This window comes from Streptomyces meridianus (assembly GCF_023703325.1).
GTDB lineage: Bacteria > Actinomycetota > Actinomycetes > Streptomycetales > Streptomycetaceae > Streptomyces > Streptomyces meridianus.
In genome coordinates, this window is the sequence record NZ_JAMQGM010000030.1 from 1 (window position 1) to 55,551 (window position 55,551).

The 55,551-nt window shown below is 69.4% G+C and carries 55 protein-coding genes, 4 tRNA genes and 1 pseudogene (1 of these 60 only partly in view); 54 read left to right on the top strand and 6 right to left on the bottom strand.

The window, feature by feature from the left end; genetic code table 11:
- The 10 genes from M1E25_RS14705 to M1E25_RS14750 form a co-directional block, all read left to right on the top strand.
- A partial coding sequence (locus M1E25_RS14705; protein WP_251415383.1) for an NADH-quinone oxidoreductase subunit C occupies positions 1-1,046 on the top strand: 1,046 nt, incomplete at its 5' end.
- Positions 1,043-2,011 (top strand): complex I subunit 1/NuoH family protein, encoded by a 969-nt coding sequence (locus M1E25_RS14710; RefSeq protein WP_251415385.1) that lies wholly within the window; start codon positions 1,043-1,045, stop codon positions 2,009-2,011. The genes M1E25_RS14705 and M1E25_RS14710, both read left to right, overlap by 4 nt.
- Positions 2,008-2,571: a NuoI/complex I 23 kDa subunit family protein gene (locus tag M1E25_RS14715; protein WP_251415387.1), complete on the top strand. Its 564-nt coding sequence runs from the start codon at positions 2,008-2,010 to the stop codon at positions 2,569-2,571. The genes M1E25_RS14710 and M1E25_RS14715 overlap by 4 nt, the downstream gene beginning before the upstream one ends.
- Positions 2,568-3,125: an NADH-quinone oxidoreductase subunit J family protein gene (locus tag M1E25_RS14720; protein ID WP_251415390.1), complete on the top strand. Its 558-nt coding sequence runs from the start codon at positions 2,568-2,570 to the stop codon at positions 3,123-3,125. The genes M1E25_RS14715 and M1E25_RS14720 overlap by 4 nt, the downstream gene beginning before the upstream one ends.
- Entirely contained in the window at positions 3,125-3,502 is a 378-nt protein-coding gene (nuoK, locus tag M1E25_RS14725; protein WP_251415393.1) for an NADH-quinone oxidoreductase subunit NuoK, read from the top strand. Before M1E25_RS14720 ends, nuoK begins: the two co-directional genes overlap by 1 nt.
- Positions 3,499-5,493, top strand: coding sequence for an NADH-quinone oxidoreductase subunit 5 family protein (locus M1E25_RS14730; protein ID WP_251415396.1), 1,995 nt, complete (start codon positions 3,499-3,501; stop codon positions 5,491-5,493). Before nuoK ends, M1E25_RS14730 begins: the two co-directional genes overlap by 4 nt.
- A 30-nt stretch (positions 5,494-5,523) precedes the next feature.
- Complete coding sequence (locus M1E25_RS14735) at positions 5,524-7,149, top strand: complex I subunit 4 family protein (RefSeq protein ID WP_251415549.1); 1,626 nt, start codon at positions 5,524-5,526, stop codon at positions 7,147-7,149.
- Positions 7,149-8,738: an NADH-quinone oxidoreductase subunit N gene (locus M1E25_RS14740; RefSeq protein ID WP_251415399.1), complete on the top strand. Its 1,590-nt coding sequence runs from the start codon at positions 7,149-7,151 to the stop codon at positions 8,736-8,738. The genes M1E25_RS14735 and M1E25_RS14740 overlap by 1 nt, the downstream gene beginning before the upstream one ends.
- Before the next feature lie 143 nt (positions 8,739-8,881).
- Positions 8,882-9,745 carry a zinc metalloprotease HtpX gene (htpX, locus tag M1E25_RS14745; RefSeq protein ID WP_251415401.1) on the top strand — a complete coding sequence of 288 codons (864 nt, stop codon included), beginning with the start codon at positions 8,882-8,884 and terminating at the stop codon, positions 9,743-9,745.
- Complete coding sequence (locus tag M1E25_RS14750) at positions 9,742-10,134, top strand: YccF domain-containing protein (RefSeq protein WP_251415404.1); 393 nt, start codon at positions 9,742-9,744, stop codon at positions 10,132-10,134. Before htpX ends, M1E25_RS14750 begins: the two co-directional genes overlap by 4 nt.
- 136 nt (positions 10,135-10,270) lie before the next feature.
- Here M1E25_RS14750 and M1E25_RS14755 read toward each other — a convergent pair whose 3' ends face one another.
- Positions 10,271-10,759: a YajQ family cyclic di-GMP-binding protein gene (locus M1E25_RS14755; protein WP_251415406.1), complete on the bottom strand. Its 489-nt coding sequence runs from the start codon at positions 10,757-10,759 to the stop codon at positions 10,271-10,273.
- 192 nt (positions 10,760-10,951) lie between these two features.
- Here M1E25_RS14755 and M1E25_RS14760 point away from each other — a divergent pair.
- Together M1E25_RS14760 and M1E25_RS14765 are read left to right on the top strand one after the other, a co-directional pair.
- Positions 10,952-11,033 (top strand) — tRNA-Tyr (locus M1E25_RS14760).
- A gap of 620 nt (positions 11,034-11,653) precedes the next feature.
- Positions 11,654-12,229 (top strand): M23 family metallopeptidase, encoded by a 576-nt coding sequence (locus tag M1E25_RS14765; RefSeq protein WP_251415408.1) that lies wholly within the window; start codon positions 11,654-11,656, stop codon positions 12,227-12,229.
- 144 nt (positions 12,230-12,373) lie between these two features.
- Here the strand turns inward: M1E25_RS14765 and M1E25_RS14770 are convergent, their stop codons facing one another.
- Positions 12,374-15,262: an AfsR/SARP family transcriptional regulator gene (locus M1E25_RS14770; RefSeq protein ID WP_251415410.1), complete on the bottom strand. Its 2,889-nt coding sequence runs from the start codon at positions 15,260-15,262 to the stop codon at positions 12,374-12,376.
- Positions 15,263-15,488: 226 nt separating this feature from the next.
- Here M1E25_RS14770 and M1E25_RS14775 point away from each other — a divergent pair, with 226 nt between their 5' ends.
- The 4 genes from M1E25_RS14775 to M1E25_RS14790 all read left to right on the top strand — a co-directional run bounded on the left by M1E25_RS14775 (position 15,489) and on the right by M1E25_RS14790 (position 19,104).
- Positions 15,489-15,905, top strand: coding sequence for a VOC family protein (locus M1E25_RS14775; RefSeq protein ID WP_251415412.1), 417 nt, complete (start codon positions 15,489-15,491; stop codon positions 15,903-15,905).
- A 111-nt stretch (positions 15,906-16,016) separates the two neighbouring features.
- The gene (ku, locus tag M1E25_RS14780) at positions 16,017-17,090 is read left to right on the top strand and encodes a non-homologous end joining protein Ku (RefSeq protein WP_251415414.1); all 1,074 of its coding nucleotides are present in this window, start codon (positions 16,017-16,019) and stop codon (positions 17,088-17,090) included.
- A 227-nt stretch (positions 17,091-17,317) separates the two neighbouring features.
- On the top strand, positions 17,318-18,211 hold the full coding sequence (ligD, locus tag M1E25_RS14785) for a non-homologous end-joining DNA ligase (protein WP_251415415.1): 894 nt from the start codon (positions 17,318-17,320) through the stop codon (positions 18,209-18,211).
- On the top strand, positions 18,208-19,104 hold the full coding sequence (locus M1E25_RS14790; protein ID WP_251415418.1) for an ATP-dependent DNA ligase: 897 nt from the start codon (positions 18,208-18,210) through the stop codon (positions 19,102-19,104). Before ligD ends, M1E25_RS14790 begins: the two co-directional genes overlap by 4 nt.
- Before the next feature lie 33 nt (positions 19,105-19,137).
- On the opposite strand, the gene M1E25_RS14795 is transcribed toward M1E25_RS14790, so the two are convergent.
- Both M1E25_RS14795 and M1E25_RS14800 read right to left on the bottom strand, forming a co-directional pair.
- On the bottom strand, positions 19,138-19,800 hold the full coding sequence (locus tag M1E25_RS14795; RefSeq protein ID WP_251415421.1) for an NAD(P)H-binding protein: 663 nt from the start codon (positions 19,798-19,800) through the stop codon (positions 19,138-19,140).
- Between the two features lie 135 nt (positions 19,801-19,935).
- Positions 19,936-21,231 carry an amidohydrolase family protein gene (locus M1E25_RS14800; protein WP_251415424.1) on the bottom strand — a complete coding sequence of 432 codons (1,296 nt, stop codon included), beginning with the start codon at positions 21,229-21,231 and terminating at the stop codon, positions 19,936-19,938.
- Between the two features lie 242 nt (positions 21,232-21,473).
- Between M1E25_RS14800 and M1E25_RS14805 the strand changes: the two genes are divergently transcribed.
- The 6 genes from M1E25_RS14805 (at position 21,474) to M1E25_RS14830 (ending at position 24,119) form a co-directional block, all read left to right on the top strand.
- Positions 21,474-21,546: transfer RNA gene (locus M1E25_RS14805), tRNA-Thr, on the top strand.
- A 45-nt stretch (positions 21,547-21,591) separates the two neighbouring features.
- Positions 21,592-21,664: transfer RNA gene (locus tag M1E25_RS14810), tRNA-Met, on the top strand.
- A 115-nt stretch (positions 21,665-21,779) separates the two neighbouring features.
- Positions 21,780-21,944, top strand: a complete 165-nt coding sequence (gene rpmG / locus M1E25_RS14815; RefSeq protein WP_003956487.1) for a 50S ribosomal protein L33 — start codon at positions 21,780-21,782, stop codon at positions 21,942-21,944.
- A gap of 120 nt (positions 21,945-22,064) precedes the next feature.
- Positions 22,065-22,535: a MaoC family dehydratase N-terminal domain-containing protein gene (locus tag M1E25_RS14820; RefSeq protein WP_251415427.1), complete on the top strand. Its 471-nt coding sequence runs from the start codon at positions 22,065-22,067 to the stop codon at positions 22,533-22,535.
- A gap of 5 nt (positions 22,536-22,540) precedes the next feature.
- A complete protein-coding gene (locus M1E25_RS14825; RefSeq protein WP_251415430.1) occupies positions 22,541-22,969 on the top strand; it encodes a MaoC family dehydratase in 429 nt (142 codons plus the stop codon).
- A gap of 76 nt (positions 22,970-23,045) precedes the next feature.
- Entirely contained in the window at positions 23,046-24,119 is a 1,074-nt protein-coding gene (locus tag M1E25_RS14830; RefSeq protein WP_251415433.1) for a UDP-N-acetylmuramate dehydrogenase, read from the top strand.
- A 62-nt stretch (positions 24,120-24,181) separates the two neighbouring features.
- Here the strand turns inward: M1E25_RS14830 and M1E25_RS14835 are convergent, their stop codons facing one another.
- Positions 24,182-25,264 carry an adenosine deaminase gene (locus M1E25_RS14835; RefSeq protein ID WP_251415435.1) on the bottom strand — a complete coding sequence of 361 codons (1,083 nt, stop codon included), beginning with the start codon at positions 25,262-25,264 and terminating at the stop codon, positions 24,182-24,184.
- Positions 25,265-25,407: 143 nt separating this feature from the next.
- Positions 25,408-26,646: a pyridoxal phosphate-dependent aminotransferase gene (locus M1E25_RS14840; RefSeq protein ID WP_251415437.1), complete on the bottom strand. Its 1,239-nt coding sequence runs from the start codon at positions 26,644-26,646 to the stop codon at positions 25,408-25,410.
- A gap of 253 nt (positions 26,647-26,899) precedes the next feature.
- On the opposite strand from M1E25_RS14840, the gene M1E25_RS14845 reads away from it, so the two are divergent.
- From M1E25_RS14845 to rpsH, 32 genes and pseudogenes are all read left to right on the top strand, one after another.
- Positions 26,900-26,972, top strand: a tRNA-Trp gene (locus M1E25_RS14845).
- Positions 26,973-27,080: 108 nt separating this feature from the next.
- Complete coding sequence (gene secE, locus M1E25_RS14850) at positions 27,081-27,365, top strand: preprotein translocase subunit SecE (RefSeq protein ID WP_251415439.1); 285 nt, start codon at positions 27,081-27,083, stop codon at positions 27,363-27,365.
- A gap of 74 nt (positions 27,366-27,439) precedes the next feature.
- Positions 27,440-28,315, top strand: a complete 876-nt coding sequence (nusG, locus tag M1E25_RS14855; protein ID WP_251415441.1) for a transcription termination/antitermination protein NusG — start codon at positions 27,440-27,442, stop codon at positions 28,313-28,315.
- A gap of 213 nt (positions 28,316-28,528) precedes the next feature.
- Positions 28,529-30,182 (top strand): annotated as a pseudogene (locus M1E25_RS14860) (phosphodiester glycosidase family protein).
- 182 nt (positions 30,183-30,364) lie between these two features.
- Positions 30,365-30,799: a 50S ribosomal protein L11 gene (gene rplK, locus M1E25_RS14865; protein ID WP_251415443.1), complete on the top strand. Its 435-nt coding sequence runs from the start codon at positions 30,365-30,367 to the stop codon at positions 30,797-30,799.
- A gap of 93 nt (positions 30,800-30,892) precedes the next feature.
- Positions 30,893-31,615: a 50S ribosomal protein L1 gene (rplA, locus tag M1E25_RS14870; protein WP_251415445.1), complete on the top strand. Its 723-nt coding sequence runs from the start codon at positions 30,893-30,895 to the stop codon at positions 31,613-31,615.
- Positions 31,616-31,883: 268 nt separating this feature from the next.
- Positions 31,884-32,813, top strand: coding sequence for an SCO4651 family lipoprotein (locus M1E25_RS14875; protein WP_251415447.1), 930 nt, complete (start codon positions 31,884-31,886; stop codon positions 32,811-32,813).
- Positions 32,814-33,067: 254 nt separating this feature from the next.
- Positions 33,068-33,628 (top strand): 50S ribosomal protein L10, encoded by a 561-nt coding sequence (gene rplJ, locus M1E25_RS14880; protein WP_251415450.1) that lies wholly within the window; start codon positions 33,068-33,070, stop codon positions 33,626-33,628.
- Between the two features lie 134 nt (positions 33,629-33,762).
- On the top strand, positions 33,763-34,149 hold the full coding sequence (rplL, locus tag M1E25_RS14885; RefSeq protein WP_251415452.1) for a 50S ribosomal protein L7/L12: 387 nt from the start codon (positions 33,763-33,765) through the stop codon (positions 34,147-34,149).
- 573 nt (positions 34,150-34,722) lie between these two features.
- Positions 34,723-38,205, top strand: coding sequence for a DNA-directed RNA polymerase subunit beta (rpoB, locus tag M1E25_RS14890; RefSeq protein ID WP_251415455.1), 3,483 nt, complete (start codon positions 34,723-34,725; stop codon positions 38,203-38,205).
- Between the two features lie 158 nt (positions 38,206-38,363).
- The gene (locus tag M1E25_RS14895) at positions 38,364-42,278 is read left to right on the top strand and encodes a DNA-directed RNA polymerase subunit beta' (RefSeq protein ID WP_251415458.1); all 3,915 of its coding nucleotides are present in this window, start codon (positions 38,364-38,366) and stop codon (positions 42,276-42,278) included.
- Positions 42,279-42,496: 218 nt separating this feature from the next.
- Positions 42,497-42,976 (top strand): DUF1707 and DUF4190 domain-containing protein, encoded by a 480-nt coding sequence (locus M1E25_RS14900; protein WP_285830791.1) that lies wholly within the window; start codon positions 42,497-42,499, stop codon positions 42,974-42,976.
- A 282-nt stretch (positions 42,977-43,258) separates the two neighbouring features.
- A complete protein-coding gene (gene rpsL / locus M1E25_RS14905; RefSeq protein ID WP_003948652.1) occupies positions 43,259-43,630 on the top strand; it encodes a 30S ribosomal protein S12 in 372 nt (123 codons plus the stop codon).
- 2 nt (positions 43,631-43,632) lie between these two features.
- The gene (rpsG, locus tag M1E25_RS14910; protein ID WP_251415463.1) at positions 43,633-44,103 is read left to right on the top strand and encodes a 30S ribosomal protein S7; all 471 of its coding nucleotides are present in this window, start codon (positions 43,633-43,635) and stop codon (positions 44,101-44,103) included.
- A gap of 38 nt (positions 44,104-44,141) precedes the next feature.
- Positions 44,142-46,262: an elongation factor G gene (gene fusA / locus M1E25_RS14915; RefSeq protein ID WP_251415465.1), complete on the top strand. Its 2,121-nt coding sequence runs from the start codon at positions 44,142-44,144 to the stop codon at positions 46,260-46,262.
- A gap of 214 nt (positions 46,263-46,476) precedes the next feature.
- On the top strand, positions 46,477-47,670 hold the full coding sequence (gene tuf, locus M1E25_RS14920) for an elongation factor Tu (RefSeq protein WP_251415467.1): 1,194 nt from the start codon (positions 46,477-46,479) through the stop codon (positions 47,668-47,670).
- Positions 47,671-48,249: 579 nt separating this feature from the next.
- Positions 48,250-48,558, top strand: coding sequence for a 30S ribosomal protein S10 (gene rpsJ, locus M1E25_RS14925; RefSeq protein WP_003948644.1), 309 nt, complete (start codon positions 48,250-48,252; stop codon positions 48,556-48,558).
- Between the two features lie 13 nt (positions 48,559-48,571).
- Positions 48,572-49,216 carry a 50S ribosomal protein L3 gene (rplC, locus tag M1E25_RS14930; protein ID WP_251415469.1) on the top strand — a complete coding sequence of 215 codons (645 nt, stop codon included), beginning with the start codon at positions 48,572-48,574 and terminating at the stop codon, positions 49,214-49,216.
- Positions 49,217-49,224: 8 nt separating this feature from the next.
- On the top strand, positions 49,225-49,899 hold the full coding sequence (rplD, locus tag M1E25_RS14935) for a 50S ribosomal protein L4 (protein WP_251415471.1): 675 nt from the start codon (positions 49,225-49,227) through the stop codon (positions 49,897-49,899).
- Complete coding sequence (rplW, locus tag M1E25_RS14940; protein ID WP_251415473.1) at positions 49,899-50,231, top strand: 50S ribosomal protein L23; 333 nt, start codon at positions 49,899-49,901, stop codon at positions 50,229-50,231. Before rplD ends, rplW begins: the two co-directional genes overlap by 1 nt.
- 47 nt (positions 50,232-50,278) lie before the next feature.
- Positions 50,279-51,115 (top strand): 50S ribosomal protein L2, encoded by an 837-nt coding sequence (gene rplB, locus M1E25_RS14945; protein ID WP_251415475.1) that lies wholly within the window; start codon positions 50,279-50,281, stop codon positions 51,113-51,115.
- A 12-nt stretch (positions 51,116-51,127) separates the two neighbouring features.
- Positions 51,128-51,409, top strand: coding sequence for a 30S ribosomal protein S19 (rpsS, locus tag M1E25_RS14950; protein ID WP_251415477.1), 282 nt, complete (start codon positions 51,128-51,130; stop codon positions 51,407-51,409).
- Positions 51,410-51,450: 41 nt separating this feature from the next.
- Positions 51,451-51,798, top strand: a complete 348-nt coding sequence (gene rplV, locus M1E25_RS14955) for a 50S ribosomal protein L22 (protein ID WP_044571671.1) — start codon at positions 51,451-51,453, stop codon at positions 51,796-51,798.
- Entirely contained in the window at positions 51,798-52,628 is an 831-nt protein-coding gene (gene rpsC / locus M1E25_RS14960) for a 30S ribosomal protein S3 (RefSeq protein WP_251415480.1), read from the top strand. The genes rplV and rpsC overlap by 1 nt, the downstream gene beginning before the upstream one ends.
- A 5-nt stretch (positions 52,629-52,633) precedes the next feature.
- Positions 52,634-53,053: a 50S ribosomal protein L16 gene (gene rplP / locus M1E25_RS14965; protein WP_251415483.1), complete on the top strand. Its 420-nt coding sequence runs from the start codon at positions 52,634-52,636 to the stop codon at positions 53,051-53,053.
- Positions 53,053-53,277, top strand: coding sequence for a 50S ribosomal protein L29 (gene rpmC / locus M1E25_RS14970; protein ID WP_004950453.1), 225 nt, complete (start codon positions 53,053-53,055; stop codon positions 53,275-53,277). Before rplP ends, rpmC begins: the two co-directional genes overlap by 1 nt.
- Positions 53,277-53,561, top strand: a complete 285-nt coding sequence (gene rpsQ, locus M1E25_RS14975; protein WP_251415486.1) for a 30S ribosomal protein S17 — start codon at positions 53,277-53,279, stop codon at positions 53,559-53,561. The genes rpmC and rpsQ overlap by 1 nt, the downstream gene beginning before the upstream one ends.
- A gap of 131 nt (positions 53,562-53,692) precedes the next feature.
- Positions 53,693-54,061, top strand: coding sequence for a 50S ribosomal protein L14 (gene rplN, locus M1E25_RS14980; protein ID WP_251415489.1), 369 nt, complete (start codon positions 53,693-53,695; stop codon positions 54,059-54,061).
- A 3-nt stretch (positions 54,062-54,064) separates the two neighbouring features.
- A complete protein-coding gene (rplX, locus tag M1E25_RS14985; protein ID WP_251415492.1) occupies positions 54,065-54,388 on the top strand; it encodes a 50S ribosomal protein L24 in 324 nt (107 codons plus the stop codon).
- Positions 54,388-54,948: a 50S ribosomal protein L5 gene (rplE, locus tag M1E25_RS14990; protein ID WP_251415495.1), complete on the top strand. Its 561-nt coding sequence runs from the start codon at positions 54,388-54,390 to the stop codon at positions 54,946-54,948. The genes rplX and rplE overlap by 1 nt, the downstream gene beginning before the upstream one ends.
- 2 nt (positions 54,949-54,950) lie before the next feature.
- Entirely contained in the window at positions 54,951-55,136 is a 186-nt protein-coding gene (locus M1E25_RS14995) for a type Z 30S ribosomal protein S14 (protein WP_251415498.1), read from the top strand.
- Between the two features lie 288 nt (positions 55,137-55,424).
- On the top strand, positions 55,425-55,551 hold the 5' portion of the coding sequence (gene rpsH, locus M1E25_RS15000; protein ID WP_251415500.1) for a 30S ribosomal protein S8. The gene runs 272 nt beyond the window's last position; 127 of the gene's 399 nt are visible here — the first part of the coding sequence; it begins with the start codon at positions 55,425-55,427; its stop codon lies off the right edge, out of view.

Sequence of the window (55,551 nt, forward strand, 5' to 3'; positions counted from 1 at the left end):
TGCCCGAGCCGCCGGCCGGCTGGCTGCCGCGCAGTGCGGCCGACCTCTTCGGCGAGGGCGCGAGCGCTGCGGAGGCCTACGACCTCCTCACCGTCGACGTCCCGCCGGACCGCTGGATCGCCGCGCTCGAAACCGCGCGCGACATCCTCGGCTGCACCTATTTCGACTGGCTGAGCGCCGTCGACGAGCCGGGCGAGGGCTTCCGGATCTCGGCGCACGTCGTCGCGCTCGGCGCGGATGCACCGCCGGCCGTCCGCCGGCTGCTGCTGCGCACCACCGTCCCGCACGATGCCCCGGTACTGCCGACCGCGGTCGGCGTCTACGCGGGGGCGGAATGGCACGAGCGCGAGACCAACGAGATGTTCGGCGTCCACTTCACCGGCCACCCCCACCTCGTGCCGCTGCTGCTGCCCGAGGGGTTCGAGGGGCATCCGCTGCGCAAGGACTTCGTGCTGGCGGCGCGGGTGGCCAAGGCATGGCCCGGCGCCAAGGAGCCCGGCGAGGGCGCCGGGCACGGTGCACCGAAGCGTCGGCAGATGCTCCCGCCGGGCGTCCCCGACCCGAACGAATGGGGTCCGCTCAAGGGGCAGTTGCCGCCGGCCCCGGCGCGTCCGGCCCGGGGAGCCGGCCGTGCTGCGGCCGCGGGCGAGCGCCCGGCGCGCCGCACGCGCAGCGTCTCCGCCGGGTCGGCGAGCCAGCAGGCCGAGGGGACCGCCGGGGCCGCAGGGGCCGAGCGGCCCGCAGGAGCTGAGCGGCCCGAGCAGTCCGGAGGGGCCGCGCCGCGGAAGCCCGGGGCGCGCAGGCCGGGTGGCGACGCCCCCTGGCACGGCCCTCGGACTGCGGACGAACGGCCGGACCGTTCCGACCGCCCTGCCCGCCCCGAACGGGACGGCGGAGCCGGAGCCGATGCAGCGCCCGGCCGGAAAACCGCACCCGGTCAGGACACCGGAGACGGAACGGACGCCGGAGACGGAACGGACGCCGGCGCCGGTGAGGGCGCCGCTCCCGGCACCGGCAGGGACACCGAGGAAGGAGAGGCACAGTGAACGACGTCCTCGACGTCGCCTGGCGGCTGCTCGCCGTCTTCGTCGCCTTCCTCGTGCTGCCGCTCGTCGTCGGGCAGACCGAGCACAAGGTCATGGCGCACATGCAGGGCCGGCTCGGACCCATGTACGCGGGCGGCTTCCACGGTTGGGCACAGCTCGTCGCCGACGGCGTGAAGTTCGCGCAGAAGGAGGACGTGGTCCCGGCGGCCGCCGACCGCCGCGTCTTCCAGCTGGCCCCCGCCGTGGCACTGCTGCCCTACCTCCTCGTCCTGATCACCATCCCGGTCGGCCCCGGCAACGCCGTCGGCCAGGCCGTCGACGCGGGCGTCTTCTTCGTCCTTGCGGTGATGGGCGTCGGCGTTCTCGGCTCGGTCATGGCCGGCTGGGCCTCGGCGAACAAGTTCTCGCTGCTCGGCGGCCTGCGCACGGCCGCCCAGCTCCTCGCGTACGAACTCCCGATGCTGCTCGCCGCCGCGTCCGTCGCCATGGCCGCCGGGACGGTCTCCCTGTCCGGCATCATCGAAGGCTTCCACTGGTGGTGGGTGCCGTGGCAACTGGTCGGCGCGGTCGTCTTCTTTACGGCCGGCCTCGCCGAGCTCCAGCGGCCGCCCTTCGACATGCCGGTCGCCGATTCCGAGATCATCTTCGGCGCGTACACCGAGTACACCGGCCTGCGCTTCGCGCTGTTCCTGCTCGCCGAGTACGCGGGAATCGTCGTCCTCTGCGGCCTGACGACCGTCCTCTTCCTGGGCGGATGGAACGGACCGGGCGGTGCCGACGGTCTCGGCTGGCTGTGGACCCTCCTCAAGACCGCCGTCCTGGCATTCGGCGTCATCTGGCTGCGCGTGAGCTACCCGCGGCTGCGTGAGGACCAACTGCAGAAGCTCGCCTGGACCGTCCTCATTCCGCTGGCCCTCGCCCAGATCGCGCTCACCGGCGTCGTCAAGGTGGTGATTTCCTCATGAGCATCCCCGGATCCGGCCTCGCCAAGGGCCTGGCCGTCACCCTGCGCACGATGACGAAGAAGACCGTCACCGCGCAGTACCCGGACGTGCAGCCCGCGCTGCCTCCGCGCAGCCGCGGCGTGATCGGGCTGTTCGAGGAGAACTGCACGGTCTGCATGCTGTGCGCCCGCGAGTGCCCGGACTGGTGCATCTACATCGACTCCCACAAGGAGACGGTGCCGCCCGCCGCCCCCGGCGGACGCGAACGCAGCCGGAACGTGCTCGACCGCTTCGCCATCGACTTCTCCCTGTGCATGTACTGCGGGATCTGCATCGAGGTGTGCCCGTTCGACGCGCTGTTCTGGTCGCCCGAGTTCGAGTACGCCGAGACCGACATCCGCGAACTCACCCATGAGCGCGACAAGCTCCGCGACTGGATGTGGACGGTACCCGCGCCGCCCGCACTGGACCCGGCCGCAGAGGAGCCCAAGGAGATCGGCGCGGCACGGAAGACCGCCGACAAGCTCGCCGCAGCAGGCGAACAGGAACAACAGCAGGAGCAGCAGGGGGACGGAGCGTGATCCTCGCAGCCGGACACCCCGGATTCCTGTCGCCCACCGGGGTCGAGATCGCGTTCGTCCTGGTCGGACTCGTCACCTTCGGGGCCGCCCTGGTCACCGTCGCCACCCGCCAACTCGTGCACGCCGCGCTGTGGCTGGTGGTGACCCTCGGCGGACTCGCCGTCGAATACCTCCTGCTCACCGCGGAGTTCATCGCCTGGGTGCAGGTGCTGATCTACCTCGGATCCGTCGTGGTCCTCCTCCTTTTCGGCCTGATGCTCACCAAGGCCCCCATCGGCCGCTCGCCCGACGCCGACTCGGGCAACCGCCCGGTGGCGCTCGCCGCGGCCCTCGTCGCCGCGGCCCTCCTGGTCTGGGTCGTGGTCGACGCCTTCCGCTCCACCTGGATCGACCTCTCCACGGTGCAGGGCAGCACCGACGTCGCGGGCCGCAGCCTCTTCCAGCACTGGGTGCTGCCGTTCGAGGCACTGTCCGTGCTGCTGCTCGCCGCACTCGTCGGCGCCATCGTCCTCTCCCGCAGGAACGGCCGGCCGGCCGGCAAGGAGACGCGCTGATGCATCTCGCCTACCCCGCCGTGCTCGCAGCCCTGCTGTTCTGCACCGGCCTCTACGGCGTCCTGGCGCGCCGCAACGCGATCCTGATGCTGATGTCCGTCGAGCTCATGCTCAACGCCGTCAACCTCAATCTCGTCGCCTTCGACGTCTGGCTCCGCGACACCCTGCACGCCGGACAGGTGCTGACCCTCTTCACCATCACCATCGCCGCCGCCGAGATCGGCATCGGGCTGGCGATCGTCCTGCTCGTCCACCGCAACCGCGGAACCTCCGACATCGACCGGCTCACCGACCTCGCCGATCCTCCGGCGGGCACCGGACCGGAGCGAGCGGACACCGTCGCGGACACGCCACAGAAGTCAGAGGCCGCCGCGTGACGACCACGACCCTCGCCGTTCTCGTCCCCCTCCTCCCCTTCCTCGGCTCGACCGCCGGCCTGCTCCTCGGTCGCCGCGCCCCCGGGTTCGTCCAGCCGCTCGCCGTCGTCCCGGTGCTCACCGCCACGGTGTCGGCCGTCCTCGTCGCCGCCCGGCAGGGCGGGGGAGAGCCGATCGACGCCGCCACCCGGCTCACGCCCACCGGGTCCGTGCCGATCGACCTCGCGCTGAACATCGACGGATTCGCCGCCCTGGTCGCGGTCGTCGTCTGCGTCGTCGCCTCCTGCGTGCAGATCTACTCCACCGGCTACCTCCGCCACGATCCGCGCTACTCCTCCTACGCCGCCCTGGTCTCGCTCTTCACGGCCGCCATGCTGCTCGTCGTCTACACCGGCGACCTCATGGTGCTGCTGGTCGGCTGGGAGATCATGGGCATCTGCTCCTACTTCCTCGTCGGCCACTACTGGGAGACGGAGGCCGCCCGGTCCGCCTCCCTCAAGGCGTTCCTCGTCACCAAGCTCGGCGACGTGCCGTTCCTGATCGGCCTGTTCGCGCTCGCCGCCGACGCCGGCACTTTCCGGATCAACGGCATCCTCACCGCCGCCGTCTCCGGCGACGGCCTCGACCACCCCACCGTGATCGCCCTGCTCCTGCTGGCGGGCGTCGCAGGCAAGTCCGCCCAGTTCCCGCTGCACACCTGGCTGCCCGACGCCATGGCCGGCCCCACCCCGGTCTCCGCGCTCATCCACGCCGCGACCATGGTCGCGGCGGGCGTCTACTTCGTCGCCCGGCTGCTGCCCGTCTTCACCGCTTCGACCGCGGCCCTGGCCGTCCTCGGTGTGATGGCCGCCGTCACCATGACCGGATCCGCGGTTGCCGCGATCGCCCAGGACGACATCAAACGCGTCCTCGCCTACTCGACCATCGGGCAGCTCGGTTACATGACCGGAGCCCTGGCCGTCGGCGACCGCGGCGCGGCCGTGTTCCACCTGATGTCACACGGAGCGTTCAAGGCCCTCCTCTTCCTGGGCGCAGGTGTGATCATCCACGCGGCGGGCACCAACTCGCTCAGCGCCATGTCCCGCATGCGCGGCCTGGCCCGGCGGATCCCCGACGCCTACTGGACCGTCACCGTCGCGCTCCTGGCACTCGTCGCCGTCCCGCCGTTCGCCGGCTTCTTCTCCAAGGAAGCCGTCCTGGGCTCCGCCGAGCACGCCGCAGCCGGCCACGCCACCGGCATTCCCGCCGCGGTCGGCTGGACCGTCCTCGTCTCCGGCCTGCTGACGGCCCTCCTCACCGCCGCCTACGCCGCACGCCTGTGGCTGCTCGTGTTCCGCGGCAAGGGAGCCGACGCCCCCGACCACGGCAGGCAGCCGCTGTCCATGACCGCCGTGCTGTGGGTGCTGTTCCTCCCCACCGCGGGGTTCGGCCTCGCCGTCACCGCCCTCCCCGGCTGGTTCGACGAGCGCTCGCTGAACCCGACCCTCGTCACCTCCGTCCTCGCGACCGGACTCGCCCTCGCCGGCGTCCTCGTGATGTACGGCGCCTGGCGTCACACCACCGCGCGAGCCGCCCGCGTCCCGGTCGGCGCGGTCACCGCCCACCCTCGGGTCGAACCCGCCCTCACCGAGATGGAAGCCATCGCCACCCACGAAGAGGTCTACGGCGACATCGCCTCCGCCGAGGACCCCGCCGACCCGGGGCGCCTCCTCCTCGGCCCCCTGCACCGGCCCGCCGCCCACGGTTTCCACCTCGACGCCGTCTACAGCCGCCTCTTCGTGCGTCCGGTGAATTCCGCCGCCGGACTGGTCCGGTTCCTCGACCGCCGGGTCGTCGACGCGCTGGTGCACGGTGCCGGTGAAGCGCCGCGCCGGCTCGGCACCGCCGTCCGCCGCGCGCAGACCGGCAACGTGCAGACCTACCTCGGCGCACTCCTCGCCGGCACCGTGGTGCTGGCCGTCGCCGCCGTCCTCGTCGCCGCCGGAGCGTGAGCCGTGATCGCCCCCCTCAACGACACCGTCATGCAGTACCTCCTCGTGGCCGTCGTCGTCCTCCCCCTCCTCGGCGCCGCCGCCGCGCTGCTCCCCGCGCCCCCCGGGCTCCGCGGCCGCAATCCGCAGCAGGCGGTGCTCCGGCACGGCGTCACCGTCACCGGGGTGGTCCTCGCGGCCACCGTGATGCTGGCGCTCGGGTTCGACCACGACCGCCCGGCCACCATGCAGGCCACCACCGACGTCAGCTGGATCCCGGCCCTCGACGTCCGCATCCACCTGGGCGTCGACGGTGTCTCGCTCCCCCTGCTCGTCCTGACCGCACTGCTGACGTTCCTCTGTGCCCTCCACAGCTACTTCCGGATGCCCGAGGGCCCCTCCGCCCAGGGCTTCGTGGCGCTCGTCCTCCTCCTGGAGGCCGGCACACTCGCCACCTTCGCCGTCCTCGACCTGCTGCTGTTCTTCCTCGCCTTCGAGACGGTCCTCATCCCCATGTACTTCCTCATCGCCCGCTGGGGCGGGGCCGGCCGCACCCGCGCCGCGTGGAAGTTCATCCTCTACACCGTGCTCGGTTCCGTGGTCATGCTGCTCGGCTTCCTCCTCGTGGGACTCGAGGGCGGCACCTTCGACATGGTGGCACTCGGCACTGACAACGCGTCCGCGCTCGGTCACACCACGCAACTGCTCGCCGTCGCCTCCATCGGCATCGGCCTCGCCGTGAAGACCCCGATGTGGCCCGTCCACAGCTGGCTGCCGGACGCCCACACGGCCGCCCCCACCGTCGGCTCCGTCCTCCTGGCCGGACTGCTGCTGAAGATGGGCACCTACGGCTTCGTCCGCATCCTGCTCCCGATCGCGCCCGAGGGCATGCACACCTTCGCGCCCTACCTCGCCGCGTTCGCCGTCGTCGGCATCGTCTACGGATCGCTGGCCTGCCTGGCGCTGGCCCGCCCCGGCGCGTCGGGCGACCTCAAGCGGCTCATCGCGTACTCCTCCGTCGGCCACATGGGCTTCGTGCTGCTCGGCATCGCCACCCTCACCCCCACCGGCGTCAACGGCGCGCTGTTCGCCAACATCGCGCACGGCCTCATCACCGGCCTGCTGTTCTTCCTGGTCGGCGCGGTCAAGGAGCGCTTCGGCGAGGCGGACCTCGACCGGCTCGCCGGCCGCACCGGCGCCGCCCTCTACGGCCGGACGCCGCGCCTCGGCGGGCTGATCGCCTTCGGCGCGGTCGCCTCCCTCGGCCTGCCCGGGCTGGCCGGCTTCTGGGGCGAGATGCTCGCCATGTTCGGCGCGTTCCGGCCCGCCGAGGGCCTGAACCGCCCGGCGTTCCTGACCTTCATGGCCGTCGCCGCATTCGGCACCCTGCTCACCGCCGCCTACATGCTCGTGGTCGTCCGCCGTGTCTGCATGGGCGTCCCGCCCGGTGCCGTCGAACCCGAGGCGCCCGGGGCGCCCGGGGCGCTGCCCGCACCGCATCCCGCAGGAGCGGCCGCCGTACCCGCAGGCGCCGGCACTCCCGTGGACGTCCGGGGCCACGAGTTCGCCGCCTGGACCCCGCTCGTCGTCCTCACCGTCCTTGCCGGACTCTGGCCCGCGGCCCTCCTCGGCCTCACCGACCCGGCCGTGCAGAACCTCCTCGGAGGAGGCAGCTGATGACCTCCCTCGCCCACCTCGCCGCCGGAGCCGAACGGAGCCTGGTCCAGTCCGTGGACTGGATCGCGCTCGCCCCCGCCGCCCTGCCCGCGGCCGTCGCGCTCGTCGTCCTCGTCGCCGACCTGTTCCTGCCCGAGCGGCGCAAGCCCGTGCTCGGCTGGATCGCGGTCGCCGGACTGGCCCTGTCCGCGCTGGCCCTGCTGCCGCTCCTCGACGGCGACCGGCGCACCTTCTGCCTGACCGCGCAGCCCGACGTGTGCAGCTACACCGCCGACCCCTTCGCCCTCTCCATCCAGTTCCTCGTCCTGGGCGGCGCCCTGTTGACGGCTCTGCTCTCCCTCGGGACGCTCAGGGACGCGGAACTGCCGGCCGGCGAGTACTGGTTCCTGCTGCTCTCCGCCGTAGCAGGCGCCGCCCTGCTGCCCGCCTCCCGCGACCTGGCGACCCTCGTCGTCGCCCTCGAGGTCGCCTCCCTGCCCACGTTCGCCCTGGTCGGCCTCCGCCGCGGCGACCGGCTCTCGTCCGAGGCAGCCCTCAAGTTCTTCCTGTCGTCCGTGGCGGCGACCGCCGTGACGCTCCTGGGCATCAGTTTCGTGTACGCCGCCACGGGCAGCATCCACATGACGCAGGTCGCCGACCGGCTTCCCGACGTCCCGGGCCGGCTCGCCACGCTCGTCGCTGCGGGTGTCGCGCTCACGCTCGTCGGCTTCGCCTTCAAGGCAGCGGCCGCCCCCTTCCACTTCTGGGTGCCGGACACCTACGCGGGCGCGCCGGTCCCCGTCGCCGCCTACCTCTCCGTGATCGGCAAGGCCGTCGGCTTCTCGGGGCTCATCGTGGTCGCCCTGGTGGCATTCCCGTCGTACGACGACGTCTGGGGGCCGGTGACGGCCGTCCTGGCCGCCGTCACCATGACCGTCGGAAACGTGGCTGCGCTGCGGCAGCGGGCCGCCAGCATGCACAGCGCCGTGCGCCTGCTCGCCTGGTCGTCCGTCGGGCAGGCCGGCTATCTGCTGGTCCCGATCGCCGCGGCCGCGTACGCAGACGACCCCGGCCGCGCCGTCGGATCCACCGTGGCCTACGCCCTGATGTACGCGGTCGTCAACCTCGGAGCGTTCGCCGTCGTCGCCCTCGTCGCGCGGAGCAACCCCGCCAACCGCCTCGGCGACTACCGCGGTCTCTACACAGACCGCCCCTTGGCCGCCCTGGCCCTGGGCTTCTTCCTGCTGTGCCTGGCCGGACTCCCACCCGGCGTCATCGGCCTCTTCGCGAAGGTCGTGGTCTTCCAGGTCGCGGTGGACGCCGGACTGGGCTGGCTCGCCGTCGTCATGGCCGTGAACGTCGTGATCGCTCTGTACTACTACCTGCGCTGGACGGCGGTCCTGTTCCGCTCCCCGGAGCCGGCGGCCGCCGGCTCCCGGCCCGCAGCTGCGGACGGGCCCGGTGCTCCCGCCGCCGGGGCGGCCGTTCCGGTGAAGCGGCCCGTCCCCGTCCCGCTCGGTGCGGCCATGGGCCTGTCCGCGGTCCTCGGCGCGGTCCTTTCCGGCGCGCCCCAGGTGATCCTGCGTTTCGCTTCCGCGGTACTGCTCTAGGACGTCGCCCCCGCACGGTCCCGGGCACCCGGAGCACGGGGAACCCGCTGCCTCCGACTGGCGTTGACCAGTACGGGAGTGTCCACTGAGAGCGGACACACCGCCCCAGAGGGTCCCCCGCAGCACCACTTGGAGGGCGCACCGTGCACCGCCGGCACAACGGGCTGAAGACCGCCGTACTCCTCGGGGGCCTGTCGGCCCTCATCATCGTCATCGGCAGCCTGTTCGGCCGTACGGGACTGATCGTGGCCGTGATCGTGGCCCTCGGCACCAACGCCTATGCCTACTGGAACAGCGACAAGCTGGCGCTGCGCGCCATGCGGGCCCGCCCGGTCAGCGAGTTCGAGGCCCCGGGCCTCTACCGGATCGTGCGCGAACTCTCCACGGCCGCCCGTCGTCCCATGCCGCGCCTCTACATCTCACCGACGGCCGCCCCCAACGCCTTCGCGACCGGGCGGAACCCGCGCCATGCGGCCGTGTGCTGCACCGACGGCATCCTGCGGCTCCTCAACGAGCGCGAACTCAGGGGCGTCATCGGGCACGAGCTCAGCCACGTCCACAACCGCGACATCCTGATCTCCTCGGTCGCGGGCGCACTCGCGTCGGTCATCATGTTCCTGGTCAACTTCGCCTGGCTGCTGCCCTTCGGGCGGAGCGACGACGACGAGGGGCCGGGTCTGCTCGGCATGCTGCTGATCCTGCTGCTGGGTCCGCTGGCGGCTTCCGTCATCCAGCTGGCCGTCTCCCGCTCCCGCGAGTACCAGGCGGACGCCTCGGGAGCGCAGCTCACCGGCGACCCGCTGGCCCTGGCTTCGGCCCTGCGCAAGCTCGAACAAGGGACGAAGCAGATGCCGTTGCCCCCGGAGCCGCGGCTCGAAACCGCCGGACACATGATGATCGCCAACCCGTTCCGCGCGGGTGGCGGGATGTCCCGGCTGTTCTCCACCCACCCGCCCATGGCGGAACGCATCGCCCGCCTCGAGCAGATGGCAGGTTATCCGCGATGAAGACCCTTCTGAACATCATCTGGCTTGTACTGTCGGGCTTCTGGCTCGCCGTCGGATACGTGGTCGCGGGGCTGCTGCTCTGCATCACGGTCATCGGCATCCCGTTCGGCATCGCCTCCTTCCGCATCGCGCTGTACACACTGTGGCCGTTCGGCAGGGCGGCGGTGCGGCGATGGGATGCGGGGGCGCCGTCGTTCGCCGGGAACGTGCTGTGGCTGCTGCTCGCCGGCTGGTGGCTGGCGCTGCTGCACATCACCACCGGCATCGCGCAGTGCCTGACGATCATCGGCATCCCCCTCGGGGTCGCCAACTTCAAGCTGATCCCGATCTCCCTGGCCCCGCTCGGCCGGGAGATCGTCGACACGGACCAGCCGTTCGCCGGCCGCTGACGGGCACGGGCCGGGCGGGCTCGCCGGCCCGGTTCCTACCTCCGGGCGGGAGGCGGCAGAGGCGCACGCCGAAGCCCCGGCCCGTGCCTCGCGCACGAACCGGGGACCCGGTATGGGACGGCCGTGACGGCCGACGTCAGCGGTAGTTGACGAACTGCACCGCGAAGTCGAGGTCCTTGCCCTTGATGAGCTGCTGGACGGCCTGCAGGTCGTCACGGCTCTTCGAGCTGACGCGGAGCTCGTCGCCCTGCACCTGAGCCTTGACGCCCTTCGGGCCCTCGTCGCGGATGATCTTGGCGACCTTCTTGGCGTTCTCCTGCGAGATGCCCTCCTGCAGCGAGGCGAAGATCTTGTACTCCTTGCCGGAGGCCTGCGGCTCGCCGGTGTCCAGGGCCTTCAGCGAGATGCCGCGCTTGACCAGCTTGGACTGGAAGACGTCGAGAATCGCCTTCACGCGTTCCTCGGAGTTGGCGCGCATCTCGATCTTGTCGCCGGACCACTCGATCGATGCGCCGACGTTCTTGAAGTCGTACCGCTGGGAGATCTCGCGGCCCGCCTGGTTGAGGGCGTTGTCGACCTCCTGCCGCTCGACCTTCGAGACGATGTCGAAACTGGAGTCGGCCATGTTGAGTTGGCTCCTCGTGCGTAGATCCGTCATGGGGTGCGTTCCGTCGCCGGTCCGCACGGCCAGCCTAGCCACACCTTCACGCGTCGAGCGGAGATCAACCGAGTGGCGGAGCACCCCTGGGCATCGGGTATGGTTTACGTCGTTGCCACACAGCAGGCCGAAGCGGCCTGCGGCACGGCAGCGAACCCCGGCGGTGTGCCCGAGCGGCCAAAGGGAGCAGACTGTAAATCTGCCGGCTCAGCCTTCCCAGGTTCGAATCCTGGCGCCGCCACAGCCGAAAAAGGGCCCGCGATCAGCGTTTCCGCTGGTCACGGGCCCTTCTTTCATTGCGTGCTCGCTTGACTGCGCCTTGTGTCGTGTCGAATGTCAGTCGGCCACTATGGTCCGGCGGCCGGGGCAGGCGCCGGGAATCTGCGGGATCTCCCCCTGGAGACGTTCACGGCTGCTGTCGAGCTGCCCCGGACAGCGGGAGCGCGCCGTGTCGGGCTTCCGGGCGTTTCCGAAGGGGCGGAGGCTGCCCTGCTCACAGCCGTGCGCGACGCGCGGGTGAACATCGTGGTAGCGGTGTCGACCTCGTGGGTCCGGTGCAACGTCGGTCCCGGGGCAGGCGGGCGACAGCGTCCCCACCGTTCCTCTTGGACCGGCAGGGGAAGCCGTTGCCTTCGTCCCATGGATGATCGTCGCCTCGTTTCACGGGTAGGGCCGGCGTTTCGGCGTCCTGGGCTGCACGTCGCGATCCCCGGCCGGGCGGCTCGGATGACGCCGGGGGAGTGTTGATCGTCGTTGCGCCGTATGTACGACGAGGCCCCGGACCAGGGGCGCAGCAGTTGTATCCGCTTTGTATGCCCGCCCCCTTGAATCGGCCCATCACCGATTCACAGGGGGATAGACATGAACAGACATTTCCGCCGGCTTCTCGCGGCCGCCAGTGCGGTCGCCGCCGTCGCGATCGTGACTCCGACAGCTGTCGCGGCCCCGGAGACCGCGTCGTCGGATGTGACGATCACCAGCCGTCCGACCTTCAAGATGCCGTTCGAGTGCGGCCAGAAGTGGCGCGGCAGCAACTGGAACGGGCACAGCCCGGCGCACGCGATCGACTGGAACCACTACGACGCCAACGGCAATCCGGACGACGACGGCCGTCGTGTGTTCGCGAGCGCCGGCGGCAAGGTGCTCGCCTCGTACTACAGCACGACCTCCGGTTACGGGAACACCATTGTGATCGGGCACGGGGACGGCTGGCGCACCCGCTACGCGCACCTGAAGTCCCGTGGTGTCGCGAAGGGCGACACGGTCAAGGTCGGGCAGCGGATCGGCCGGGTCGGCGCTTCGTCCGCGATCTACAACATCTCCCCTCACCTGCACTACGAGCAGATACACAACGGCTCGGTCGTCGTCTCGGTCGTCCAGGGTGTCACCTGGGAGGACGGTCTGACGCGCTACCAGACCAGCAAGAACCGGTGCTGACGGGATGAACGGGGCCCGGTGCCGGCTTCCTCCGCCGGCACCGGGAACCACCGTCCCGTCGGTGACGGACGGGTGCACGGCCGAGCAGGCGGCACCCGACCACGGCCGCTCCGCACTCACCCGGTCGTACGGGCCGCAGGCACGTCAGCGCAGCGACCGCAGCTTGGCCTCAACCAGTTCGGCCTGGCCGCAGGCCTCGAGCCGGCGCCACGTCGACAGCGAGCGGTGGAAGTAGCGTCGCGCGGTCCGGTCCCGCCCGGTCGCGTGGTGCAGTTCGCCCAGCAGACACGCCACCCGCGCCTCCGCTCGTCGGTCGCCGAGCTGCTGTTGTACGGCCAGCGCGTCGACCAGGAGCGCGGATGCCTGGCTCGCGTCGCCCTGCCGCAGCAGCAACTCACCGATGCTCTGCTGCACGTAGGCCGCGCAGTGGGCGTCTGCCAGCTCGTCGAAGATGCCGAGTGCGCGCTCCAGTTCGGCCTGTGCGACGTGCGGTTCGCCGCGAAGTTCGTGCAGCACCGCGATACGGCGCCGCACCTGTGCCTCGCGGTGCCGGTCACCCACCTCGCGGGAGAGCTCCAGAGCGCAGTCGAGCCAGGGCGCCGCGGCGTCGGGGTCCCGCCGCTCCAGCCACACCGAGGCGATCGCGTTGTGGGCGACCGTTTCACCGTGCCGGTCACCGGCCTTGTCGAATCCGCGCAACGCCGTGACGAACGTGTCCAGAGCGGCATCGAGGTCGTTGAGGACCCGGTACACGGACCCGGCCCCCACCGCGGCGACGGCCTCGCCCGACAGGTTCCCGAGACCCGCGAAGAGCGCGCGCGAGGTGTCGAAGGAGGCGAGCGCGTCGGTGTAGCGGTCCTGGTAGAGGTGGAGCTGGCCCAGATTGCGCAGCAGCGCCGCGGCCTGCCGGTCGGACGGAGCGGGCGCCGCGTCGAGTACGAGCCGGTGCGTCCGCAGCCAGTCGCCGTAATAGCCGCGCAGGTCGAAGAAGCCGGCCAGCTCGATCGCGAGATCGGCGGCCCGGGAGACGTGGCCGAGGCGTAACGTGGACTCCACCGCTGCCACGAGGATCCGGCGTTCGGTTTCGAACCATTCCACGGGCCGGGCGCGTACCGAGGGGGCGATCGCGACGGCGGGCCCTGCCGGGCGGGTCGGCTCCCCGAGGATGCCGAGGAAGTGCGTGGGCATCGCCGAATTGGCGCAGCGGGCGAGCACGGTCAGGGTGTCGACGACTTCCAGCCGGCGTTGCAGTCGCAGCCCGGCATCATCGGCCTCCGACAGCTCCCGGGCGTAACAGCGCAACAGGTCGTGCATGCGGTACCGCTGCAGTCCGAGACGGTCGGTGCCGCTCACTTCGACCAGGTGCTCGTCGGCCAGCGTCTCCAGCTCTCCGGCAACGCCTTCGCTGCGGCCCATCGCGACCGCGACCATCCACCCCGCCACCGCGTCGTCGGCCAGCAGGCCGAAGGCCCGGAACGCCGTCGCCGCCTGGGCGGGCAGGTGCCGGTAGCTCAGCTCCGCGCTCGCCCGGACCTCCAGCTCGCCCGTGTGGAGCTGGTCGAGCCGTCCGCGTTCGTCACTCAGGAAGTCGGCCAGGGCGCCCACGGTCCACCCCGGCCGGTTCACCAGCCGGGCCCCGGCGATGCGCACGGCCAGCGGCAGCGAGCCGCAGCAGGCGAGCACCCGGTCGGCGTCCGCTTCCTCCATCCGCAGCCGGTCCGGCCCCACGATCGTGGCGAAGAGCGCGCGGGCTTCGTCGTGTCGCATCATGCCCATCGGCAGGTGGTGCGCCGGCAGCCCCGGCATGCGGCGGCGGGAGCTGACGATCACTGCCGATCCGCCGGTGCCCGGAAGCAGGGAACGCACCTGGGCGCTGCCGGCGGCGTCGTCGAGGACGATGAGGAACCGTCGCTGCGCCAGGCGCGAGCGGAACAGCGACGCCCGCTCGCTCAGGTCGCCGGGGATGGCGCTGTCGATGACGCCGAGACCGCGCAGCAACTCGGCCAGGACGTCGGCCGGTTCGCGTGGCCTGCGGCTCATGCCGTCCAGATCGACGAAGAGCTGGCCGTCCGGAAAGGCCGGGCGGACACGATGGGCGACGTGAACCGCCAGGGTGGACTTCCCGGAACCCGGCGGGCCCGAGAGAGCTGCGACGACCGGTTGCCGTCCGGCCGCCGACAACAGTCCCTCCAGTACGGCGATCTCGTCGGCCCGCCCGGTGAAGTCCGGTACGTCGATGGGTAACTGGCACACCGGCGCAGGGGACGTCGTGCGCCGTCGGGAGACGTACCCGTTGACCTCCTCCCCGGTGCTGCGCAGGGACGGGCCCGGCTCGATGCCGAGTTCGGCCGCGAGGGTCCGCTCGGCGTCGGCGTACGCGGAGCGGGCCTCGAGGGTGCGGCCCGAGCTGTGCAGGGCGCGCACCAGCATCTGCCACAGGTCCTCCCGCAGCGGGTCCTCGGCGAGCCGCGACCGCAGCTCCGCGACCAGCGGCGCGTAGTCCCCCATGCGCAGCCGCACGTCGAGGCATTCGTCGATCGCGGCCGACCGCACCCCTTCGGCCCGGGTGATGGCGGGGTCCCAGACCACACTGGACGGCACGTCCTGCAGCACCCCACCGCGCCAGAGGTCGAGGGCGGATTCGTACGCGCGCAACGCGGTGGCGTGGTCGCCGTCATCACGCTCCGCGCGGGCACGCTCCAGCCGCTGTTCGAAGAGCAGCAGGTCGAGATCGTGAGGGGCGACGTCCAGCGCGTAGCCCGACGGCCGGGTGCTCAGGCCGTCGGCGTTGATCCCCGCCTCGGACAGGGTCCGGCGCAGCGCGCGCACGTACGTGCGGACATTGGCGACTGCGGACCGGGGTGCGCCGCCCGGCCACAGCACCTCCGTCAGCAGGTCGAGCGAGACGAAGCTCCCGGGCTGCAACAACAGCGTGGCGAGGATCGCCCGCGGCTTCGGACCGCCGAGGCGTATCGGGACGCCTTTCACCCGCACCTGGAGCGGTCCCAGCACTCCGAAACTCGGTTCCCCCATCTGCGCCTCCGCGAGTCCGTGACGCCGGACGCAGCGTACTGGTGCGCGAAGGCGTCGAACGGAGATTCCCCGGAGTTCGTGCCCCCGCTGTGGCGGTTGTGACGTAAGGGGCGCCTGATGCACCGTCCCCCGGGTTTCACGACTCGGGGCGCCCTGGGCGTGCCACTGCGGGGACCCGCAGCGCGCGGGGAAGCACGATCCGTGGGCCGTCCGTAGCGTGACCCGTATGGACCTCAGACTCTCGCACTGCTTCATCGTCGTGGACGACCACGACAAGGCCGTCGCCTTCTACCGGGACGTCCTCGGTCTCAGGGTGCGCAACGATGTCCGGTACGGGGGAAGGCGCTGGGTGACCATCGGCTCTCCGGCGCAACCGGACGTGGACATCGTCCTCGAACCCCCCGTGGCCGATGCGGAGGCATCCCAGGACGACAGGCGGGCGATCGCCGACCTGACGGCCAAGGGCCTGATGCGCGGAGTGGTCTTCGCGACCGACAACTGCAACCGCACGTTCGAGCGCATTCGTGCCTCCGGCGCCGAGGTGGTGCAGGAACCCGTCGACCAGCCGTACGGCGTCCGTGACTGCGCCTTCCGCGACCCCGCCGGCAATGTACTGCGCTTCAGCCAGTACGCAGGTCGCTGATCACCCGCCCGCTCCCGTTCTCCTCACCCGTTGTCACCAACGGAGGGCCGCCGGGGATGCGATCACCGGCCGGAGGGGTTCGGATGGGAGGCGACAGGGAGGTGGCGGGCCATGGCACGGGCAGTCTGGAGTGGCGCACTCTCGTTCGGGCTGGTCGCCATCCCGGTCCAGCTGTTCACCGCGACGGAGAGCCACACCGTCCACTTCAACCAGATCCAGCGCGGCACGTCCGACCGGGTCCGGAACAAGCGGGTGAACGAGCGCACCGGTGAGGAAGTGCCGCCGGAGGAGATCGTCAAGGGCTTCGACATGGGGGACTCGTACGTGGTGGTCGAGCCCGCCGAACTCGACGAGATCGCCCCCAGCAAGTCCATGGGCCTGGAGATCACCGGTTTCGTCGACCTGGACGAGGTCGAACCGATCTTCTTCGACAAGACCTACTACCTCGGGCCGAAGGACAAGCAGTACGGCAAGGTCTACTCCCTGCTGCTCGAGGCGCTCACCCGCTCCAACAAGGCCGGGATCGCCACGGTCGTCATGCGCAACCGCGAGTACCTGGTGGCACTCAAGGCCGAGGGCGACGTGCTGACGATGCACACCCTGCACTGGGCGGACGAAGTGCGGGACCCCCGCCGCGAGATCGGCAACCTGCCCGAGCGGACCGACGTCTCCGACAAGGAACTGCAGACGGCGGTCCAGCTCATCGAGGCCCTCAGCATGGACTGGGACCCCGAGGAGTTCCACGACACCTACCGGGACCGCGTGATGGAACTCGTCGAGGCCAAGCGCACCGGCGAGACCTTCGAGAAGGGTGAGCCGCCGCCGCGTTCCACCAACGTCATCGACCTCATGGACGCCCTGCAGGCCAGCGTCGACCAGGCGAAGGGGAGCCGGGGCGCCAAGGGCGGGGCGAAGAAGCAGGAGGAACAGGCCGATAAGGAGGAAGCCCCGGCCCGTCCGCCGACGCGGCTGAAGGACGCCGGGCACAAGCGCCGGACGCCGGCCGCGTCGCAGAAGACCGACAAGAAGGCCGCGAAGGCATCGGAACTCGAGGGCCTGAGCAAGACGGAGCTCTACCACCGGGCAGCGGACGCCGGCGTCCACGGCCGGTCGACCATGAGCCGCGACGAACTGATCAAGGCGCTCTCGGGCCCGGTGGGCCGACGCCGCGCCCGGGCTTCCTGACCGGTGGCACCGAGCCCCCGGACCCGCAACGGCGGACTCCGGCCCGACTGCCGAGGTGCACCCGAGGGTGCGACGGCCCATGACGCTCGTCAGCCGCGTGCCGGGGACGGCAGCAGGCCGGGACGAGGCCGGTCACCGTGCACCGCGGCTGCGACCCGCCGGGTGCCTGATGCGTCCGAAAGAAGACGCAGCGGGTCGCGAGGCACCTTTCGTGGCAGTCTCGTCCCATGTCTCCCATCACGGAGGTGGCCGGACGCCGGCTGACGCTCAGCAACCTCGACAAGGTCCTCTACCCGACCGGGTTCACCAAGGGCGAGGTCCTGCACTACTACGCCACCACCGCCGAGGTGCTGCTGCCGCATCTGCACGACCGTCCCGTCTCCTTCCTCCGCTACCCGGACGGCATCGACGGTGAGAAGTTCTTCGCCAAGAACGTCCCACCCGGTGCCCCGGAATGGCTGGAGACGACCGAGGTCACCCGCTCGAGCGGGAAGTCCACGCACCAGGCGCTGCTCCAGGACCTGCCGTCCCTGATGTGGGCGGCGAATCTCGTCACCGAACTGCACACGCATCAGTGGCGGATCGGGGAACCGGGCCGGGCGGACCGACTCGTCCTCGACCTCGATCCGGGGGAGCCCGCGACGATCGTCGAGTGCGTCACCGTCGCCCGGTGGCTGCGCGACCGCCTCGCCGACGACGGCCTCACCGCGTACGCCAAGACGTCCGGCTCCAAGGGCCTGCACCTTCTCGTGCCGATCGAACCGGCGGCCTCCTCGGACGTCACGGCCTACACCAAGGAGCTCGCCGTCCAGGCCGAGCGCGAACTGCCGGACCTCGTCGTGCACCGCATGGGCCGCCACCTGCGTCCCGGCAAGGTGTTCGTGGACTTCAGCCAGAACGCCGCCGCCAAGACCACCGCCACGCCCTACACCCTGCGTGCCCGCAGTGAGCCCACCGTTTCGGCCCCCGTGACCTGGGACGAACTCGCCGCCTGCGGGCACCCGTCCGACCTGGTCTTCCTGGCCGGTGACATCGCGGGCCGGGTGGCAGAGCACGGCGACATCCTCGGACCGCTCACCGATCCGGACGCCGCCCGCCCGCTGCCCGGCGGCCGGCAGTGAGCAGGCTCCGCCCGCCGCTGAAGGTCGCGCTGGCCCGCTCGGTGGACGATCTGCCCCGCGGCCCGTTCGCCTACGAACCCAAATTCGACGGCCACCGGGTGCTGATCTTCCGCACCCCGGGGGGCGCGCTGCTCCAGGCCCGCTCCGGCCGCCTCGTGGGCGAGGCGTTCCCCGACCTCGTCGAGGCGGCGCACGCCCTCCCCGACGGCACGGTCCTCGACGGGGAGGTCGTCGTCTGGTCGGAGGGGCGCACCGACTTCGCAGCCGTCCAGAAACGCGCGATGGCCACCGCCTCCCGTGCGGTCCTGCTGGCCGGCCGGCTCCCCGCCTCGTACGCAGCCTTCGACCTGCTCGCCGTCGGCGACGAGGACCTGCGTGCCCTTCCGTACGAGCACCGCCGCGCCCGGCTCGTCGAACTGCTGTCGCCGCTCGGCCCGCCGCTCCAGCCGGTCCCCGTGACCACGGACCCCCGGGAAGCCGCCACCTGGTACGAGACGCTGCCCCGGATCGGTGTCGAGGGGCTCGTCGTCAAGCCGCTCGGGCTGCCCTACCGAGGGGGCCGGCGCGACTGGCAGAAGCTGCGTCACGCCGACACCCGGGACGCCGTCGTCGTCGGTGTGACCGGCTCCCCGGAGCGCCCGCGGGCCCTCGCCCTGGTGCTCCCCGGTGACGACACCCCGGTGATCTCCCGGCCGCTCGCCCCCGGGCTGCGCCTTCGGATGGCCGAAGCCCTGGCCGGCGCGGCGGAACCCGGCGAGCCGGGACCGGACACCGGGGAGGCGGCCGACGGCACCGTGTTCCGGCGGGTGCCGGGAGAACTGGCGGTGGAGGTACGGCGGACGACCACCCGGCAGCCCCTCACCGAAGTTCTGCGGCTGCGCATCCCCGGCTGACCGCCGCCCGAGGATGCCGGTCCGGGCGGTTACTCATCCGGAAGCCACCGCTCCGACCGCCTCCGCGACGGGAGTCCGCCCGCCGATCAGCTCCACCGTGCGGCCCGCCGTCCCGGGTTCGTCGAGCAGTGCCTGCAGGACGGCCGCCACGTCGTCCCGCGGCACGTCCGACCGGCCCGTGTGCTCGTCCAGAGTCACCAGTCCGGTGCCCGGCTCGTCCGTGAGCCGACCCGGCCGCAGGATCGTCCAATCGAGGTTTCTCCGGGCCCGGACCTCGGCGTCGGCCGCCCCCTTGGCGCGGAGATAGGCGGCGAAGACCGGGTCCGTGTCACCCGAGGGCGTGGAGTCGGCGCCCATCGACGAGACGACGACGAACCGCCGGACCCCGGCCCGCTCGGCGGCGTCGGCGAGCAGGATCGCCGCGTCCCGGTCGACCGTCTCCTTGCGGGCGGCGCCACTGCCAGGCCCGGCTCCCGCCGCGAAGACGGCCGCGTCCGCGCCGCGCAGCAACTCCGCGACGTCCTCGACGGAGGCCGACTCGAGATCGCACAACGCCGGTTCCGCCCCCAGGGCCCGCAGGTCGTCGGCGTGTTCCGGGTTGCGGACGATCCCCACGGCCTCGTCCCCGCGCGCGGCGAGCAGCCGCTCCAGCCGCAGCGCGATCCGTCCGTGTCCACCAGCGATGACGATGCGCATGTCACGACCGTACGCGGTCCTGCGCCGATCGCATCCCGGGTGCCCACCGGCCGCATGTCGCCGACGGGGCCGGGGTCGCCGACGGGGGAGTCTGCCGGAGGGCGGTCGCCGCCCGCTCGGATCCGCCGGACCGACTCAGTCCGGCGGCGGCCGGTGCGCCTTGCTCGACGGGCCACCCTGACGCGGCAGATCCAGTGCTGCCACCGTCGGCGAGTCGCAGTACTCGCGGACGGCGCTGGTCCGGGCCACGACCCGGCCCTCGTGGATGACGATCCGGCTGTACGCCAGGGCCAGGACGCCGGAGACGGACTCGCCGCGGACGGCCAGCAACTCCGCCGGGAAGCCCGCCTCGACCCGCACCTCCGGCAGGCCCATGGCCGCCCGGGCCTCCCGGCTCACCGCCGCATACGCGTCTCCCGGCCGCGCCCGGCCCTGGGACGCCAGCAGATAGGCGGCCTCCAGGGGGTCGCCCCGCCCGACCGGGTTCGCCGCGTCCCGCAGCGCCCCGCTGCCCGCTGCGACGCGGACCCCGGCGGCCCGCAGCAGCCGGACCGGCGGCCCGCTCGCCGGCCGGGCGGCGTCGTACTCCATCGCGGCGCAGTCACCCTGCGGCAGGCACACGACGGTGATGCCCGCGGCGGCCAGCCGGTCAGCCGCGTGCCCGGCCACCTCGTGGGGCAGCCGGGCGAGGCCACCGCAGGGGCCGATGGTGACGCCCGGCCGCAGGCCCCCGGCCATCGCCGCCAGCCGTGCGAGCCGGGCCGGATCGTCACCGTCCGTGTGCAGATCGACGGCGCAGCCGTGCTCGGTCGCCACGTCGAGCACCGCTTCCGCGTAACCTGCGGGGTCGGGGTCGAGATCCGGGCATCCGCCCACGACGGAGGCGCCCATCTTGACGGCATCCCGCAGCATGGCGAGCCCGTCCGCGCCGGCAGCTCCGGTCAGGATCCTCGGCACCGCGACCGTGCCCAGGTCGACGAGGCCCCGTAGTGCCCGGCGGGCCTGCAGTACGGCATCCAGGGCCCCGAGCCCCTGCACGTCGCCGATCCGTACGTGGCTGCGCAGCGCTGTGGCCCCGTGGCCGAGTTGGAGCAGTGCGGCCTCGGTGGCGCGGCGCTGCACGTCCGCCGGGGCCTGGCTCGCGGGGCCGGCGGAGTCGGCGGTCAGGGCGGTGTCGCTGTGCGCGTGGGGTTCTGCCGGAGCGGGCAGTAGCAGATGACCGCTGAGGTCGATCCGGGCACCGCTGAGCCTGTCGCCCGTGGCGGTACGAGTGAGGCTGCCCGCGGTCCCCACGGCTTCGATGCGTCCGGCGCGGAGCTGCACGTCCACCGTCCGACCGTCCGTCAGCCGGGCTCCGCTGAGCAGCAGGGGCGAGTCGTCGGGGGCTTGGGCGTCGTCGCCCGGAGGCCGCTGCGGCCGGTGGTCCGGCATGGCGCTGTCCGCCTCCTTCGGGGTCCGGGGCGGATCCCGGGGCCGGGTTGCATGCCCCGGGGCAGGGCCGGGACGGTCCGAACGCCAAGATCACGCGGTGTGGAAGCGAGCCTATGGCGCGGTGCCCGGGGCTTCGGGGAAGAACCGAATAGTCGTACCGGCGCGGTCGTGTGATGCCTGCGTGGCGGGGTCGATACGGATTTCACCTTTCGGTGGGTGACCGTGTAATGTCTTCATCGCTCGCCCCAATAGCTCAGTCGGCAGAGCGTCTCCATGGTAAGGAGAAGGTCTACGGTTCGATTCCGTATTGGGGCTCTGATGTGCGGTCGCCCTCGCCTCACGGCGAGGGACTCGCATCAAAGCGGTGTAGCTCAGTCGGTAGAGCAAGCGGCTCATAATCGCTGTGTCACCGGTTCAAGTCCGGTCACCGCTACACACGGTAGCCGATTGTAGGCTAGTTCCTTCGATCGGCTACTCTTTCATGCGTTCATTCCATCCGTCCTCCTGGGTCACGGCCCGGAGGAGGCCCACGGTCAAGGAGCACTCACGTGGCTGCCACCGACGTCCGCCCGAAGATCACGCTGGCCTGCGTGGAGTGCAAGGAGCGGAACTACATCACCAAGAAGAACCGGCGCAACAACCCGGACCGTCTTGAGATGAAGAAGCACTGCCCGCGCTGCAACTCGCACACCGCGCACCGCGAGACGCGCTAGTTGAAGGCTCGTTCACGAGGCCGCTCCCGTCACCGGGAGCGGCCTCGTGGCGTTGACACCCGTACGGCTCCGATGCCCTCGGGGCCGTTCCACACCAGTGCCGCAGGAGGTGCCGAGCACATGGCGCTCGACCAGTCCTTCGTCGGGCGGACCTATCCGCCCACCGCGCCCTACGAGGTGGGCCGGGAGAAGATCCGCGAGTTCGCCGAGGCGATCGGTGACGACAACCCGGCGTACACCGATCCCGAGGCGGCGAAGGCGTACGGGCATCCCGACGTGATCGCGCCTCCGACCTTCGTCTTCTCGATCACCTTCCGGGCTGCGCACCGCCTCGTCGTCGAGGACCCGGAACTGGGCCTGGACTACAGCCGGGTGGTGCACGGCGACCAGAAGTTCACCTACGCACGACCGGTCCGCGCCGGTGACCGGCTCTCGGTCACCTGCACCATCGATTCGATCAAGTCACTGGCGGGCAACGACGTACTGTCCGTGCGCGGCGACGTCCACGACGGCAGCGGCGAGCTCGTCGTGACCGCCCACACGAAGCTCGTGGCCCGGGGCGCGGGCGCCGAGCAGAGCACGGAGGCGTGACACAGATGACAGCGACGATTTCGTACGACGACGTCGAGGTCGGCACCGAACTGCCGGCCAGGTCGTTCCCCGTCAGCCGCGCCGCCCTCGTGCGGTACGCGGGTGCCTCCGGCGACTTCAATCCGATCCACTGGAACGAGAAGTTCGCCAAGGAGGTCGGCCTGCCCGACGTCATCGCCCACGGCATGTTCACGATGGCCGAGGCGGCCCGTGTGGTGACCGACTGGGCGGGCGACCCGGCGGCCGTCGTCGACTACGGGGTGCGCTTCACCAAGCCCGTCGTCGTGCCGAACGACGACAAGGGCGCGGTCGTCGAGGTGGCCGCCAAGGTCGCCGCGAAGCTCGACGACCGCACGGTCCGGGTGGACCTCACCGCGGTCTGCGACGGGCAGAAGGTGCTCGGGATGGCCCGCGCCGTGGTCCGGCTGGCCTGAGGGACTCGGCGGGGGTAGCCCTGGTGCGGTCCGAGGACCGTGCCGTCGGCGGTGGCGGCCCCCGTACCCTGTTCCCGTGCACGAACTCCATGACGCCCCGCTCGCCCCGCTGACCACCTTCCGGCTCGGCGGCCCGGCGAGCCGTCTGATCACCGCGACCACTGACGACGAGGTGATCGCCGCAGTCCGCGAGGCCGACGCGTCGGACACCCCGTTGCTCATCATCGGCGGCGGCAGCAACCTGGTCATCGGCGACAAGGGCTTCGAGGGCACGGCCCTGCGCATCGCCACCCGCGGATTCGAGCTGGGGACGCCGCAGGCCGACGGCGGCGTCCCGCTGGAACTCGCCGCCGGCGAGAACTGGTCCGACTCCGTGGCCCGGACCGTCGAGGCGGGCCTCGCGGGCGTCGAGTGCATGGCAGGCATCCCGGGTTCCGCGGGCGCGACCCCGATTCAGAACGTCGGCGCGTACGGTCAGGAGGTCTCCACCACGATCTCCGAGGTCGTGGCGTACGACCGGCGTGCCGACGAGGTCGTCACCATCCCGGGCGCCGACTGCGGCTTCTCCTACCGCCACAGCCGGTTCAAGGCGGACCCGACGCGCTTCGTGGTGCTCCGGGTCCGGTTCGTGCTGGAGGACGCCGGCGGCCTGTCCGCCCCGGTCAAGTATCCGGAGACCGCCCGCGCCCTCGGCGTCGAGGCGGGCGACCGAGTGCCAGCCGCCCTGGCCCGGGCGACCGTTCTGAAGCTGCGGGCGGGCAAGGGCATGGTGCTCGACCCCGAGGACCACGACACCTGGTCCGCCGGCTCGTTCTTCACCAACCCGATCCTGTCCGAGGCCGAGCACGCCGCGTTCGTCGCCCGCGTCGCCGAGCGACTGGGGCCCGACGCGGCGGCCCCCGCCTTCCCGGCCGGGGACGGGCGGATCAAGACCTCTGCCGCCTGGCTGATCGACAAGGCGGGCTTCGCCAAGGGCTACGGCGACGGCCCGGCCCGCATCTCCACCAAGCACACGCTCGCGCTGACCAACCGTGGTTCGGCCACGGCGGAGGACCTGCTGACGCTGGCCCGGGAGGTCGTCGCCGGGGTCCACGCCGCATTCGGGATCACGCTCGTCAACGAACCGGTGACCGTCGGCTGCTCGTTGTGACACCGGCCGCACGGCGCCGGTGGGCGCCGGGGACGCGGCCCCCGCGCGGCGCCGGGGGGCGGTCAGCGGTTCTGCGGTCCCGCCCCGTCCGCGGCCAGCCAGGCGTCGATGTCCGCCAGCATCACGTCGCGCACCGGCGACGGTGCGGCCGAGCCGCGCACCGACTGGCGCGCCAGCTCGGCGAGTTCGCCGTCCGTGAACCGGTGTACGGCGCGGGCGAGTTCGTACTGGTCCGCCAACCGGGACCCGAACAGCAGCGGGTCGTCGGCGCCGAGCGCCATCGGCACGCCGGAGTCGAAGAGGGCGCGCAGCGGCACGTCCTCCGGCTTGTCGTACACCCCGAGCGCGACGTTCGACGACGGACACACCTCGCACGTGACCCCGCGCTCGGCCAACCGCTCGAGCAGCCGAGAGTCCTCCGCCGCCCGCACGCCGTGGCCGATCCGGGACGCCTCCAGGTCGTCGAGGCAGTCGCGCACGCTGCCGGGCCCGGCCAGCTCGCCCCCGTGCGGTGCGGCGAGCAGACCGCCGTCCCGGGCGATGGCGAAGGCGCGGTCGAAATCCCGGGCGAAACCCCGCCGTTCGTCGTTGGAGAGTCCGAAGCCGATCACACCTCGGTCGGCGTACCGGACCGCCAGCCGCGCCAGCGTCCGGGCGTCCAGCGGGTGCTTCATGCGGTTCGCGGCTACCAGCACACGGATGCCGAGTCCCGTCTCGCGGGAGGCCTTGTCGACGGCATCGAGGATGACCTCCAGTGCCGGGATCAGCCCGCCGAGGCGCGGCGCGTACGAAGTCGGGTCGACCTGGATCTCGAGCCAGCGGGAGCCGTCGCGGACGTCTTCCTCGGCCGCCTCGCGCACCAGCCGCTGGATGTCCTCGGGCTCGCGCAGACAGGACCGGGCGATGTCGTACAGCCGCTGGAAGCGGAACCATCCCCGCTCGTCGGTCGCCCGCAGCTGAGGCGGTTCCCCGCCGCTCAGCGCGTCGGGCAGGTGCACGCCGTACTTGTCGGCGAGCTCCAGGAGCGTGCCGGGCCGCATCGACCCCGTGAAGTGCAGATGCAGATGGGTCTTCGGGAGCAGTCGGACGTCACGGGTGGCCGGGCGGGTGTTCGTGGGGCGGAGCTCCGCCGAAGACTGCAGCATTCCAGGATCCTGCCGCATCCGACCGCCTGCCCGGTAGGGGGTTTGTCCGAACGAGTGTCCGTTCGGCATCGTGTGCGAACGTCCGAAGAGCCCCCGGCGGTTGCCGGGGGCCCTTCGTCGCACGGAGGCGCTGGAGCGGAACGTCAGTCGCGGGCCTCGCCCAGCAGCTTCTGCATCCGGGAGACGCCCTCGACGAGGTCCTCGTCGCCCAGCGCGTAGGACAGCCGCAGGTAGCCCGGGGTGCCGAACGCCTCACCCGGAACGACCGCGACCTCGGCCTCCTCCAGGATCACCTCCGCCAGTTCCACCGTCGTCGACGGCCGCTTGCCGCGGATCTCCTTGCCGAGCAGGCCCTTCACCGAGGGGTACGCGTAGAACGCACCCTCGGGCTCGGGGCACTCGACCCCCTCGATCTCGTTGAGCATCCGGACGATCGTGCGGCGGCGGCGGTCGAACGCCTCGCGCATCTCCGCCACGGCGTCCAGATCACCGGAGACCGCGGCGATCGCGGCCACCTGCGAGACGTTCGCGACGTTCGACGTCGCGTGCGACTGCAGGTTGGTCGCCGCCTTGACGACGTCCTTCGGGCCGATGACCCACCCGACCCGCCAGCCCGTCATGGCGTACGTCTTCGCGACACCGTTGACCACGATGCACTTGTCGCGCAGCTCCGGAACGACGGCGGGCAGCGAGGTGAACTGTGCATCGCCGTAGACCAGGTGCTCGTAGATCTCGTCCGTCATCACCCACAGACCGTGCTCGGCCGCCCAGCGGCCGATCTCCTTGACCTGGGCCGGGGTGTACACCGCGCCGGTCGGGTTGGAGGGCGAGACGAACAGCGCCACCTTCGTCCGCTCGGTGCGGGCGGCCTCGAGCTGCTCGACCGACACCCGGTAGCCGGTCGTCTCGTCCGCGACGACCTCGACCGGTACGCCGCCCGCCAGCCGGATCGACTCCGGGTACGTGGTCCAGTACGGCGCGGGGACGATCACCTCGTCGCCCGGGTCGAGGATCGCGGCGAACGACTCGTAGATGGCCTGCTTGCCGCCGTTGGTGACGAGAATCTGGGCGGGATCCACCTCGTAACCGGAGTCCCGCAGGGTCTTCGCGGCGATCGCGGCCTTGAGTTCGGGCAGGCCGCCGGCGGGCGTGTAGCGGTGGTACTTCGGGTCGCGGCAGGCATCGGCCGCGGCGTCGACGATGTAGCCGGGCGTCGGGAAGTCGGGCTCGCCGGCACCGAAACCGATCACCGGGCGTCCGGCGGCCTTGAGCGCCTTGGCCTTGGCGTCGACGGCGAGCGTCGCGGACTCGGAGATCGCGCCGACGCGGGCTGATACCCGTCGCTCGGCGGGGAACTGTGCGGATGGAGTAGCAGCGGTCATACGTGCATCGTCCCAGACCAGAGGCGAGAGCGGTACGGAGGACCGCCGCGGGAGGACTCGCGGCATCCCCGCCCGGGGCTTCCCGCGGCGGCTACGGAGGCCCCGTCCGCACGGCGGAACCGGGCCCGTGCCCGTACCTGTTCGACGCCCGGCCGCAGAACACGTACACTCACTGGTCGTTGGCCTTCACGGGTCGTTCCTCCCTGCGCACACCGCGCACTCGGGCGGATGCGGTACGTTGGGGGAACCACAAAGGGTCGTAGCTCAATTGGTAGAGCACTGGTCTCCAAAACCAGCGGTTGGGGGTTCAAGTCCCTCCGGCCCTGCTACACGCATTCTTCGCCAGGATGTGTGCGCATGTACGTACTGCAATGCACCGCCGTGCGGCTCAACCGGGCGCGGCACGGCCACGACCCGGATTCAGGTGAGGACGAGTGACGGACGCCCTGGGCTCCATCGACACGCCTGAGAGCGGTCGTTCCGATGAGGAGCCCAAGAAGGCTCGCCGCGGCGGAAAGCGCGGGAAGAAGGGCCCTCTGGCCCGCCTTGCTCTCTTCTACCGGCAGATCATCGCGGAACTGCGCAAGGTCGTCTGGCCTACGCGCAGCCAGCTCTCGACGTACACCACAGTGGTGATTGCTTTCGTAGTCATCATGATCGGTCTCGTGACCGTGATTGACTGGGGATTCTCCGAGGCCGTCAAGTACGTCTTCGGCTGATCCAGCGCGCAGGGGCGCCATGACCGGTGTTCCTCCGCATGTTCGACCACTTGAAGCCAGGAAGAAGCAGCCACGTGTCTGACCCGAACCCGAACGACGCCATCGAGCCCGGAGAGGGCGAAGAGGCTGCGGCAACGGCCGAGACGGCCGAGGCCCAGGGCGACGACACCGCTGACAACATCGTCGGCGACGCCGAGGGCGACCAGGCAGCAGCCGCGGACGCCGCCGCCGGCGAGCCCGCCGAGGAAGCCGCGATGCACGTCGAGGACGAGGCGGAGGCCACCGACGAGGTGGCCGAGGACGCAGAGGCATCGTCCGAGGGCGAAGCCGCCGTCGACCCGATCGAGGCACTGCGCCAGGAGCTCCGCACGCTCCCCGGCGAGTGGTACGTCATCCACACCTACGCGGGCTATGAGAACCGTGTGAAGACCAACCTCGAGCAGCGCGCCGTGTCGCTGAACGTCGAGGACTACATCTTCCAGGCCGAGGTGCCGCAGGAAGAGGTCGTCCAGATCAAGAACGGCGACCGCCGCACCGTCCGCCAGAACAAGCTCCCCGGCTACGTGCTGGTGCGCATGGACCTGACGAACGAGTCGTGGGGTGTCGTCCGAAACACCCCGGGTGTCACCGGATTCGTGGGCAACGCCTACGACCCGTACCCGCTGACCCTGGACGAGATCGTCAAGATGCTCGCCCCGGAGGCGGAGGAGAAGGCCGCCCGGGCAGCCGCCGAGGAGGCGGGTGCTCCCGCTCCCAGCCGCAAGGTCGAGGTCCAGGTGCTGGACTTCGAGGTCGGCGACTCGGTCACCGTCACCGACGGTCCGTTCGCGACGCTGCAGGCGACGATCAACGAGATCAACGCCGACTCGAAGAAGGTCAAGGGCCTCGTCGAGATCTTCGGCCGCGAGACCCCGGTCGAGCTGAGCTTCGACCAGATCCAGAAGAACTAGGCGTCCGACGCCTCGAAAGAGCCCCCGGTCGGCGGTTTCCGCCGGCCGGGTGCTCTCCCGTTCCCGGGGGACGGGGACGGGCCGGCCCAACGGGTGTCCCGGCCCCGTGTCGGTCCCGCCCGCCGGCGGGCGCACGGACTCGCCGGCCGCGCTTCAGCAAGATGTCATCCCGGGGGCTACCCGCTGTAGGGCGGGCGCTCTACCGTCCGCGCCATGAGCGCACACACCCGCCGGCTTCGGGCCGGCAGCACGACGATCGCCGCCTTGGTGACAGCGGTACTGGCCTCGGGCCTGGTCACCGCGTCGGCGTCGGGCTCCGCCCCGTCGGCCGCACAACAGGCCGGTGCCGCGGGCGGTCGGCTCGATCTCGGGCCCACCGGCCTCCCCGAGACCCGCAGGACCACTGAGCTCCAGCCCGGAGTGACGTTGACGCGCATCACGCGCGGCAAGTCCGACACCTCGCTGACCTGGACGGTCGAGGCGCTGATCCCCTCGGGGTCCACTTCGCCCGACCCCGATGCACCGCCCCGGGCGATCTCGGATGAGGAGGCTGCCCGGGAGTTGGCCGGCCGGCTCCGGGCCAAGGGCTTCGATCCCCGCGTCGAGGAGGTGGCCCGTCCGTGCCGCCGACGTCCCCGCGGGCACGCTCGGGTACCGCGTCCGGATCGGTTCCTTCCGCACCAAGGCCGCGGCGGACGAGGAGAAGGCACGTCTGACGGCCGCGGGGAAAGCCGGCAACAGTGTCTACACCGGCTGGGACGGCGATCGCCGGGCCCGTGGGCCCTGGCACGTCGACGTCGTCACCGTCGACCCGAAGCGGTTCGACGGCCGGCTCGGCGCTTCCTACGGCGCCGACCTGCACGACCGGGACACCACGTCCGCCCTGGCGCAGGCCGCAGGCGCCAAGGTCGCCGTCAACGCGGGCTTCTTCGTGCTGGACCCGGCTGCCGGCGCTCCGGGTGACCCCGCCGGCGTCGGCGTCTACCGGGGCAGGGTGCTGTCCGAACCCACCAACGGGCGCCCGTCGCTCGTCCTGCACGACGATGGACGCAGCGGAGTCGAACGGCTGACCTGGCGGGGGAGGGCCGAGGTCGGCGGCCGGCAGGTACGGCTGGACGGCATCAACCGGGTGCCCGGCCTGATCCGCAACTGCGGCGGTGACGCGAGCGACCGGCCCACGGCGCAGCCGCTGCACGACGTCACCTGCACCGACGACAGCGAACTCGTTGCCTTCACCCGCGACTACGGCCGCGAGACCCCCTCCGGGCCCGGCCGTGAGGTCGTCGTCGACGCGCACCACGTGGTGCGTTCCGTGGCGGGCGCCCGCGGCGCCGCGCTTCCGGCCGGTTCGACGTCGTTGCAGGCCACGGGCGCCTCGACCGCCGAGCTTGCCGACGTCCGCGTGGGCGACCGGCTGCCGGTCCGCTCCGGACTCGCCGGTGCCTCGGGCGCGCCGCGGCCGGTCGCCGGGGACACCACGATCGTCAACGGAGGGCCCCAGCTCGTCCGCGACGGCAAGGACGAGATCACCCAGCAGCGTGACGGCATGGTGCACGCCGATGACCCGAGCTTCTCGTACGGCTGGGCCGCCCAGCGCAATCCGCGGACGTTCGCCGGAACCGACCGCCGGGGACGCACCGTGCTCGTGACGGTCGACGGCCGCAGCACGGACGACCTGGGACTGAGCATCCCCGAAGCTGCGGACGTCGCCCGCTCGCTCGGACTGGTCGACGCCGTCAACCTCGACGGCGGCGGTTCCACGACCATGGCGGTCGACGGACGGGTCGTCGGCCGTCCGTCCGACCCCGCGGGGGAGCGACCCGTCGGGGACGGCGTCATGGTGCTGCCGCCGGCCCCCGGGGACTGAGGGCCCGGGGCCGGTGAGGGCCCGCAAGCGGCGTCGTTCCGGGTGGGAAGACGGCGGACGCCGCGGGACGAGGTGCCCGATTTTTGGCCCCGGGACGCCAACCGCTATCGTGGTGCGGTATGCCTCCGTCCGGATGACCGGAGCCGGAGGCGAAACACCTCTCACTAAGACCCGGAGAGAGCATGCCTCCCAAGAAGAAGAAGGTCACGGGGCTGATCAAGCTCCAGATCCAGGCCGGTGCGGCCAACCCGGCGCCGCCGGTCGGTCCCGCGCTGGGCCAGCACGGCGTCAACATCATGGAGTTCTGCAAGGCCTACAACGCCGCGACCGAGTCGCAGCGTGGCATGGTCGTGCCGGTGGAGATCACGGTCTACGAGGACCGTTCCTTCACCTTCGTGACCAAGACTCCGCCGGCCGCGAAGCTGATCCTCAAGGCCGCTGGTGTGGACAAGGGATCCGGCGAGCCCCACAAGACCAAGGTCGCCAAGATCACCCGCGACCAGGTCCGTGACATCGCCACGACCAAGATGCCCGACCTGAACGCCAACGACATGGACGCCGCCGAGAAGATCATCGCCGGCACCGCGCGTTCCATGGGCATCACCGTCGAGGGCTGATTTCCGCACCCGAACAGGTGGGAGGGCCGGCGCGGCCCGTACCACCACTCCCACCGCGGCCCTCGCCGCAGTGAACACCACTGAGGAGTAGCAGTGAAGCGCAGCAAGACCCTCCGCGCTGCGGACGCCAAGGTCGAGTCGGGACGTCTGTACGCCCCGCTCGAGGCCGTCCGGCTCGCGAAGGACACCTCCGCCACGAAGTTCGACGCGACCGTCGAGGTCGCCCTGCGTCTGGGCGTCGACCCGCGCAAGGCCGACCAGATGGTCCGCGGCACCGTGAACCTTCCGCACGGCACCGGTAAGACCGCCCGGGTCCTGGTCTTCGCGACCGGTGACCGTGCCGAGGCCGCGCGTGCCGCGGGTGCCGACATCGTCGGCGCCGACGAGCTCATCGACGAGGTGTCGAAGGGCCGCCTGGACTTCGACGCCGTCGTCGCCACCCCGGACCTCATGGGCAAGGTCGGCCGCCTGGGCCGCGTGCTCGGTCCGCGTGGTCTGATGCCGAACCCGAAGACCGGCACGGTGACCCCGGACGTGGCCAAGGCCGTGACGGACATCAAGGGCGGCAAGATCGAGTTCCGTGTCGACAAGCACGCGAACCTCCACTTCATCATCGGCAAGGTCTCGTTCGACGAGCGCCAGCTGGTGGAGAACTACGGCGCGGCCCTGGACGAGATTCTCCGTCTCAAGCCGTCCGCCGCGAAGGGCCGCTACGTCAAGAAGGCGAGCCTGACCACCACGATGGGCCCCGGCATCCCGCTGGACCCGAACCGCAGCCGCAACCTCCTCGTCGAGGAGGACCCGGCCGCCGTCTGATCCCCCCGGGATCGCAGCAGCCGAGCGACGAGCCGGGCCCGCCCTCTTTCCGGAGAGGGCGGGCCCGGCTCGCTGTGTGACGGGCCGAACCGCCATCACCGGGCTCGGGGGACGGCGCCCGGGTGGGAGGCCGGCCGTGGCCCGCATCGATGCGGCGTGTGCGTCCGTGATCCCGTCGGGGTGGGATCGAAGCTCTTCCACGGGTCCCTGTGCGTCCTCCCGTGCACTACCGTTCGCCCCCGGACCGAAACACATGAGGGGTGGGGACATGGGGACCATGACCATACGACGTACCGGTGTCACGCTGGCGGCGGTTGCGCTGTTCGCCGGTACCGTCGGATGCCAGAACGACGACAAGTCCGCGAAGGACTCCGCGAGCAGCCCCGAGGCGACGCAGCGGACGCCGGCCCAGGCCCTCGACGCGGCGTTCGAGAAGACCTCCGACGCCAAGTCGGCCAAGGTCGACATGACCGTGTCGGCGCCCTCCGGTTCCGCAGAGGGCGGGGACATGGAGATGTCCGGCGTGATGGGCTGGAACCCCACCATCATGGACATGACCGTGTCGGGATCCATGTTCGGCGGTATGGGCGCCGACGCGCCGGAGAAGCTCCGGATGGTCTGGGTCGACAACGTCATGTACATGGACATGGGCACCGAGGCGGCGGCCCAGGCCGGCGGGAAGCGCTGGATGAAACTGGACGTCGCCGCCGCGGCCGAGGCCTCCGGCGACGAGAAGGCGGTCAAGGCCATGACCGCAGGGCTCGAGGAGATGAACCAGGACCCCTCGCAGCAGCTGGCGATGCTGCTGGACTCGCCCAACCTCAAGCACATCGGCCCCGACAAGGTCGACGGCGAGGCCGCGGAGCACTACAAGGGCCGGCTCACCCTCGACGAGATGACCGAGAAGAACGCGGCCATGCTCGAGGCGCTCAGCGAGAAGGAGCGCAAGCAGCTCGTCGAGAACATGAAGAAGGCCGGCATCAAGGGCTACGACACCGAGGTCTGGGTCAACGAGGACGACTACCCGGTCAAGATGGTCGTCGGGATCGACTCCCGTGAGGGCCTGACGAAGGTGACCTCCCGGTACTCCGACTACGGAGCCGCCGCGAAGGTCGAGGCCCCGCCGGCCGGCGAGACCATCGACCTGATGGAGATGCTGAAGGAGCTCGGCGGATCGGGGGCCGGCAGCGGCCTCTGACGGCGATTTGCCCGAGGCGCAGGCGTTCGCGTACCCTTCCGGGGAAGCCAAAGACCGCCGGTCGTTGCTGCGCCCGAATGGGTGCGGTGGCCGAAGGATCCGCTGACTGCGGACGACCCGCGCAGGTGAATGAGGATTGTGTTCCCGGAAGCTCGCTTCCGGTGGAACTCTGCCCCGTGCGCCTGCGCCCGGGGCGTTTTCGTCGTTCGAGCCCCTTCCGAGCGGTCCGATCACCCGGAAGGAGGCCGAGGCTCATGGCGAGGCCCGACAAGGCTGCCGCGGTTACCGAGCTGACGGACAAGTTCCGCAGCTCCAACGCCGCTGTGCTGACCGAGTACCGCGGTCTCACCGTGGCACAGCTCAAGCAGCTGCGCCGTTCGCTCGGTGAGAACGCCCAGTACGCCGTGGTGAAGAACACGCTGACCAAGATCGCGGCCAACGAGGCCGGGATCAACACGCTGGACGACCTCTTCGAGGGTCCGACGGCGGTTGCCTTCGTCACCGGTGACCCGGTGGAGTCGGCGAAGGGTCTCCGTGACTTCTCCAAGGAGAACCCCAATCTCGTCATCAAGGGCGGTGTCCTTGACGGCAAGGCGCTGTCCGCCGACGAGATCAAGAAGCTCGCGGACCTCGAGTCCCGTGAGGTGCTGCTCGCCAAGCTTGCCGGTGGCATGAAGGCGTCCATGGCCAAGGCCGCGGCGACCTTCCAGGCCCCGCTCTCGAAGTTCGTCCGCACCGCGGACGCACTTCGCAGCAAGGTCGAGCAGGGCGGTGCCGGCACGCCGGCTCCCGCCGAGGCCGAGGCCGGCGAGTAATCACACGCTCCGCGTGTGATCTCGCCACCGTCACGGTCGCAGCGGGCCCGTATACGAAGTACTGCCGCAAGGCAGACGCCCGCCACAGAAGAGCTGTACATCCGGCACCTGCCGAATAGTGGAAGGACGCCATCATGGCGAAGCTGTCCCAGGACGACCTGCTCGAGCAGTTCAGCGAGATGACCCTCATCGAGCTCTCCGAGTTCGTGAAGGCCTTCGAGGAGAAGTTCGACGTCGAGGCTGCCGCTCCGGTCGCCGTCGCCGCCGCCGGCGCCCCGGGCGCCCCGGCCGCCGAGGCTGCTGAGGAGCAGGACGAGTTCGACGTCATCCTCACCGGCGCCGGCGACAAGAAGATCCAGGTCATCAAGGTCGTGCGTGAGCTGACCTCGCTGGGTCTGAAGGAAGCCAAGGACCTCGTCGACGGCACCCCGAAGCCGGTCCTCGAGAAGGTCAGCAAGGAAGCTGCCGAGAAGGCCGCCGAGTCCCTCAAGGGCGCCGGCGCGGCTGTCGAGGTCAAGTGACCCGCTGAGTCCGCCCCCACCGCGCCTCGGCGCGGGGTCGGACTCGCTCCGGAGGGCGATCACCCGTCAGGGTGGTCGCCCTTCGGCGTTGCAGCCTCGGTTGCGTCGCCCTGCTGCGACCTGCGGGTAGGGTGATCATCGTTGCTCCGGCGGCTCGACCGGCAACCCGGTCCCCGCAGTGGGGGGCCTTGACGAACGGCAGCAGGCGCGCGATTCTCAGGTCGCGTCTCATATCGATCCACGTTCGAGGCATGGATCGGTGAAGCAATGGGAATGCCTGATCCGAGCGCCGAACGGGAACCGAGGCCCGTCCGGCGTCACAACAGATGGGGGAGACCCCGCGGGAGGAGAGATTGGCCCTGCCGGTCTCCGGGAAACCGCTCTGGACATCAGTGAGCCGAGTGGCTACACTGACCCTTTGCGCTGCCTGTTAGCTGCCCTCTGCCCGTCGCCAAGGGTAAGCCCTCACTCGAGCATTACGGTTGAAGCCTCCATGACCTGGAGTTTTCCTCTCTGTGCCCGTCTGGGACCGGTACGCGCGTAGTGAGTCCGAGCCCTCGGAAGGACCCCCTCTTGGCCGCCTCGCGCAACGCCTCGACTGCCAATACGAACAACGGCGCCAGCACCGCACCGCTGCGCATCTCCTTTGCGAAGATCAAGGAGCCCCTCGAGGTTCCGAACCTCCTTGCGCTGCAGACCGAGAGCTTCGACTGGCTGCTCGGCAACGCCGCATGGAAGACTCGTGTCGAGTCGGCCCTGGAAAGTGGACAGGACGTCCCCACCAAGTCCGGTCTGGAGGAGATCTTCGAAGAGATCTCCCCGATCGAGGACTTCTCCGGGTCGATGTCGCTGACCTTCCGTGACCACCGCTTCGAGCCGCCGAAGAACTCGATCGACGAGTGCAAGGACCGCGACTTCACGTACGCGGCGCCGCTGTTCGTCACCGCCGAATTCACCAACAACGAGACCGGCGAGATCAAGTCCCAGACGGTCTTCATGGGCGACTTCCCGCTCATGACCAACAAGGGCACCTTCTGCATCAACGGCACCGAGCGTGTCGTCGTCTCGCAGCTGGTCCGCTCGCCGGGTGTCTACTTCGACAGTTCCATCGACAAGACCTCCGACAAGGACATCTTCTCCGCCAAGGTCATCCCGTCCCGGGGCGCCTGGCTGGAGCTCGAGATCGACAAGCGCGACATGGTCGGCGTCCGCATCGACCGCAAGCGCAAGCAGTCCGTCACCGTTCTCCTGAAGGCCCTCGGCTGGACCACCGAGCAGATCCTCGAGGAGTTCGGCGAGTACGAGTCGATGCGCGCCACCCTGGAGAAGGACCACACCCAGGGCCAGGACGACGCGCTGCTCGACATCTACCGCAAGCTGCGTCCGGGCGAGCCCCCGACGCGCGAGGCCGCGCAGACCCTCCTCGAGAACCTCTACTTCAACCCCAAGCGCTACGACCTGGCGAAGGTCGGCCGCTACAAGGTGAACAAGAAGCTCGGCGGGGACCAGCCGCTCGACGCCGGTGTGCTCACCACCGAGGACGTCATTGCGACGATCAAGTACCTGGTCAAGCTGCACGCCGGCGAGACCGAGACGACCACCGCCGAAGGCGTGACGATCGTCGTCGAGACCGACGACATCGACCACTTCGGCAACCGCCGTCTGCGCAACGTCGGCGAACTCATCCAGAACCAGGTGCGCACCGGCCTGGCCCGTATGGAGCGCGTCGTCCGTGAGCGGATGACCACCCAGGACGTCGAGGCGATCACGCCGCAGACCCTGATCAACATCCGGCCTGTCGTCGCCTCCATCAAGGAGTTCTTCGGCACCAGCCAGCTGTCCCAGTTCATGGACCAGACCAACCCGCTGTCGGGTCTGACCCACAAGCGTCGCCTGTCGGCGCTGGGTCCGGGCGGTCTGTCCCGTGAGCGGGCCGGCTTCGAGGTCCGTGACGTTCACCCGTCGCACTACGGCCGCATGTGCCCGATCGAGACGCCGGAAGGGCCGAACATCGGTCTGATCGGCTCGCTCGCGTCGTACGGCCGGGTCAACGCGTTCGGCTTCGTCGAGACCCCGTACCGCAAGGTGCGTGACGGTGTCGTCACCGACGACGTCGACTACCTGACCGCCGACGAGGAGGACCGCTTCGTCATCGCGCAGGCCAACGCCCCGCTGACGGACGACCTGCACTTCGCCGAGAACCGGGTCCTGGTCCGCCGCCGTGGCGGTGAGGTCGACTACATTCCCGGCGACGAGGTCGACTACATGGACGTCTCGCCGCGCCAGATGGTGTCGGTCGCGACCGCCATGATCCCCTTCCTCGAGCACGACGACGCCAACCGCGCCCTCATGGGCTCGAACATGATGCGCCAGGCCGTGCCGCTCATCCGGGCCGAGGCGCCGCTGGTCGGTACCGGCATGGAGTACCGCTGCGCGGTCGACGCCGGTGACGTCATCAAGGCCGAGAAGCCGGGTGTGGTCCAGGAGATCTCCGCGGACTACGTCACCGTCACCAACGACGACGGCACGTACACCACGTACCGGGTCGCGAAGTTCTCCCGCTCCAACCAGGGCACCTCCTTCAACCAGAAGGTCGTCGTGGACGAGGGTGCGCGGGTCGTCGAGGGCCAGGTGCTCGCCGACGGTCCGTCCACCGACGAGGGCGAGATGGCACTCGGCAAGAACCTCCTCGTGGCGTTCATGCCATGGGAGGGCCACAACTACGAGGACGCCATCATCCTCAGCCAGCGTCTGGTGCAGGACGACGTCCTCTCCTCGATCCACATCGAGGAGCACGAGGTCGACGCCCGGGACACCAAGCTCGGCCCCGAGGAGATCACCCGGGACATCCCGAACGTCTCGGAGGAGGTCCTCGCCGACCTCGACGAGCGCGGCATCATCCGCATCGGTGCCGAGGTCGTCGCCGGCGACATCCTGGTCGGCAAGGTCACGCCCAAGGGCGAGACCGAGCTGACCCCGGAGGAGCGCCTGCTCCGCGCGATCTTCGGCGAGAAGGCGCGCGAGGTCCGCGACACCTCGCTCAAGGTGCCGCACGGCGAGATCGGCAAGGTCATCGGTGTCCGCGTCTTCGACCGTGAGGAGGGCGACGAGCTTCCTCCGGGCGTGAACCAGCTGGTCCGCGTCTACGTCGCCCAGAAGCGCAAGATCACCGACGGTGACAAGCTCGCCGGCCGTCACGGCAACAAGGGCGTCATCTCGAAGATCCTGCCGGTCGAGGACATGCCGTTCCTCGAGGACGGCACGCCCGTCGACATCATCCTCAACCCGCTCGGCGTCCCGTCCCGGATGAACCCGGGACAGGTCCTCGAGATCCACCTGGGCTGGCTGGCCTCCCAGGGTTGGAAGGTCGACGGCGACTCCGACTGGATGAAGCGCCTCAAGGCCATCGGCGCGGACGAGGTCGCGCCCGGCACCAACGTCGCCACCCCGGTGTTCGACGGCGCCCGCGAGGACGAGATCGCCGGTCTCTTCGAGGCCACGGTCCCGAACCGCGACGGTGACCGCATGGTCCTCCCGTCCGGCAAGGCGCGACTGTTCGACGGCCGCTCCGGTGAGCCGTTCCCGGACCCGATCTCGGTCGGGTACATGTACATCCTCAAGCTGCACCACCTGGTCGACGACAAGCTTCACGCCCGGTCGACCGGTCCGTACTCGATGATCACCCAGCAGCCGCTGGGCGGTAAGGCCCAGTTCGGTGGCCAGCGCTTCGGCGAGATGGAGGTGTGGGCGCTCGAGGCGTACGGCGCCGCGTACGCCCTCCAGGAGCTGCTGACCATCAAGTCCGACGACGTCACCGGCCGCGTGAAGGTCTACGAGGCGATCGTCAAGGGCGAGAACATCCCCGAGCCGGGCATCCCCGAGTCGTTCAAGGTGCTGATCAAGGAGATGCAGTCGCTCTGCCTCAACGTGGAGGTGCTGTCCTCGGACGGCATGTCCATCGAGATGCGCGACACGGACGAGGACGTCTTCCGCGCTGCGGAAGAGCTCGGTATCGACCTGTCCCGGCGAGAGCCGAGCAGCGTCGAAGAGGTCTGACGGTTCGGCCGGGGCTCGCCCCGTGTGAGTCCCGGCCAACCCGGACCGTACAGACCACGATGAAGACACAGCCGCTGCCGAGCGGTCCCTCCGCCCCCTCGGGGGAGGCGGGAACCCCCGGAAGCGGCGACAAACCCCGAAAGAGGGATTGACGACAAGTGCTCGACGTCAACTTCTTCGACGAGCTGCGGATCGGCCTGGCGACTGCTGACGACATCCGTCAGTGGTCCCACGGCGAGGTCAAGAAGCCGGAGACCATCAACTACCGCACCCTCAAGCCCGAAAAGGACGGACTCTTCTGCGAGAAGATCTTCGGTCCGACCCGGGACTGGGAGTGCTACTGCGGCAAGTACAAGCGCGTCCGCTTCAAGGGCATCATCTGCGAGCGCTGTGGCGTCGAGGTCACGCGCGCCAAGGTGCGCCGTGAGCGGATGGGCCACATCGAGCTGGCCGCTCCCGTCACCCACATCTGGTACTTCAAGGGCGTTCCGTCGCGGCTGGGCTACCTGCTCGACCTCGCCCCGAAGGACCTCGAGAAGGTCATCTACTTCGCTGCGTACATGATCACGTACGTGGACGAGGAGCGCCGCACCAACGACCTGCCGTCGCTGGAGGCCCACGTCTCCGTCGAGCGCCAGCAGATCGAGCAGCGTCGCGACGCCGACCTCGAGGCCCGCGCCAAGAAGCTCGAGACCGACCTGGCCGAGCTCGAGGCCGAGGGTGCCAAGGCCGACGTCCGCCGCAAGGTGCGCGAGGGCGCCGAGCGCGAGATGAAGCAGCTGCGCGACCGTGCCCAGCGTGAGATCGACCGCCTGGACGAGGTCTGGAACCGCTTCAAGAACCTCAAGGTCCAGGACCTCGAGGGCGACGAGCTGCTCTACCGCGAGCTGCGCGACCGTTTCGGCACTTACTTCGACGGCTCGATGGGCGCCGCCGCGCTGCAGAAGCGCCTGGAGACCTTCGACCTCGACGAGGAGGCCGAGCGCCTCCGCGAGATCATCCGGACCGGCAAGGGCCAGAAGAAGACTCGTGCGCTCAAGCGCCTCAAGGTCGTCTCCGCGTTCCTGCAGACCAGCAACAGCCCCAAGGGCATGGTGCTCGACTGCGTGCCCGTGATCCCGCCGGACCTGCGTCCGATGGTGCAGCTGGACGGTGGCCGCTTCGCGACCTCCGACCTGAACGACCTGTACCGCCGTGTGATCAACCGCAACAACCGCCTCAAGCGGCTTCTCGACCTCGGTGCCCCCGAGATCATCGTGAACAACGAGAAGCGGATGCTGCAGGAGGCTGTCGACGCGCTGTTCGACAACGGCCGCCGTGGCCGGCCGGTGACGGGTCCGGGCAACCGCCCGCTCAAGTCGCTGTCCGACATGCTCAAGGGCAAGCAGGGCCGCTTCCGTCAGAACCTGCTCGGCAAGCGTGTCGACTACTCGGCCCGTTCCGTCATCGTCGTCGGTCCGCAGCTCAAGCTGCACCAGTGCGGTCTGCCGAAGGCCATGGCGCTGGAGCTCTTCAAGCCGTTCGTGATGAAGCGCCTGGTGGACCTCAACCACGCGCAGAACATCAAGTCGGCGAAGCGCATGGTCGAGCGCGGCCGCACCGTGGTGTACGACGTCCTCGAAGAGGTCATCGCCGAGCACCCGGTGCTGCTGAACCGTGCACCGACGCTGCACCGCCTCGGCATCCAGGCCTTCGAGCCGCAGCTGGTCGAGGGCAAGGCCATCCAGATCCACCCGCTCGTCTGCACCGCGTTCAACGCGGACTTCGACGGTGACCAGATGGCCGTCCACCTGCCGCTGTCGGCCGAGGCCCAGGCCGAGGCCCGCATCCTGATGCTGTCCTCGAACAACATCCTCAAGCCGGCCGACGGCCGTCCGGTCACCATGCCGACCCAGGACATGGTCCTCGGTCTGTTCTTCCTCACCACCGACGAGGCGGAGCGGAAGGTCATCGGTGAGGGCCGTTCGTTCGGTTCCACCGCTGAGGCGATCATGGCGTTCGACGCGCGGGAGCTGTCGCTCCAGGCGAAGGTCGACATCCGCTTCCCGATCGGCACCGTCCCGCCCCGCGGCTGGACCCCGCCGGCTCCGGAGGCAGGGGACGACGGCGTCGGAGCGGGTGAGTGGCAGCCCGGTGACAGCTTCCGGCTGCGCACCACGCTGGGCCGCGCGCTGTTCAACGAACTGCTGCCCGAGGACTACCCGTTCGTCGACTACTCGGTGGGCAAGAAGCAGCTCTCCGAGATCGTCAACGACCTCGCCGAGCGCTACCCCAAGGTCATCGTGGCGGCGACGCTCGACAACCTGAAGGCGGCCGGCTTCCACTGGGCGACCCGTTCCGGCGTCACCGTGGCCATCTCGGACATCGTCGTGCCCGAGGCGAAGAAGGCGCTCGTCGAGGGCTACGAGGCGCAGGACGAGAAGGTCCAGAAGCAGTACGAGCGCGGTTTGATCACCAAGGACGAGCGCACGCAGGAACTCATCGCGATCTGGACCAAGGCGACCAACGAGGTCGCCGAGGCGATGAACGCGAACTTCCCGAAGACGAACCCGATCTTCATGATGGTCGACTCGGGTGCGCGCGGAAACATGATGCAGATGCGTCAGATCGCCGGTATGCGTGGTCTGGTGTCCAACGCGAAGAACGAGACCATCCCGCGGCCCATCAAGGCGTCGTTCCGTGAGGGTCTCTCCGTGCTGGAGTACTTCATCTCCACGCACGGTGCCCGTAAGGGTCTCGCGGACACCGCTCTGCGTACCGCCGACTCGGGTTACCTGACGCGTCGTCTGGTCGACGTCTCGCAGGACGTCATCATCCGCGAGGAGGACTGCGGCACCGAGCGCGGTCTGAAGCTGCAGATCGCGTCCAAGGGTCCCGACGGCGTGCTCCGCAAGGCGGAAGACGTCGAGACCAGCGTGTACGCGCGGATGCTCGCCGAGGATGTCGTCGTGGACGGCAAGGTCATCGCGCCGGCCAACGTCGACCTGGGCGATGTCCTGATCGACCAGCTCGTCGCGCACGGTGTGGAGTCGGTCAAGACCCGCTCCATCCTGACCTGCGAGTCCACGGTGGGCACCTGTGCCTACTGCTACGGCCGCTCGCTGGCCACCGGCAAGCTGGTGGACATCGGTGAGGCCGTCGGCATCATCGCCGCGCAGTCCATCGGTGAGCCCGGCACCCAGCTGACGATGCGTACCTTCCACACCGGTGGTGTGGCCGGTGACGACATCACGCAGGGTCTGCCCCGTGTCGTCGAGCTCTTCGAGGCCCGTACCCCGAAGGGTGTGGCCCCGATCAGCGAGGCGGCCGGCCGGGTCCGCATCGAGGAGACCGAGAAGACGAAGAAGATCATCGTCACGCCGGACGACGGCTCCGAGGAGACCGCGTACGCGATCTCCAAGCGTGCCCGTCTGGAGGTCGCCGAGGGCGACCACGTCGATGTGGGCCAGAAGCTCACCGTGGGTGCCATCAACCCGCACGACGTGCTGCGGATCCTCGGTCAGCGTGCGGTCCAGGTCCACCTGGTCGGCGAGGTCCAGAAGGTCTACAACTCGCAGGGCGTGTCGATCCACGACAAGCACATCGAGATCATCATCCGGCAGATGCTGCGCCGTGTGACGATCATCGAGTCCGGCGACGCGGAGCTGCTGCCGGGTGAGCTCGTGGAGCGCACCAAGTTCGAGGGCGAGAACCGTCGTGTGGTCACGGAAGGCGGCCACCCGGCCTCCGGCCGTCCGCAGCTGATGGGTATCACCAAGGCGTCGCTGGCCACGGAGTCGTGGCTGTCGGCGGCGTCCTTCCAGGAGACGACCAGGGTCCTGACCGACGCGGCGATCAACGCCAAGTCGGACTCCCTGATCGGCCTCAAGGAGAACGTGATCATCGGTAAGCTCATCCCGGCCGGTACGGGCCTGTCCCGCTACCGCAACATCCGGGTGGAGCCGACCGAGGAGGCGAAGGCCGCGATGTACTCGGCCGTCGGTTACGACGACATCGACTACTCGCCCTTCGGCACCGGATCCGGCCAGGCGGTCCCGCTCGAGGACTACGACTACGGCCCGTACAACCAGTGAATCGACGCCTGTTCCCCGCCGGCCTCCCGAGCCGGTGAGGAACGGCAGCGGTTCCTGAGCGCACGCGCACAGGGCGGCCCCCCGACGTGGGGGCCGCCCTGTGGCGTTCCCGGAGGAACCGGGTGGCCCCGTCCGGCGTCCCCGCTCCTGACGAGGGCGAAATGCCGGACGGGGGAGACATGATGTGGCCGCAGCCATGGCAGGGTGACGGCCCCGGGATGCGGGCGGGGCATGCGGACCGGGAGCGCACGATGGACGTGCTGAAGGCGGCCTACGCCGAGGGGCGGTTGTCCCACGGGGAATACGTGCAGCGGATCGACTGCGCTCATCGTGCCGTCACTCTGGGGGAGTTGTCGGGGCTCGTCCGTGATCTGCCGCAAGGTCCTGTGCCGGTGATGATGCCGCAGCAGCAGCCGTTTCCGGCTCAGCTGCCGGCCACGTTCCTGCCGAGACCGCCGCTGCCGCCTCCCAACGGGATGGCGGTGGGCTCATTGATCTGCGGCATGCTGACGGTCGTGACCTGGGGAGTGGCCGGGGTGCCGGCCGTCGTTCTCGGGCATGTGGCCAAGTCCCGGATCCGGCGCACCGGGGAGCGGGGCGAGGGCATGGCCACTGCGGGCCTGGTGCTCGGTTATGTGTCCGTGGCCTTCTGGGCGGTGGTCCTGTGCATGGCCATGGTCATGATGATCACGCAGTAGGGTCCGTCTCGGGCCGGATGTCCTGCGCGTGACAGTTGTTTTGACCGCAGAGGATGCGGTAGGTACGCTCTGACCTTGTGCCTGGGGTGTCCCTGGGCTCCCATGCGCTCTTGCAGGTGCGGGGAGTCCGAGGTCGAGACACCGAAATCTGCACCTTTCCGCTCCTGCGGCGGTCTGCAGCCTTCGACACACCCGACCGCGTGGGTCGGGGAAACCGTCGAGATCCACGGGAAAACCCCAGGTTAGCTTCAACGAGATCGGCACACAGAAACCGGAGAAACGGTGCCTACGATCCAGCAGCTGGTCCGCAAGGGCCGGCAGGACAAGGTCGAAAAGAACAAGACGCCCGCCCTCGAGGGTTCCCCTCAGCGCCGCGGCGTCTGCACGCGTGTGTTCACGACCACCCCGAAGAAGCCGAACTCGGCCCTGCGTAAGGTCGCGCGTGTGCGTCTGACCAGCGGGATCGAGGTCACGGCTTACATTCCGGGTGAGGGACACAACCTGCAGGAGCACTCCATCGTGCTCGTGCGTGGTGGCCGTGTGAAGGACCTGCCGGGTGTTCGCTACAAGATCATTCGCGGCTCCCTCGACACCCAGGGTGTCAAGAACCGCAAGCAGGCCCGCAGCCGCTACGGCGCCAAGAAGGAGAAGTAAGCATGCCTCGTAAGGGCCCCGCCCCGAAGCGCCCGGTCATCATCGACCCGGTCTACGGTTCTCCTCTTGTCACCTCGCTGATCAACAAGGTTCTGCTGAACGGCAAGCGCTCCACCGCTGAGCGCATTGTCTACGGTGCCATGGAGGGCCTCCGCGAGAAGACCGGCAACGACCCGGTCATCACGCTGAAGCGCGCGCTGGAGAACATCAAGCCGACCCTCGAGGTCAAGTCCCGTCGTGTCGGTGGCGCCACCTACCAGGTGCCGGTCGAGGTCAAGCCCGGCCGCGCCTCCACCCTCGCGCTGCGCTGGCTCGTCGGGTACTCCCGTGCTCGTCGCGAGAAGACCATGACCGAGCGCCTCATGAACGAACTCATGGACGCCAGCAACGGTCTCGGTGCTTCGGTCAAGCGTCGCGAGGACACCCACAAGATGGCCGAGTCCAACAAGGCCTTCGCGCACTACCGCTGGTAGTCGCTACCCCATCGAAACCGAGAGAAGACTGAAGCCTTATGGCTACCACTTCACTTGACCTGGCCAAGGTCCGCAACATCGGGATCATGGCCCACATCGACGCGGGCAAGACGACGACCACCGAGCGGATCCTGTTCTACACCGGTGTCTCGTACAAGATCGGTGAGGTCCACGACGGCGCTGCCACCATGGACTGGATGGAGCAGGAGCAGGAGCGTGGCATCACGATCACGTCTGCTGCGACCACGTGTCACTGGCCGATGGACGACGTCGACCACACCATCAACATCATCGACACGCCGGGCCACGTCGACTTCACCGTCGAGGTGGAGCGTTCGCTGCGCGTGCTCGACGGTGCCGTGACGGTGTTCGACGGCGTTGCCGGTGTCGAGCCGCAGTCCGAGACGGTGTGGCGTCAGGCGGACCGCTACGGTGTGCCGCGTATCTGCTTCGTGAACAAGCTCGACCGCACCGGCGCCGAGTTCCACCGCTGCGTCGACATGATCACGGACCGCCTCGGCGCGACTCCGATCGTCATGCAGCTGCCGATCGGTGCCGAGGCCGACTTCAAGGGCGTCGTGGACCTGGTCCGCATGAAGGCGCTCGTGTGGTCCGCCGAAGCGAGCAAGGGCGAGATGTACGACACCGTCGACATCCCGGCCACGCACACCGAGGCGGCCGAGGAGTGGCGCGGCAAGCTGCTCGAGACCGTTGCCGAGAACGACGAGCAGATGATGGAGCTGTACCTCGAGGGCGAGGAGCCCACCGAGGACCAGCTGTACGAGGCCATCCGCCGCATCACCATCGGCTCGGGCAAGGGCGGCGGCGCGACCGTCACCCCGGTCTTCTGCGGCACCGCGTTCAAGAACAAGGGCGTGCAGCCCCTGCTCGACGCCGTTGTGCGCTACCTGCCGTCCCCGATCGACGTCGAGGGCATCGACGGCCACGCGGTGAACGACGCGGAAGAGGTCATCACCCGCAAGCCGTCCGAGAGCGAGCCGCTGGCCGCCCTCGCCTTCAAGATCGCGAGCGACCCGCACCTCGGCAAGCTCACCTTCATCCGCGTCTACTCGGGTCGCCTGCATGCGGGTTCCCAGGTCCAGAACTCGGTGAAGGGCAAGAAGGAGCGCATCGGCAAGATCTACCGGATGCACGCGAACAAGCGTGAGGAGATCGACTCGGTGGGTGCCGGCGACATCGTCGCCGTCATGGGTCTCAAGCAGACCACCACCGGTGAGACCCTCTGCGACGCGAGCAACCCGGTGATCCTGGAGTCGATGGACTTCCCCGCGCCGGTCATCCAGGTCGCCATCGAGCCCAAGTCGAAGGGCGACCAGGAGAAGCTGGGTGTCGCCATCCAGCGTCTGGCCGAGGAGGACCCGTCCTTCCAGGTCCACACCGACGAGGAGACCGGTCAGACCATCATCGCCGGTATGGGTGAGCTGCACCTCGACGTGCTGGTCGACCGCATGAAGCGCGAGTTCAAGGTCGAGGCCAACGTCGGCAAGCCGCAGGTCGCGTACCGCGAGACGCTGCGCAAGCCGGTCGAGAAGCTGGACTTCACGCACAAGAAGCAGACCGGTGGTTCCGGTCAGTTCGCGAAGGTCCAGATCGCGCTGGAGCCGCTCGAGGGCGACGGCTACGAGTTCGTCAACAAGGTCACCGGTGGCCGCATCCCCAAGGAGTACATCCCCTCGGTGGACGCCGGCTGCCAGGAGGCCATGGAGTTCGGCGTGCTCGCCGGCTACCCGCTCACGGGTGTCCGGGTCGTCCTGCTCGACGGCGCCTACCACGAGGTCGACTCCTCCGAGATGGCCTTCAAGATCGCCGGTTCGATGGCCTTCAAGGAGGCCGCCCGCAAGGCCGGCCCGGCCCTGCTCGAGCCGATGATGAAGGTCGAGGTCACAACGCCCGAGGACTACATGGGCGACGTGATCGGCGACATCAACTCCCGCCGCGGTCAGATCCAGTCCATGGAGGACCGCTCCGGGGCCAAGCTCGTCACGGGCCTGGTGCCGCTGTCGGAGATGTTCGGTTACGTCGGAGACCTCCGCAGCAAGACGTCGGGTCGCGCGAGCTACTCGATGCAGTTCGACTCCTACGCCGAGGTTCCCCGGAACGTGGCAGAGGAGATCATCGCGAAGGCCAAGGGCGAGTAGCACAGAGCTGCTCAGCGATTAGGCTGGAGCAATAAGGCATCCGGGTTCATCCCGTCGCGGGACGTGCACGTGTTCCGCGACGGGCCCCGGGGCCCGCCCCCAAGCGAATACGGCCAAGGGCATCCCCTCGGGGTCCTGGTCGGTTCGGAAAGACCACCTGAACCCATCCGCAAAGTGTGGGTGGAGTACAGCACCAGTCCACAGGAGGACCCCAGTGGCGAAGGCGAAGTTCGAGCGGACTAAGCCGCACGTCAACATCGGCACCATCGGTCACATCGACCACGGTAAGACCACTCTTACCGCGGCGATCACCAAGGTGCTGCACGACGCGTACCCGGAGCTGAACGAGGCCTCGGCCTTTGACCAGATCGACAAGGCTCCTGAGGAGCGCCAGCGCGGTATCACCATCTCCATCGCGCACGTCGAGTACCAGACCGAGTCGCGTCACTACGCCCACGTTGACTGCCCGGGTCACGCGGACTACATCAAGAACATGATCACCGGTGCGGCGCAGATGGATGGCGCCATCCTCGTGGTCGCCGCCACCGACGGCCCGATGCCGCAGACCAAGGAGCACGTGCTCCTGGCCCGCCAGGTCGGCGTTCCGTACATCGTTGTCGCCCTGAACAAGGCCGACATGGTGGACGACGAGGAGATCCTGGAGCTCGTCGAGCTCGAGGTCCGTGAGCTGCTCTCCGAGTACGAGTTCCCGGGCGACGACGTTCCGGTCGTCAAGGTCTCGGCGCTCAAGGCGCTCGAGGGCGACAAGGAGTGGGGCGAGTCCGTCCTCAAGCTCATGCACGCCGTCGACGAGGCCATCCCGCAGCCGGAGCGCGACGTCGACAAGCCGTTCCTCATGCCGATCGAGGACGTCTTCACGATCACCGGTCGCGGTACGGTCGTCACCGGCCGTATTGAGCGCGGTGTCCTGAAGGTCAACGAGACCGTCGACATCGTGGGCATCAAGCCGGAGAAGACCACCACCACGGTCACCGGCATCGAGATGTTCCGCAAGCTGCTCGACGAGGGCCAGGCCGGTGAGAACGTCGGTCTGCTCCTCCGTGGCATCAAGCGTGAGGACGTCGAGCGCGGCCAGGTCATCATCAAGCCCGGTTCGGTCACGCCGCACACCGAGTTCGAGGCCCAGGCCTACATCCTGTCGAAGGACGAGGGTGGTCGCCACACCCCGTTCTTCAACAACTACCGCCCGCAGTTCTACTTCCGTACCACGGACGTGACCGGCGTCGTGACCCTCCCCGAGGGCACCGAGATGGTCATGCCGGGCGACAACACCACCATGTCCGTCCAGCTGATCCAGCCGGTCGCCATGGAGGAGGGCCTCAAGTTCGCCATCCGTGAGGGTGGCCGGACCGTCGGCGCCGGCCAGGTCACCAAGATCAACAAGTGACCTGGTCGCCTCTCGCCCCCTGCGGGTGAGCGGCAGCTCTCCGGAGCGTTTTGTTCAAGGGCTCTGCCCGTCCTCGTGACGGGCAGAGCCCTTGGCGTGTTGCTGCACCGACTGGCCGGTGCCGGGCGCCGGTTGGCGGGTGGAGTCTGCGGTCGCCGTGACGCCGGCTCCGGACACCCTGGTGGGGGCGGGTACTTGATTGGCGTCGTGCATGCCCTGTATGGCACACTAGCCAGGTTGCTCGGTTGAGTGCCGATGCTGCGCGTCTCCCGCCGGGAGAACTGGAAGCGAGTCCCGCGGTACTCGTCGCTCCTTCTCAGGAGCGGAAGTACGGGAATCTTCCGGGAAGCGTCAGCGGGGTCTCGGCCAGGCATCCGGTGGGTGTTCTCCCCCGCGTGAGCAATCACGGCAGCGGCCTCGGGCCGCACCCCCTCGGCAGGGAAATCTCTCAGGAGATGTCTTTGGAGGGAGTGCGACACGCCCGACCGCGTGGGTCGGAGATCGGCGGTGTTCCTTCGGATGGGGACGCAGTCGCACCGGGTTCCAGAGCGTTACGAGAGACAGGACTACGAAGTAGCCATGGCGGGACAGAAGATCCGCATCCGGCTCAAGGCCTACGACCACGAGGTCATCGACTCCTCGGCGAAGAAGATCGTCGAGACGGTGACCCGCACTGGTGCGTCGGTCGCGGGCCCGGTGCCGCTGCCCACAGAGAAGAACGTGTACTGCGTCATCAAGTCGCCGCACAAGTACAAGGACTCGCGCGAGCACTTCGAGATGCGCACGCACAAGCGCCTCATCGACATCCTCGACCCCACGCCGAAGACGGTGGACTCGCTCATGCGACTCGACCTGCCGGCGGGCGTCGACATCGAGATCAAGCTCTGAGGTGACGCGCGAGATGGCTAAGCAGATCAAGGGCGTCCTGGGCGAGAAGCTCGGCATGACGCAGGTGTGGGACGCGAACAACCGCGTCGTCCCGGTCACCGTCGTCAAGGCCGGTCCCTGCGTCGTGACCCAGGTCCGCACCAACGACGCCGACGGCTACGACGCCGTCCAGATCGCCTTCGGCGAGATCGACCCCCGCAAGGTGAACAAGCCCCTCAAGGGCCACTTCGCCAAGGCGGACGTCACCCCGCGCCGCCACCTGGTGGAGCTGCGTACCGCCGACGCCGGCGAGTACACGCTCGGCCAGGAGGTCACCGCCGAGGTGTTCGAGTCCGGTGTCAAGGTCGACGTGACCGGCACCAGCAAGGGCAAGGGCACCGCCGGTGTCATGAAGCGCCACGGCTTTGCAGGCCTCGGCGCCGGACACGGCACCCAGCGCAAGCACCGCTCGCCGGGCTCCATCGGTGGCTGTGCCACTCCGGGCCGCGTGTTCAAGGGCCTGCGCATGGCCGGCCGCATGGGCAACGAGCGGGTCACCACCCAGAACCTGACCGTTCATGCCGTTGACGCGGAGAAGGGCCTGCTGCTCATCAAGGGCGCAGTTCCTGGTCCGAACGGCGGCCTCGTCCTGGTCCGTACCGCGGCCAAGGGGGCCTGAGGTAACCGATGAGCACCATTGACATCCTTTCGCCGGCAGGCGACAAGGCCGGGACCGTCGAACTCCCTGCGGAGATCTTCGACGTGCAGGTCAGCGTTCCGCTGATCCACCAGGTCGTCGTCGCCCAGCTGGCTGCTGCCCGCCAGGGCACGCACAAGACGAAGACTCGCGGCGAGGTCCGCGGCGGTGGCAAGAAGCCGTACCGCCAGAAGGGCACCGGCCGAGCCCGTCAGGGTTCGACCCGCGCCCCGCAGTTCGCCGGCGGTGGCACCGTCCACGGCCCCGTGCCGCGTGACTACTCGCAGCGGACCCCGAAGAAGATGAAGGCCGCCGCCCTGCGCGGTGCCCTCTCCGACCGGGCACGCCACAGCCGCATCCACGTCGTCTCCGGCGTGATCGACGGCGACATCTCCACCAAGGCCGCGAAGAGCCTGTTCGGCAAGATCAGCGGGCGGAAGAACCTGCTCCTGGTCGCCGAGCGCTCGGACGAGGCCGCGTGGCTGTCCGCCCGCAACCTGCCCCAGATCCACATCCTGGAGCCGGGTCAGCTGAACACGTACGACGTGCTCGTCTCCGACGACGTGGTCTTCACGCAGGCTGCCTTCGAGCGCTTCGTGGCGGGTCCCGCCGCGGCCGGCAAGGCCACCGCCTCCGAGGTTGAGCTCGAAGGGAGCGACGCCTGATGAGCGAGGCGACTGCAGCGGCCGTCACCAGCCGGACCTTCACGGACCCCCGTGACGTCCTGGTCAAGCCGGTGGTGTCCGAGAAGAGCTACGCGCTGCTGGACGAGAACAAGTACACGTTCATCGTCGACCCGCGCGCGAACAAGACCCAGATCAAGCAGGCCGTCGAGACGGTCTTCTCGGTCAAGGTCACCGGGGTCAACACGATCAACCGGCAGGGCAAGCGCAAGCGCACCCGCACCGGTTTCGGCAAGCGCAAGGACACCAAGCGCGCCATCGTGACCCTTGCCGAGGGCGACCGCATCGACATCTTCGGCGGCCCGGTCTCCTAACGGGGATCGGAACGTCTAGAAGTCCGGAATCTTCCGAGGACTGAGAAATGGGTATCCGCAAGTACAAGCCGACGACCCCGGGCCGTCGTGGCTCCAGCGTCGCCGACTTCGTCGAGATCACGCGGTCCACGCCGGAGAAGTCGCTGGTCCGCCCGCTGCACAGCAAGGGCGGCCGTAACAACGCCGGTCGTGTGACCGTTCGCCACCAGGGCGGTGGCCACAAGCGCGCCTTCCGCGTGATCGACTTCCGTCGTCACGACAAGGACGGCGTGCCGGCCAAGGTCGCGCACATCGAGTACGACCCGAACCGCACCGCGCGCATCGCGCTCCTGCACTACGCAGACGGCGAGAAGCGCTACATCCTCGCCCCGGCCAAGCTGGCCCAGGGCGACCGGGTTGAGGCCGGCCCCGGTGCCGACATCAAGCCGGGCAACAACCTCCCGCTGCGCCACATCCCGGTGGGTACGACCATTCACGCCATCGAGCTGCGTCCCGGCGGCGGCGCGAAGATCTCCCGCTCCGCGGGCGCTTCGGTCCAGCTGCTGGCGAAGGAGGGCTCCATGGCCACCCTTCGTATGCCGTCCGGTGAAGTTCGCATGGTCGACGTTCGCTGCCGCGCCACCATCGGCGAGGTCGGCAACGCCGAGCAGTCGAACATCAACTGGGGCAAGGCCGGCCGCATGCGCTGGAAGGGCGTGCGTCCGACCGTCCGCGGTGTCGCGATGAACCCGGTCGACCACCCGCACGGTGGTGGTGAGGGCAAGACCTCCGGTGGCCGCCACCCGGTCTCGCCGTGGGGTCAGAAGGAGGGTCGTACTCGCTCGCCGAAGAAGGCCAGCAACAAGTACATCGTCCGCCGCCGCAAGACGAACAAGAAGCGCTAGGAGCGGGTTCAGATGCCGCGCAGTCTCAAGAAGGGGCCCTTCGTCGACGACCACCTCATGAAGAAGGTGGATGTTCAGAACGAGGCCGGCTCCAAAAACGTCATCAAGACCTGGTCCCGCCGCTCGATGATCGTCCCGGCCATGCTCGGCCACACGATCGCGGTGCACGACGGCCGCAAGCACGTCCCGGTGTTCGTCACCGAGTCGATGGTCGGCCACAAGCTCGGCGAGTTCGCGCCGACCCGCACCTTCCGCGGCCACGTCAAGGACGACCGCAAGTCGAAGCGCCGCTAGGCGGGGTGTGAACGACTATGACTGACACCGAAGGGACAACCATGGAAGCCAGGGCCCAGGCGCGGTACATCCGCGTCACGCCCATGAAGGCCCGCCGAGTGGTGGACCTCATCCGTGGCATGAACGCCACGGAGGCTCAGGCGGTCCTGCGTTTCGCCCCGCAGGCCGCGAGCGTGCCGGTGGGCAAGGTGCTGGACAGCGCCATTGCCAACGCCGCGCACAACTACGACCACACCGACGCCGACAGCCTCGTCATCTCCGAGGCCTACGTCGACGAGGGCCCGACCCTGAAGCGGTTCCGGCCGCGTGCCCAGGGCCGCGCCTACCGGATCCGCAAGCGGACCAGCCACATCACCGTGGTCGTCAGCAGCAAGGAAGGAACCCGGTAATGGGCCAGAAGGTTAACCCGCACGGGTTCCGGCTCGGCGTGACGACGGACTTCAAGTCCCGCTGGTACGCCGACAAGCTGTACAAGGACTACGTCAAGGAAGACGTCGCCATCCGCCGGATGATGACGAAGGGCATGGAGCGTGCCGGTATCTCCAAGGTGGAGATCGAGCGCACCCGCGACCGTGTCCGCGTCGACATCCACACCGCCCGGCCGGGCATCGTCATCGGCCGTCGTGGTGCGGAGGCCGACCGCATCCGCGGCGAGCTGGAGAAGCTCACCGGCAAGCAGGTCCAGCTGAACATCCTCGAGGTCAAGAACCCCGAGACCGACGCTCAGCTGGTCGCGCAGGCCGTGGCCGAGCAGCTGTCCTCCCGCGTCTCCTTCCGTCGTGCGATGCGCAAGTCGATGCAGAGCTCGATGAAGGCCGGCGCCAAGGGCATCAAGATCCAGTGCGGCGGCCGTCTCGGCGGCGCCGAGATGTCCCGCTCGGAGTTCTACCGCGAGGGCCGTGTGCCCCTGCACACGCTCCGCGCGAACGTCGACTACGGCTTCTTCGAGGCCAAGACGACCTTCGGCCGCATCGGTGTGAAGGTCTGGATCTACAAGGGCGACGTCAAGAACATCGCCGAGGTCCGCGCCGAGAACGCCGCTGCCCGTGCCGGCAACCGTCCGGCCCGTGGCGGCAGCGACCGCCCGGCCCGCGGTGGCCGCGGTGGCGAGCGTGGCGGTCGCGGTCGCAAGCCGCAGCAGCAGTCCCAGGCCGAGGCCCCCAAGGCCGAGGCCCCCGCGGCTGCCGCTCCGGCCGAGTCCACCGGAACGGAGGCCTGACCGTCATGCTGATCCCCCGTAGGGTCAAGCACCGCAAGCAGCACCACCCGAAGCGCAGTGGTATGGCCAAGGGCGGCACCGAGCTTGCGTTCGGCGAGTACGGCATCCAGGCGGTGACCCCGGCCTATGTGACGAACCGTCAGATCGAGTCGGCCCGTATCGCCATGACCCGCCACATCAAGCGTGGCGGCAAGGTCTGGATCAACATCTACCCGGACCGGCCGCTCACGAAGAAGCCCGCCGAGACCCGCATGGGTTCCGGTAAGGGTTCGCCCGAGTGGTGGATCGCGAACGTCAAGCCCGGCCGGGTGATGTTCGAGCTGTCCTACCCGAACGAGAAGGTCGCTCGTGAGGCGCTCACCCGCGCCGCGCACAAGCTTCCGATGAAGTGCCGGATCGTCCGGCGCGAGGCAGGTGAGTCGTGATGGCGGCCGGTACCAAGGCGACCGAGCTGCGCGAGCTGAACAACGAGGACCTCGTTGCGAAGCTCCGTGAGGCCAAGGAGGAGCTGTTCAACCTCCGCTTCCAGGCGGCGACCGGACAGCTCGAAAACCACGGCCGGCTGAAGGCCGTCCGCAAGGACATCGCCCGGATCTACACCCTGATGCGTGAGCGTGAGCTGGGCATCGAGACGGTGGAGAGCGCCTGATGAGCGAGACGAATGTGACTGAAACCCAGCAGGAGCGCGGCTTCCGCAAGACCCGCGAGGGCCTCGTTGTCGGCGACAAGATGGACAAGACCGTCGTCGTCGCCGTCGAGGACCGCGTCAAGCACGCGCTGTACGGCAAGGTCATCCGCCGTACCAACAAGCTCAAGGCGCACGACGAGCAGAACGCTGCCGGCGTCGGCGACCGTGTCCTCCTCATGGAGACCCGGCCGCTGTCCGCCACCAAGCGCTGGCGCGTCGTCGAGATCCTCGAGAAGGCCAAGTAGGCAATCCCCGCGAGGGGATTCCAGAGATCCATCCTGAAGGCATTCGCCTTCTGGACAGTTCCGCCAGGCTCGGCGGGGGGACTTCCCCGGAAGTCCCCCCCCGGGAACCGGCAGACGATCAGGAGATAGACGTGATCCAGCAGGAGTCGCGACTGAGTGTCGCCGACAACACTGGTGCGAAGGAGATCCTTTGCATCCGTGTTCTCGGCGGTTCCGGTCGCCGCTACGCGGGCATCGGTGACGTCATCGTTGCCACCGTGAAGGACGCGATTCCCGGCGGCAACGTGAAGAAGGGTGACGTCATCAAGGCGGTCATCGTTCGCACGGTGAAGGAGCGCCGCCGCGCTGACGGCTCGTACATTCGCTTCGACGAGAACGCGGCCGTCATCCTCAAGAACGACGGTGACCCCCGCGGCACCCGCATCTTCGGCCCCGTGGGCCGGGAGCTGCGCGAGAAGAAGTTCATGAAGATCATCTCGCTCGCGCCGGAGGTGCTGTAACCGATGAAGATCAAGAAGGGCGACCTGGTCCAGGTCATCACCGGTAAGGACAAGGGCAAGCAGGGCAAGGTCGTTCAGGCCTACCCGGCTCAGGACCGTGTCCTCGTCGAGGGTGTCAACCGGGTCAAGAAGCACACCAAGGCCGGTCAGACCGCTCGCGGTTCCCAGACCGGCGGCATTGTGACGACGGAGGCCCCGATCCACGTGAGCAACGTTCAGCTCGTCGTGGAGAAGGACGGCAAGAAGGTCGTCACGCGCGTCGGGTACCGCTTCGACGACGACGGCAACAAGATCCGCGTTGCCAAGCGGACCGGTGAGGACATCTGATGACTGCCACCACCAACGCTCCGCGTCTCAAGCAGCGTTACCGCGAAGAGATCGCCGGCAAGCTGCGCGACGAGTTCTCCTACGGGAACGTCATGCAGATCCCGGGTCTGACCAAGATCGTGGTCAACATGGGTGTGGGCGACGCCGCCCGCGACTCCAAGCTGATCGAGGGCGCCGTGCGCGACCTCACCACGATCACCGGTCAGAAGCCGTCGGTCACCAAGGCCCGCAAGTCGATCGCGCAGTTCAAGCTGCGCGAGGGGCAGCCTATCGGCTGCCACGTCACCCTCCGCGGTGACCGCATGTGGGAGTTCCTGGACCGGCTCCTGTCGCTCGCGCTGCCGCGCATCCGCGACTTCCGTGGCCTGTCGCCCAAGCAGTTCGACGGCCGGGGCAACTACACCTTCGGTCTCACGGAGCAGGTCATGTTCCACGAGATCGACCAGGACAAGATCGACCGGGTCCGGGGCATGGACATCACCGTGGTCACCACGGCGACCAACGACGACGAGGGCCGCGCCCTGCTTCGTCACCTCGGCTTCCCGTTCAAGGAGAACTGACCGTGGCGAAGAAGGCTCTGATCGCAAAGGCCGCCCGCAAGCCGAAGTTCGGTGTGCGCGCGTACACCCGCTGCCAGCGCTGCGGCCGGCCGCACTCCGTCTACCGCAAGTTCGGTCTCTGCCGTGTGTGCCTGCGTGACATGGCTCACCGCGGCGAGCTTCCGGGCGTGACCAAGAGCTCCTGGTAACAACCCCCTTCGGGTTGGCACCAGGCTCTCGGTAAGCACATGGACGGCGGGTTCCCGTCCGTCGTCCGCCGCGGCTCCCTTCGGGGTGCCCCGGCGGACGACGGCCCCTCTGCTCTCCCGTAGAGTGGAAGGGTTGGGCGCCCGCCTTCCGGGGCCACCGCTTCCGGGCGGAGCCCGACAGAAGACGCTTACTACGCCGTAGGTCCCCGCGCCGCACCCGTCCCGGCTTTGCCCGGGGAGAGGGATGGCGCAGACAGGAAACCCCGGCGAGAGAGGCCTAAGGCCATCATGACCATGACCGATCCGATCGCAGACATGCTGACGCGTCTGCGAAACGCGAACTCGGCGTACCACGACTCTGTCGTGATGCCGCACAGCAAGATCAAGTCGCACATCGCGGAGATCCTCCAGCAGG

What these genes read in the sequence shown, in the direction of transcription:
- M1E25_RS14715 (WP_251415387.1), top strand. Translation starts at nt 2,008, where the DNA reads ATGAGCATCCCCGGATCCGGCCTCGCCAAGGGCCTGGCCGTCACCCTG.
- nuoK (WP_251415393.1), top strand. Translation starts at nt 3,125, where the DNA reads ATGCATCTCGCCTACCCCGCCGTGCTCGCAGCCCTGCTGTTCTGCACC.
- M1E25_RS14735 (WP_251415549.1), top strand. Translation starts at nt 5,524, where the DNA reads ATGCAGTACCTCCTCGTGGCCGTCGTCGTCCTCCCCCTCCTCGGCGCC.
- M1E25_RS14740 (WP_251415399.1), top strand. Translation starts at nt 7,149, where the DNA reads ATGACCTCCCTCGCCCACCTCGCCGCCGGAGCCGAACGGAGCCTGGTC.
- M1E25_RS14750 (WP_251415404.1), top strand. Translation starts at nt 9,742, where the DNA reads ATGAAGACCCTTCTGAACATCATCTGGCTTGTACTGTCGGGCTTCTGG.
- M1E25_RS14755 (WP_251415406.1), bottom strand. Translation starts at nt 10,759, where the DNA reads ATGGCCGACTCCAGTTTCGACATCGTCTCGAAGGTCGAGCGGCAGGAG.
- M1E25_RS14765 (WP_251415408.1), top strand. Translation starts at nt 11,654, where the DNA reads ATGAACAGACATTTCCGCCGGCTTCTCGCGGCCGCCAGTGCGGTCGCC.
- M1E25_RS14770 (WP_251415410.1), bottom strand. Translation starts at nt 15,262, where the DNA reads ATGGGGGAACCGAGTTTCGGAGTGCTGGGACCGCTCCAGGTGCGGGTG.
- M1E25_RS14775 (WP_251415412.1), top strand. Translation starts at nt 15,489, where the DNA reads ATGGACCTCAGACTCTCGCACTGCTTCATCGTCGTGGACGACCACGAC.
- ku (WP_251415414.1), top strand. Translation starts at nt 16,017, where the DNA reads ATGGCACGGGCAGTCTGGAGTGGCGCACTCTCGTTCGGGCTGGTCGCC.
- ligD (WP_251415415.1), top strand. Translation starts at nt 17,318, where the DNA reads ATGTCTCCCATCACGGAGGTGGCCGGACGCCGGCTGACGCTCAGCAAC.
- M1E25_RS14795 (WP_251415421.1), bottom strand. Translation starts at nt 19,800, where the DNA reads ATGCGCATCGTCATCGCTGGTGGACACGGACGGATCGCGCTGCGGCTG.
- M1E25_RS14800 (WP_251415424.1), bottom strand. Translation starts at nt 21,231, where the DNA reads ATGCCGGACCACCGGCCGCAGCGGCCTCCGGGCGACGACGCCCAAGCC.
- M1E25_RS14820 (WP_251415427.1), top strand. Translation starts at nt 22,065, where the DNA reads ATGGCGCTCGACCAGTCCTTCGTCGGGCGGACCTATCCGCCCACCGCG.
- M1E25_RS14825 (WP_251415430.1), top strand. Translation starts at nt 22,541, where the DNA reads ATGACAGCGACGATTTCGTACGACGACGTCGAGGTCGGCACCGAACTG.
- M1E25_RS14835 (WP_251415435.1), bottom strand. Translation starts at nt 25,264, where the DNA reads ATGCTGCAGTCTTCGGCGGAGCTCCGCCCCACGAACACCCGCCCGGCC.
- M1E25_RS14840 (WP_251415437.1), bottom strand. Translation starts at nt 26,646, where the DNA reads ATGACCGCTGCTACTCCATCCGCACAGTTCCCCGCCGAGCGACGGGTA.
- rplK (WP_251415443.1), top strand. Translation starts at nt 30,365, where the DNA reads ATGCCTCCCAAGAAGAAGAAGGTCACGGGGCTGATCAAGCTCCAGATC.
- M1E25_RS14875 (WP_251415447.1), top strand. Translation starts at nt 31,884, where the DNA reads ATGGGGACCATGACCATACGACGTACCGGTGTCACGCTGGCGGCGGTT.
- rplJ (WP_251415450.1), top strand. Translation starts at nt 33,068, where the DNA reads ATGGCGAGGCCCGACAAGGCTGCCGCGGTTACCGAGCTGACGGACAAG.
- rplL (WP_251415452.1), top strand. Translation starts at nt 33,763, where the DNA reads ATGGCGAAGCTGTCCCAGGACGACCTGCTCGAGCAGTTCAGCGAGATG.
- M1E25_RS14900 (WP_285830791.1), top strand. Translation starts at nt 42,497, where the DNA reads ATGCGGGCGGGGCATGCGGACCGGGAGCGCACGATGGACGTGCTGAAG.
- rpsG (WP_251415463.1), top strand. Translation starts at nt 43,633, where the DNA reads ATGCCTCGTAAGGGCCCCGCCCCGAAGCGCCCGGTCATCATCGACCCG.
- fusA (WP_251415465.1), top strand. Translation starts at nt 44,142, where the DNA reads ATGGCTACCACTTCACTTGACCTGGCCAAGGTCCGCAACATCGGGATC.
- rpsJ (WP_003948644.1), top strand. Translation starts at nt 48,250, where the DNA reads ATGGCGGGACAGAAGATCCGCATCCGGCTCAAGGCCTACGACCACGAG.
- rplC (WP_251415469.1), top strand. Translation starts at nt 48,572, where the DNA reads ATGGCTAAGCAGATCAAGGGCGTCCTGGGCGAGAAGCTCGGCATGACG.
- rplD (WP_251415471.1), top strand. Translation starts at nt 49,225, where the DNA reads ATGAGCACCATTGACATCCTTTCGCCGGCAGGCGACAAGGCCGGGACC.
- rplW (WP_251415473.1), top strand. Translation starts at nt 49,899, where the DNA reads ATGAGCGAGGCGACTGCAGCGGCCGTCACCAGCCGGACCTTCACGGAC.
- rplB (WP_251415475.1), top strand. Translation starts at nt 50,279, where the DNA reads ATGGGTATCCGCAAGTACAAGCCGACGACCCCGGGCCGTCGTGGCTCC.
- rpsS (WP_251415477.1), top strand. Translation starts at nt 51,128, where the DNA reads ATGCCGCGCAGTCTCAAGAAGGGGCCCTTCGTCGACGACCACCTCATG.
- rplV (WP_044571671.1), top strand. Translation starts at nt 51,451, where the DNA reads ATGGAAGCCAGGGCCCAGGCGCGGTACATCCGCGTCACGCCCATGAAG.
- rpsC (WP_251415480.1), top strand. Translation starts at nt 51,798, where the DNA reads ATGGGCCAGAAGGTTAACCCGCACGGGTTCCGGCTCGGCGTGACGACG.
- rplP (WP_251415483.1), top strand. Translation starts at nt 52,634, where the DNA reads ATGCTGATCCCCCGTAGGGTCAAGCACCGCAAGCAGCACCACCCGAAG.
- rpmC (WP_004950453.1), top strand. Translation starts at nt 53,053, where the DNA reads ATGGCGGCCGGTACCAAGGCGACCGAGCTGCGCGAGCTGAACAACGAG.
- rpsQ (WP_251415486.1), top strand. Translation starts at nt 53,277, where the DNA reads ATGAGCGAGACGAATGTGACTGAAACCCAGCAGGAGCGCGGCTTCCGC.
- rplX (WP_251415492.1), top strand. Translation starts at nt 54,065, where the DNA reads ATGAAGATCAAGAAGGGCGACCTGGTCCAGGTCATCACCGGTAAGGAC.
- rplE (WP_251415495.1), top strand. Translation starts at nt 54,388, where the DNA reads ATGACTGCCACCACCAACGCTCCGCGTCTCAAGCAGCGTTACCGCGAA.